Source organism: Deltaproteobacteria bacterium (assembly GCA_013151915.1).
In the GTDB taxonomy this organism is placed as follows: domain Bacteria; phylum BMS3Abin14; class BMS3Abin14; order BMS3Abin14; family BMS3Abin14; genus BMS3ABIN14.
The window spans coordinates 1-52997 of record JAADHJ010000059.1 but is presented as its reverse complement, the minus strand read 5'-3'; the positions used below and the strand labels follow the sequence as shown (position 1 = coordinate 52997).

The 52997-nt window shown below is 55.4% G+C and carries 57 protein-coding genes and 3 pseudogenes; 38 read left to right on the top strand and 22 right to left on the bottom strand.

Annotation, left to right across the window (positions count from 1 at the left end; genetic code table 11):
• Window positions 1–135: 135 nt before the first annotated feature.
• The 3 genes from GXP52_10685 to GXP52_10675 all read right to left on the bottom strand — a co-directional run bounded on the left by GXP52_10685 (window position 136) and on the right by GXP52_10675 (window position 2310).
• Window positions 136–960 carry an enoyl-CoA hydratase/isomerase family protein gene (locus tag GXP52_10685; protein NOY87746.1) on the bottom strand — a complete coding sequence of 275 codons (825 nt, stop codon included), beginning with the start codon at window positions 958–960 and terminating at the stop codon, window positions 136–138.
• Between the two features lie 124 nt (window positions 961–1084).
• Window positions 1085–1534 carry a MerR family transcriptional regulator gene (locus tag GXP52_10680; protein NOY87745.1) on the bottom strand — a complete coding sequence of 150 codons (450 nt, stop codon included), beginning with the start codon at window positions 1532–1534 and terminating at the stop codon, window positions 1085–1087.
• A gap of 128 nt (window positions 1535–1662) precedes the next feature.
• Entirely contained in the window at window positions 1663–2310 is a 648-nt protein-coding gene (locus GXP52_10675) for a CBS domain-containing protein (GenBank protein ID NOY87744.1), read from the bottom strand.
• A gap of 366 nt (window positions 2311–2676) precedes the next feature.
• Between GXP52_10675 and GXP52_10670 the strand changes: the two genes are divergently transcribed.
• The 8 genes from GXP52_10670 to GXP52_10635 all read left to right on the top strand — a co-directional run bounded on the left by GXP52_10670 (window position 2677) and on the right by GXP52_10635 (window position 11749).
• A complete protein-coding gene (locus GXP52_10670) occupies window positions 2677–3447 on the top strand; it encodes an ABC transporter ATP-binding protein (GenBank protein ID NOY87743.1) in 771 nt (256 codons plus the stop codon).
• Between the two features lie 77 nt (window positions 3448–3524).
• Window positions 3525–5438, top strand: coding sequence for a long-chain fatty acid--CoA ligase (locus GXP52_10665; protein ID NOY87742.1), 1914 nt, complete (start codon window positions 3525–3527; stop codon window positions 5436–5438).
• Between the two features lie 192 nt (window positions 5439–5630).
• Window positions 5631–6524, top strand: a complete 894-nt coding sequence (locus GXP52_10660) for a branched-chain amino acid ABC transporter permease (GenBank protein NOY87741.1) — start codon at window positions 5631–5633, stop codon at window positions 6522–6524.
• A 4-nt stretch (window positions 6525–6528) separates the two neighbouring features.
• Window positions 6529–7596: a branched-chain amino acid ABC transporter permease gene (locus tag GXP52_10655; GenBank protein NOY87740.1), complete on the top strand. Its 1068-nt coding sequence runs from the start codon at window positions 6529–6531 to the stop codon at window positions 7594–7596.
• Between the two features lie 432 nt (window positions 7597–8028).
• On the top strand, window positions 8029–9246 hold the full coding sequence (locus tag GXP52_10650) for an ABC transporter substrate-binding protein (protein NOY87739.1): 1218 nt from the start codon (window positions 8029–8031) through the stop codon (window positions 9244–9246).
• A 120-nt stretch (window positions 9247–9366) separates the two neighbouring features.
• Window positions 9367–10176 (top strand): ABC transporter ATP-binding protein, encoded by an 810-nt coding sequence (locus GXP52_10645; protein ID NOY87738.1) that lies wholly within the window; start codon window positions 9367–9369, stop codon window positions 10174–10176.
• 185 nt (window positions 10177–10361) lie between these two features.
• Entirely contained in the window at window positions 10362–11465 is a 1104-nt protein-coding gene (locus tag GXP52_10640; GenBank protein NOY87737.1) for an acetyl-CoA synthase subunit gamma, read from the top strand.
• Between the two features lie 14 nt (window positions 11466–11479).
• Window positions 11480–11749 carry a 4Fe-4S dicluster domain-containing protein gene (locus GXP52_10635; GenBank protein NOY87736.1) on the top strand — a complete coding sequence of 90 codons (270 nt, stop codon included), beginning with the start codon at window positions 11480–11482 and terminating at the stop codon, window positions 11747–11749.
• A gap of 43 nt (window positions 11750–11792) precedes the next feature.
• Here GXP52_10635 and GXP52_10630 read toward each other — a convergent pair whose 3' ends face one another.
• Window positions 11793–12530 carry a sulfite exporter TauE/SafE family protein gene (locus tag GXP52_10630; GenBank protein ID NOY87735.1) on the bottom strand — a complete coding sequence of 246 codons (738 nt, stop codon included), beginning with the start codon at window positions 12528–12530 and terminating at the stop codon, window positions 11793–11795.
• Between the two features lie 475 nt (window positions 12531–13005).
• On the opposite strand from GXP52_10630, the gene GXP52_10625 reads away from it, so the two are divergent.
• Both GXP52_10625 and GXP52_10620 read left to right on the top strand, forming a co-directional pair.
• Entirely contained in the window at window positions 13006–13320 is a 315-nt protein-coding gene (locus GXP52_10625) for a cupin domain-containing protein (GenBank protein NOY87734.1), read from the top strand.
• Between the two features lie 1255 nt (window positions 13321–14575).
• On the top strand, window positions 14576–14974 hold the full coding sequence (locus tag GXP52_10620; GenBank protein NOY87733.1) for a DUF302 domain-containing protein: 399 nt from the start codon (window positions 14576–14578) through the stop codon (window positions 14972–14974).
• A gap of 7 nt (window positions 14975–14981) precedes the next feature.
• On the opposite strand, the gene GXP52_10615 is transcribed toward GXP52_10620, so the two are convergent.
• A complete protein-coding gene (locus GXP52_10615; GenBank protein ID NOY87732.1) occupies window positions 14982–15842 on the bottom strand; it encodes a 4Fe-4S binding protein in 861 nt (286 codons plus the stop codon).
• Between the two features lie 523 nt (window positions 15843–16365).
• Between GXP52_10615 and GXP52_10610 the strand changes: the two genes are divergently transcribed.
• The 9 genes from GXP52_10610 (at window position 16366) to lgt (ending at window position 23818) form a co-directional block, all read left to right on the top strand.
• On the top strand, window positions 16366–16779 hold the full coding sequence (locus GXP52_10610) for a cytochrome c maturation protein CcmE (protein NOY87731.1): 414 nt from the start codon (window positions 16366–16368) through the stop codon (window positions 16777–16779).
• Between the two features lie 9 nt (window positions 16780–16788).
• Window positions 16789–18753, top strand: coding sequence for a heme lyase CcmF/NrfE family subunit (locus GXP52_10605; GenBank protein NOY87730.1), 1965 nt, complete (start codon window positions 16789–16791; stop codon window positions 18751–18753).
• Window positions 18740–19231: a cytochrome c-type biogenesis protein CcmH gene (locus GXP52_10600; protein NOY87729.1), complete on the top strand. Its 492-nt coding sequence runs from the start codon at window positions 18740–18742 to the stop codon at window positions 19229–19231. The genes GXP52_10605 and GXP52_10600 overlap by 14 nt, the downstream gene beginning before the upstream one ends.
• A 3-nt stretch (window positions 19232–19234) precedes the next feature.
• Entirely contained in the window at window positions 19235–20272 is a 1038-nt protein-coding gene (locus GXP52_10595) for a tetratricopeptide repeat protein (protein NOY87728.1), read from the top strand.
• Between the two features lie 124 nt (window positions 20273–20396).
• The gene (locus GXP52_10590; GenBank protein ID NOY87727.1) at window positions 20397–20771 is read left to right on the top strand and encodes a hypothetical protein; all 375 of its coding nucleotides are present in this window, start codon (window positions 20397–20399) and stop codon (window positions 20769–20771) included.
• Window positions 20772–20867: 96 nt separating this feature from the next.
• Window positions 20868–21422: a hypothetical protein gene (locus GXP52_10585; GenBank protein ID NOY87726.1), complete on the top strand. Its 555-nt coding sequence runs from the start codon at window positions 20868–20870 to the stop codon at window positions 21420–21422.
• Between the two features lie 17 nt (window positions 21423–21439).
• On the top strand, window positions 21440–21937 hold the full coding sequence (locus GXP52_10580; GenBank protein NOY87725.1) for a hypothetical protein: 498 nt from the start codon (window positions 21440–21442) through the stop codon (window positions 21935–21937).
• Window positions 21927–23027 carry a DUF1573 domain-containing protein gene (locus GXP52_10575; GenBank protein NOY87724.1) on the top strand — a complete coding sequence of 367 codons (1101 nt, stop codon included), beginning with the start codon at window positions 21927–21929 and terminating at the stop codon, window positions 23025–23027. Before GXP52_10580 ends, GXP52_10575 begins: the two co-directional genes overlap by 11 nt.
• A complete protein-coding gene (lgt, locus tag GXP52_10570; protein ID NOY87723.1) occupies window positions 23009–23818 on the top strand; it encodes a prolipoprotein diacylglyceryl transferase in 810 nt (269 codons plus the stop codon). The genes GXP52_10575 and lgt overlap by 19 nt, the downstream gene beginning before the upstream one ends.
• 121 nt (window positions 23819–23939) lie before the next feature.
• Here the strand turns inward: lgt and GXP52_10565 are convergent, their stop codons facing one another.
• Both GXP52_10565 and GXP52_10560 read right to left on the bottom strand, forming a co-directional pair.
• Window positions 23940–24122 (bottom strand): hypothetical protein, encoded by a 183-nt coding sequence (locus GXP52_10565; GenBank protein NOY87722.1) that lies wholly within the window; start codon window positions 24120–24122, stop codon window positions 23940–23942.
• A gap of 61 nt (window positions 24123–24183) precedes the next feature.
• Window positions 24184–24732, bottom strand: a complete 549-nt coding sequence (locus GXP52_10560; GenBank protein NOY87721.1) for a hypothetical protein — start codon at window positions 24730–24732, stop codon at window positions 24184–24186.
• 272 nt (window positions 24733–25004) lie between these two features.
• On the opposite strand from GXP52_10560, the gene GXP52_10555 reads away from it, so the two are divergent.
• Entirely contained in the window at window positions 25005–26249 is a 1245-nt protein-coding gene (locus GXP52_10555; protein NOY87720.1) for a phenylacetate--CoA ligase, read from the top strand.
• Window position 26250: 1 nt separating this feature from the next.
• Here the strand turns inward: GXP52_10555 and GXP52_10550 are convergent, their stop codons facing one another.
• From GXP52_10550 to GXP52_10510, 9 genes are all read right to left on the bottom strand, one after another.
• Complete coding sequence (locus GXP52_10550) at window positions 26251–26838, bottom strand: helix-turn-helix domain-containing protein (GenBank protein NOY87719.1); 588 nt, start codon at window positions 26836–26838, stop codon at window positions 26251–26253.
• 65 nt (window positions 26839–26903) lie between these two features.
• Window positions 26904–27458: a 2-oxoacid:ferredoxin oxidoreductase subunit gamma gene (locus GXP52_10545; protein ID NOY87718.1), complete on the bottom strand. Its 555-nt coding sequence runs from the start codon at window positions 27456–27458 to the stop codon at window positions 26904–26906.
• 124 nt (window positions 27459–27582) lie between these two features.
• Window positions 27583–28335, bottom strand: a complete 753-nt coding sequence (locus GXP52_10540) for a 2-oxoglutarate oxidoreductase (GenBank protein NOY87717.1) — start codon at window positions 28333–28335, stop codon at window positions 27583–27585.
• Complete coding sequence (locus tag GXP52_10535; GenBank protein ID NOY87716.1) at window positions 28332–29351, bottom strand: 3-methyl-2-oxobutanoate dehydrogenase subunit VorB; 1020 nt, start codon at window positions 29349–29351, stop codon at window positions 28332–28334. Before GXP52_10535 ends, GXP52_10540 begins: the two co-directional genes overlap by 4 nt.
• Window positions 29352–29986: 635 nt before the next feature.
• Entirely contained in the window at window positions 29987–30193 is a 207-nt protein-coding gene (locus GXP52_10530; protein ID NOY87715.1) for a 4Fe-4S dicluster domain-containing protein, read from the bottom strand.
• A 45-nt stretch (window positions 30194–30238) separates the two neighbouring features.
• Window positions 30239–31123, bottom strand: coding sequence for a phosphatase PAP2 family protein (locus GXP52_10525; protein ID NOY87714.1), 885 nt, complete (start codon window positions 31121–31123; stop codon window positions 30239–30241).
• Window positions 31124–31426: 303 nt separating this feature from the next.
• Entirely contained in the window at window positions 31427–32407 is a 981-nt protein-coding gene (locus GXP52_10520; protein NOY87713.1) for an ABC transporter permease, read from the bottom strand.
• Entirely contained in the window at window positions 32404–33417 is a 1014-nt protein-coding gene (locus GXP52_10515) for an ABC transporter permease (protein NOY87712.1), read from the bottom strand. Before GXP52_10515 ends, GXP52_10520 begins: the two co-directional genes overlap by 4 nt.
• Window positions 33418–33513: 96 nt before the next feature.
• Window positions 33514–35136 (bottom strand): peptide-binding protein, encoded by a 1623-nt coding sequence (locus tag GXP52_10510; GenBank protein ID NOY87711.1) that lies wholly within the window; start codon window positions 35134–35136, stop codon window positions 33514–33516.
• Window positions 35137–35260: 124 nt separating this feature from the next.
• Between GXP52_10510 and GXP52_10505 the strand changes: the two genes are divergently transcribed.
• From GXP52_10505 to GXP52_10455, 11 genes and pseudogenes are all read left to right on the top strand, one after another.
• On the top strand, window positions 35261–35887 hold the full coding sequence (locus tag GXP52_10505; GenBank protein NOY87710.1) for a HEAT repeat domain-containing protein: 627 nt from the start codon (window positions 35261–35263) through the stop codon (window positions 35885–35887).
• Window positions 35888–36179: 292 nt separating this feature from the next.
• Window positions 36180–37100 (top strand): phosphoribosylaminoimidazolesuccinocarboxamide synthase, encoded by a 921-nt coding sequence (locus GXP52_10500; GenBank protein NOY87709.1) that lies wholly within the window; start codon window positions 36180–36182, stop codon window positions 37098–37100.
• 31 nt (window positions 37101–37131) lie between these two features.
• Window positions 37132–37539 (top strand): SoxR reducing system RseC family protein, encoded by a 408-nt coding sequence (locus tag GXP52_10495; protein ID NOY87708.1) that lies wholly within the window; start codon window positions 37132–37134, stop codon window positions 37537–37539.
• A 15-nt stretch (window positions 37540–37554) separates the two neighbouring features.
• On the top strand, window positions 37555–37821 hold the full coding sequence (locus GXP52_10490; protein NOY87707.1) for a hypothetical protein: 267 nt from the start codon (window positions 37555–37557) through the stop codon (window positions 37819–37821).
• A gap of 9 nt (window positions 37822–37830) precedes the next feature.
• Window positions 37831–38802 carry an RluA family pseudouridine synthase gene (locus GXP52_10485; protein ID NOY87706.1) on the top strand — a complete coding sequence of 324 codons (972 nt, stop codon included), beginning with the start codon at window positions 37831–37833 and terminating at the stop codon, window positions 38800–38802.
• A gap of 116 nt (window positions 38803–38918) precedes the next feature.
• Window positions 38919–39152 (top strand): annotated as a pseudogene (locus GXP52_10480) (hypothetical protein).
• An 81-nt stretch (window positions 39153–39233) separates the two neighbouring features.
• A pseudogene (locus GXP52_10475) lies at window positions 39234–39425 on the top strand (hyalin).
• Window positions 39344–39562: pseudogene (locus GXP52_10470) on the top strand (hypothetical protein). Before GXP52_10475 ends, GXP52_10470 begins: the two co-directional pseudogenes overlap by 82 nt.
• 53 nt (window positions 39563–39615) lie before the next feature.
• The gene (locus tag GXP52_10465; GenBank protein NOY87705.1) at window positions 39616–40131 is read left to right on the top strand and encodes a hypothetical protein; all 516 of its coding nucleotides are present in this window, start codon (window positions 39616–39618) and stop codon (window positions 40129–40131) included.
• Window positions 40113–41048 carry a peptidoglycan editing factor PgeF gene (pgeF, locus tag GXP52_10460; GenBank protein ID NOY87704.1) on the top strand — a complete coding sequence of 312 codons (936 nt, stop codon included), beginning with the start codon at window positions 40113–40115 and terminating at the stop codon, window positions 41046–41048. Before GXP52_10465 ends, pgeF begins: the two co-directional genes overlap by 19 nt.
• A 57-nt stretch (window positions 41049–41105) precedes the next feature.
• Entirely contained in the window at window positions 41106–42317 is a 1212-nt protein-coding gene (locus GXP52_10455) for a hypothetical protein (protein NOY87703.1), read from the top strand.
• Window positions 42318–42350: 33 nt separating this feature from the next.
• Here the strand turns inward: GXP52_10455 and GXP52_10450 are convergent, their stop codons facing one another.
• From GXP52_10450 to dksA, 5 genes are all read right to left on the bottom strand, one after another.
• The gene (locus GXP52_10450) at window positions 42351–42857 is read right to left on the bottom strand and encodes a Gx transporter family protein (GenBank protein ID NOY87702.1); all 507 of its coding nucleotides are present in this window, start codon (window positions 42855–42857) and stop codon (window positions 42351–42353) included.
• On the bottom strand, window positions 42841–43251 hold the full coding sequence (locus GXP52_10445) for a hypothetical protein (GenBank protein ID NOY87701.1): 411 nt from the start codon (window positions 43249–43251) through the stop codon (window positions 42841–42843). The genes GXP52_10450 and GXP52_10445 overlap by 17 nt, the downstream gene beginning before the upstream one ends.
• Window positions 43238–44317, bottom strand: coding sequence for an FAD:protein FMN transferase (locus GXP52_10440; protein NOY87700.1), 1080 nt, complete (start codon window positions 44315–44317; stop codon window positions 43238–43240). The genes GXP52_10445 and GXP52_10440 overlap by 14 nt, the downstream gene beginning before the upstream one ends.
• Entirely contained in the window at window positions 44307–44666 is a 360-nt protein-coding gene (locus GXP52_10435; protein NOY87699.1) for a response regulator, read from the bottom strand. The genes GXP52_10440 and GXP52_10435 overlap by 11 nt, the downstream gene beginning before the upstream one ends.
• 242 nt (window positions 44667–44908) lie before the next feature.
• A complete protein-coding gene (gene dksA, locus GXP52_10430; protein ID NOY87698.1) occupies window positions 44909–45271 on the bottom strand; it encodes an RNA polymerase-binding protein DksA in 363 nt (120 codons plus the stop codon).
• 453 nt (window positions 45272–45724) lie between these two features.
• Here dksA and GXP52_10425 point away from each other — a divergent pair, with 453 nt between their 5' ends.
• Genes GXP52_10425 through GXP52_10395 form a run of 7 tightly spaced genes read left to right on the top strand, consistent with a single transcriptional unit; the run spans window position 45725 to window position 52556 of the window.
• On the top strand, window positions 45725–46177 hold the full coding sequence (locus GXP52_10425; GenBank protein ID NOY87697.1) for an MOSC domain-containing protein: 453 nt from the start codon (window positions 45725–45727) through the stop codon (window positions 46175–46177).
• Window positions 46167–46661, top strand: coding sequence for a MogA/MoaB family molybdenum cofactor biosynthesis protein (locus tag GXP52_10420; GenBank protein NOY87696.1), 495 nt, complete (start codon window positions 46167–46169; stop codon window positions 46659–46661). Before GXP52_10425 ends, GXP52_10420 begins: the two co-directional genes overlap by 11 nt.
• A 49-nt stretch (window positions 46662–46710) precedes the next feature.
• Window positions 46711–47349 (top strand): dTMP kinase, encoded by a 639-nt coding sequence (gene tmk / locus GXP52_10415; GenBank protein NOY87695.1) that lies wholly within the window; start codon window positions 46711–46713, stop codon window positions 47347–47349.
• A complete protein-coding gene (holB, locus tag GXP52_10410) occupies window positions 47339–48358 on the top strand; it encodes a DNA polymerase III subunit delta' (GenBank protein ID NOY87694.1) in 1020 nt (339 codons plus the stop codon). The genes tmk and holB overlap by 11 nt, the downstream gene beginning before the upstream one ends.
• Complete coding sequence (locus GXP52_10405) at window positions 48359–49207, top strand: hypothetical protein (GenBank protein ID NOY87693.1); 849 nt, start codon at window positions 48359–48361, stop codon at window positions 49205–49207.
• Complete coding sequence (metG, locus tag GXP52_10400; GenBank protein ID NOY87692.1) at window positions 49204–51159, top strand: methionine--tRNA ligase; 1956 nt, start codon at window positions 49204–49206, stop codon at window positions 51157–51159. The genes GXP52_10405 and metG overlap by 4 nt, the downstream gene beginning before the upstream one ends.
• On the top strand, window positions 51156–52556 hold the full coding sequence (locus GXP52_10395; GenBank protein NOY87691.1) for a YchF/TatD family DNA exonuclease: 1401 nt from the start codon (window positions 51156–51158) through the stop codon (window positions 52554–52556). Before metG ends, GXP52_10395 begins: the two co-directional genes overlap by 4 nt.
• A 60-nt stretch (window positions 52557–52616) precedes the next feature.
• Here the strand turns inward: GXP52_10395 and GXP52_10390 are convergent, their stop codons facing one another.
• Window positions 52617–52949 (bottom strand): peptide chain release factor-like protein, encoded by a 333-nt coding sequence (locus tag GXP52_10390; GenBank protein NOY87690.1) that lies wholly within the window; start codon window positions 52947–52949, stop codon window positions 52617–52619.
• Window positions 52950–52997 lie beyond the last annotated feature (48 nt).

Below are 52997 nucleotides of genomic sequence, written 5' to 3'. Positions count from 1 at the left end.
CCGGGCGCGATGATGACTTTTTGCGAAGTCATCAACTTTTATAGGGTCGTAAAAAGTCCTTAATGGCTTTTTACTCCACGGAAAGCGAAAAGTGTCATTTTCACTTTCCTCACAAATCTTCGATTTGAGCGCCCTTCACCGGGCGCGATGATGACTTTTTGCGAAGTCATCATCCTCGAACCTCGGGGGGCGCTTTTCGAGAAACGCGGAAATACCCTCCCTGGCATCCGGCATGGAAAAACAGTAGGCGAAAGCCTCCCTTTCCAGTGCCAGGCCGGCCTCAAGGCTGGCGTCCATGCCCCTGAGGATGGCGGACTTGGCAAGGGTCATGGATACGGGGGATTTCCGGGAAAGCATCTTAGCATATTCCATTATTGAATCCTCAAACCCATCGTCGGAAAACACTGCATCCACCAGCCCCATGGAAAGTGCCTCTCCCGCCTGGACAAGGCGCCCGGAAAATATCATCTCTTTGGCCCGTCCCAAGCCGACCCGCCGCGGCAGGCGTATGCAACCTCCCCATCCCGGAAGAATACCAAGATTTGTCTCCACCAGGCCCAGCCTTGAGCCCTCACTCGCCAGTATCAGGTCACATGCGAGGGGCAGTTCCAGCCCACCACCCACGGCGACCCCCTGAACGGCCGCGATGACCGGAATGGGCAGGGCCTCGATTTTCGTCATAATCCTCTGGGCGAACGTGGAAATATCCCTGGCGTCCTTGCCGTTGAGGGTGATGAGCAGATTCAGGTCCGCACCAGCGGCGAAGGCCTTCTCCCCCTCACCGCGAATGATCAAAACCCGGACATTTCCATCCCCTTCCACTTCATCGAGAACGGCCGTAAGTTCCGCCAGCATCTCCCGATTGAAGGCGTTGAGCTTGTCCGGACGACTGAGGGTCGCGATACCGATTCGACCTCTGGTCTCGTACTTTACCGTACCCACATCTTTTTCTTCGGCCATTATAACCTCCGCTGTTCCCAAGGCACCGTATCCCCGCACCTCCGTGTCCGATCTTCCCCTCTGGACTCTGGACTTGTTCGCCACATTGAATGTTGAACTGGTCTATCCCGTTGGACTCTGGACTTTAATCCGCCCCCATCTTCCCTATCATTCTCTCCCTGTAGGCAATGATATCGTTTTTGAGAAGACGGAGGTTCTCCATCCTGGTGTCGATCCTTCCCAGTTGCTCATCGAAGAACTGGACAAGCAGCGGAAGAACCTTCCTGTTATCCCCGCATCGCCTGTACAGATCCTCGAGTTCCATCATCTCCGAGAGGGAAAGTCCGAGATGCTTGAGCCTTTTTATGAACTTGAGCCTTCTGATCTCGTCCGGACCGAACATCCTCCGCCCGTTTTTGACCCTGGAGACGCTGTCCAGCAAACCTATCTCCTCATAATAGCGGATGGTTCGGGTGCTTAGACCTACCTCCCTTGAAACTTCGCCGATGGCTAAGGTCGGCTTTCCGCCTCCGTCCCGTTGACGGACCTCCTGTGAATCCGACAACTTTGATTGGGTCGTAAAAAATCCATTCATGGCTTTTTACTCCACGGAAAGCGAAAAATGTCATTTTCACTTTCCTCACAAATCAACAACTTGCGCTGCAAGCCATTGATTTGGGCGCCCTTCCCGGGCGCGTTGATGACTTTGTAAAAAGTCATCAACTATTTCACCTCATCCACGGATATGATCTCGAACCCCCTGCTCTTCAGTGTGCCGAGCACTTCCGTCATGTCAGAAGCATCCAGATGGAGAATAACGGTCTGACGGCCGGGGAGAGGGCTCTCAATGGAGACAAGGCTCTTAATGGTTTTCCCCTCATCCTTGGCAGCTTTGACAATGTCGACGAGAAGCTCCCCCCTGCCCCTACCGATCTCCAAAGTAATCCTGACACCCGGCCCGTCCATACCCAGTATCTTCATCAGTATCCGGAACATGTCATTATTGGTCAGGATCCCGAGCAGTTTTCCCTTCTCCACGACAGGCATGGCGCCAATTCGCTTCGTCTGCATGGTACGTGCGACATCTTCCACGTGAGCATCCGGACCGCATGTGATCACCTCTTTCTTCATGACCTCCCTGACTTTCATCTTTGACAGAAGGAAGTTGATCTCCCGCTTGGACAGATCCGTTGCCTTTGAGGGGGAAGCGTCCCTGAGGGTATTCCGACTTACAATCCCTACAAGCCGTCCGTTTTCCACCACGGGTACATGACGTATCCCCTCATGTTGCATGGTCTTGGCGACATCGATTACAAGGTCGTCGGGATGGACGGTAGCGATCGCTTTGGTCATATAATCTCTGGCAAACATCGAGGAACCCCCTTTCTTTTTTGATACCCTCGTAAAAAGTCTCTTTCGGGACTTTTTGCAAGTCCATCAAACATTGTTTTAACAGTTTTTTCAAGCTCAACTGAAAATAAGGTTACCGTCATGGAAGGTGGCGTGTCAACACATATATTACACTTTACGTTAACTGGCAATATAGTCTTAATCAAGCGAAACAGCATGACCCCCTTTACGGCTTTGCCCTTGACAGGTGAAGCGCAAATAGCGTAACTGTATGAAAGTTTTATCCAGGCAATAATAAAACGTCGTTTTAGTGTTGGAAGCGCGATCCCCTTGGGAAATTGCCGGTCCAGGGATGCCTCCATCCGACATCCGGGAGGTCTCCCCCCCTTGCCAATTCTTGAGCTGAAGGACATCTATCTGCACTTCGGCGGGATCATGGCCTTAAACGGCATTAATCTTCATGTACGCAAGGGGGAGATTTTCGCCATCATCGGTCCAAACGGTGCCGGCAAGACCAGCATATTCAACTGTATTTCAGGTCTATATCACCCCGATCGGGGCAGCATCATCTTCAAAAATAAAGGGATTTCCAAACTCTCCCCACATCGAAGAGCGGAGCTTGGGCTAGCCCGGAGTTTCCAGAATATTGAGCTGTTTCGCGGGATGTCGGTTATCGACAACCTCATGCTGGGAAGGCATATCCACATGAAAACGGAACTTGTCACCGGCGGTTTCTTTTTCGGCAAAGCCCGCAGTGAGGAGATCCGGAACAGGGAGATTGTCGAGGAGATCATCGATTTCCTTGAGATCCAGAATATCCGCAAGGAGACAGTCGGCACCTTGGCCTACGGCCTGCAGAAGCGCGTGGAACTGGGCAGGGCCCTTGCCCTCAACCCTGAGGTGCTCCTCCTTGACGAACCGATGGCCGGGATGAACGCGGAGGAAACGGAGGACATGGCCCGTTTCATCCTGGACATTAACGAGGAACGAGACATTACGGTCGTGCTCATAGAACACGACATGGGTGTAATCATGGATATTTCCGACAGGATATGCGCCCTGGATTTCGGGGTCAAAATCGCGGAAGGCCGGCCGGAGGAAATTCAGGCGGACCCCAAGGTCGTCAGCGCCTACCTGGGTGATGATGAAGAATTGTAAATAGAATCGAAGAGACTTTTTGTGAGGTTCTTAAATTGTTCTGGAAAAAAGACAGACAGCCCGCCAACAGCCTGGACATAAGGGCACGGGATACCCTCCCGAGGCTTCTGGTCCGTAACGCGCGGCGCTACGGCGACAAGAAGGTCGCCCTGAGGGAAAAAGAGTTCGGAATCTGGCAGACCTTCACATGGAAGGACTACCTGGAGCATGTCAGGCTTTTTTGTCTCGGGTTGGTAAGCCTGGGTCTTGAAAAGGGCGACAAGGTTGCCATGATTGGAGACAACAGGCCTGAGTGGGTATTTGCCGAACTGGCCGCTCAGAGCGCCGGCGCGATTCCCCTTGGGATTTACCAGGACTCCACACCCAAAGAGGTGGGATACGTAATAGACCACTCCGACGCAAAGTTTGTTGTGGCTGAAGATCAGGAACAGGTGGACAAAATCCTGGAACTGCGGGAATCGATCCCAAAGGTACGGAAAGTCATATACACCGATCCCAAAGGGATGAGGAATTACGACGATGAGTTTCTCCTTGACTTCAGGAAAGTAGAGGATCTCGGTCGGGATCTTTACGCCAAGGGCTCGAAGCTCTTCATGGATATGGTCTATGCGGGCACCGGGGAGGATCTCGCCCTGATCGCCTATACTTCAGGAACGACGGGCTTTCCGAAAGGATCCATGCTGTCGCATACCAACATACTCAAGATGGCCAGCAACCTCATCAGGGTGGACCCGAAATATTCCGACGATGAATTCGTCTCATTCCTGCCCCTTCCATGGATCGGCGAACAGATGATGAGCGTTGGGAGCGCTCTTCTGGTTGGATTTACGGTGAATTTTCCGGAGGAACCGGAAACCGTTCAGGAAAACATCCGGGAGATCGGCCCCAACGTCATGTTCTCCCCACCCCGCATCTGGGAGAACCTGGCCGCTTCGGTCCAGGTCAAAATCATGGACGCCACTCCCCTCAAGAGGCTTGCATTCAACCTATCCCTGCCCATCGGCTACAGGATGGCCGACTGCAGCTTCGAAAAGAGAAAACCATCCTTTGCCCTGCGCATCCAGTATTTCCTCGCCTACCTGTTTGCCTTCAGGGCACTTAAGGATCGCCTTGGGTTTTCCCACCTGCGTTCGGCCTCCACCGGCGGGGCGGCCCTTGGACCCGACACCTTTCGATTTTTCCACGGGCTGGGCGTCAACCTTAAACAGATCTACGGTCAGACAGAGATCTCGGGGATTTCCTGCATCCACTACGACGGCGATGTCAATTTCGATTCGGTGGGAAAACCCATCCCCGAAACGGAGATCGCCATATCCCCTGACGGGGAAATTCTCTCCCGCAGTCCCAGCGTATTCCTGGGCTACTACAAGAACGATGAAGCCACGACTCAGACCCTCAAGGACGGCTGGCTCCACTCGGGGGACGCGGGACACTTCACTGACGATGGTCACCTCGTTGTAATAGACCGGGTCAAGGACGTAATGCAGATGTCCAACGGGACCCTGTTCTCACCCCAGTTCATCGAGAACAAGCTCAAATTTTCGCCCTACATCAAGGAAGCCGTGGTCATTGGAGACCAAAGAAAATTCATCACGGCCATCGTAAATATCGACATGGAAATTGTAGGAAAATGGGCGGAGAAGAACAGGACGAACTACACGACCTACACCGACCTGTCATCCAAACCCGAGGTCTATGATCTCATCGAAAGCGAGATCAGGAGAGTCAACAGTGAACTGACACGGATCAACAAAGCTTCAATCATTGTCAAGTTTGTCCTCCTGTACAAGGAACTTGACGCCGACGACGAGGAACTGACCAGGACGAAAAAGGTGCGCCGGGGATTTATCGGTGAACGCTACAAGGAGGTCATCGAGGCTATGTACACGGACACGGAAGCCGTACCTATCGACACGATCATCACGTTCCAGGACGGCCGGACGACCAGGATCAAGACAACCGTCGCCGTCCGGACCATGGATGTGGAGTAAAAAGCCATTAATGGACTTTTTACGACCCTATTAATATTGATGACTTCTTGCGAAGTCATCAACGCGCCCAATGAGGGGCGCTCAAATCGAAGATTTGTGAGGAAAGTGAAAATGACACTTTTCGCTTTCCGTGGAGTAAAAAGCCATGGATGGACTTTTTACGACCCTATTAATATAGGAAGCTGACGGAAAATGCAGGAGTTCTGGTTCTTTCTTCAGCTGATCATTCAGGGGCTCGCCATCGGCAGCGTCTACAGCCTTGTAGCCCTGGGGTTCGTCCTGATCTACAAGGCATCCTCGGTTATCAACTTTGCCCAGGGTGAACTCCTTATGGTTGGGGCCTACGTGTGCCTGTCCCTGATTGTCCAGTTTCACCTCCCCTTCTGGGCGGGGTTCCTTCTGACCATGGTATTTTCAGTTATCCTCGCCCTTGCCATCGAGAGGCTGATCCTCAGGCCGATGATCGGCGAACCGGTTATCTCCATCATCATGGTGACAATCGGCCTTTCGCTGGTCCTCAAATCCTTCGTCTCGGCGTTGTGGGGAACGCAGATCAGGGTTTTCCCCACCATCTTCCCGCAGGCGCCCGTTCGATTTGGCGAGATCGTAGTATCACAGGTCTACATCTACACATTTGCGGCATCCATCGTATTTCTCATCATCTTCGCGCTCTTCTTCAAGTACTCCCGCATGGGGATAGCCATGAGGGCCACGGCCAACAGCAACCAGGTGGCCCTTTCCATGGGAATCTCGGTCAAGAAGATCTTCGCCATTTCATGGTGCGTCGCAGCCATAGTGTCGGCGGTGGGCGGTATTCTCATCGGAAACATCAACGGGGTCAACGTGACCCTCTCTGCCGTGGGCCTGAAGGTTTTCCCTGCCGTCATCCTCGGCGGCCTTGACAGCATCCCGGGAGCGGTCCTGGGCGGGCTGATCATCGGCATCCTGGAAAACTTGTCCGGCGGCTACCTCGACCACTTCTTCGGTGGCGGGGTCAAGGAGGTGGCGCCCTTCGTAATCCTGGTCATCATCCTCATGATCAAGCCCTATGGGCTCTTCGGCACAGAGGAGATAGAGAGGGTTTAACCATATGCAGCAGTGCGGAATATTCCACGAAACCTATAAAAAGGACATGGCGATATTCCAGACCCCTTTCATCAAGGTCTGGATGGCGCTGTTTTTCATCTTCCTTGCGATATTCCCATTCATCGCCCGCCCCATCAATTCCATCGTGGGAACCAACACCCTCTACCTCGCCAACCTTATCGGGATATACATCATCGGCGCCCATGGGCTGAACATCCTCACCGGGTATACCGGCCAGATTTCGCTGGGGCACGGTGCATTCATGGGGGTCGGGGCTTATGCCTCCGCCATCCTGACCATGAGGGCGGGACTCCCATTCTGGATCGCGCTGCCCCTCGCCGGTCTTATTACCGCGGTCGTCGGGATGATTTTCGGTATCCCTTCCCTCAGACTGAAGGGCCTTTATCTTGCCATCGCCACCATGGCGGCCCAGTTCATTATTGAATATGCCATGAGAAACTGGACGGCCCTGACGGGAGGGAGTTCCGGGATGACGGTCAAGTCCCCCTCGTTTTTCGGGATTCTTCTCGACACCGACCGGTCCTATTACTACCTCATATATTTCTTTGTGATCCTTGCCACCCTCTACACCAAGAATATCACCAGGACCCGTCCGGGACGCGCGTTCGTGGCTATCCGGGACCGGCACCTTTCCGCTGAGGTGATGGGAGTCAACGTATGGCTGTACCGAATCCTCTCTTTCGGCGTCAGCTCATTCATGGTGGGGATATCCGGAGCCCTGTGGGCCCACTACGTACTTGTGGTGTCCGACGAACATTTCGGCATCTGGCTTTCGGTCCAGTATCTGGCCATGATCATCATCGGAGGGATGGGACACGTCCTGGGAGCCATCTACGGCGCCATCTTCATGACGCTTCTCCCGGAACTGCTCCGTATTCCGGAGCACGCCCTTACCACCGTCTACCCCGACATATTCGCCATATTCAACAGCCTGAGGGATGGGGTATTCGGCGTGATTATCATTCTTTTCCTTATCTTCGAGCCCGATGGCCTGGCCGCACGATGGCACACCATCAGAAATTACTGGAAGCTGTGGCCGTTTTCGTATTAACCTATGACAATCCGGCAAAAGGGCTCCAGGAGACTTTTACCGGCCTGTCACAGGTTTGAACATAAAGATTGATGACTTCGCAAAAAGTCATCAACGCGCCCACTGAAGGGCGCCCAAATCAATAACTTGCGTTGCAAGTTGTTGATTTGTAAGGAAAGTGAAAATGACACTTTTCGCTTTCCGTGGAGTAAAAAGCGGATGGGCTTTTTGCGACCCTATCAAGATTGATGACTTTGTAGTAAAAAGTCATCAACGCGCCCATTGGGGGGCGCGCAAATCAAAGACTTGCTTTGCAAGTTGTTGATTTGTGGGGAAAGTGAAAATGACACTTTTCGCTTTCCGTGGAGTAAAAAGCCATGGATGGGCTTTTTACGATCCAATCAAGATTGACCGGGGGGATAACATTCACTGAATGGGAGAAGGAGGTTTGCCATGAGCAGACGAATTTTAAGATCCAAATGGACCATCTGTGCGGTTGCGGCCCTGACGGCCATGGCCCTCGGCGTATTCGGTTGCGCCAAGGCCCCTGAGAAACCCGCCCAACCTATCCTGGTCGGCGGAATTTTCGACACCTCAGGTCCGACATCCGGGGTCGGAAAGGATTACGCCCAGGGCGCCGTGGACGCGGCCGAATACATTAATGAGCATGGCGGAGTGAACGGGCGCAATATCGAGCTCATCGCCAATGACTATGGATACAAGATCCCTGAAGCCGTGTCCCTTTACAAGACCTACAAGGACAAAGGGATATTCGTTATCCAGGGGTGGGGAACCGGCGACACAAACGCTCTTAAGGAACAGATCAACAAGGACAAGATCGTTTACATGTCGGCATCCTACGACTCCCTCCTTAACGACCCGGCAAAAACACCTTATAATTTCTATGTCGGGACAAGCTACGGGGACGCCATCCGCGGGGCCATGCAGTTCATCTCGGATACCTGGACCGATTCCATTCGAAGACCGAAGGTGGTCTTTATCTATCCCGACCATCCCTACGGCAAGAATCCCATCCCTGCAGGAAAGGCAATGGCCAAATCTCTCGGTTTCGAGATCGGCCCTGATCAGTTCGTTCCCCTTAGCGCACAAGAGGCCACCAGTCAGCTGGCCAACATGAAGAGGTTCAATCCCGACTGGGCCTGGATCGGGGGCACATCCCCATCAGCGGCCGTCATCATCAAGGACGCCGCCAAATTGGGTCTTAACACCAAGTTCATCATCAACGTCTGGGGCTTCGATGAGAACCTGCCAAAAATGGCCGGCGATACCGCCAACGGCCGCGCCTACGGCATGGGCCCCTTCGCCATGTGGGGTGCGGACGTCCCCGGCATGAAGGCTCCCATGGAAATGGCCAAGAGCAAGGACCCCAACGCGCACCATACCGTTCACTACATTCAGGCCTGGAGCTCGATGAATGTCATGTGGGAGGCCTTGAAAAAGGCTAAAACACTTGACGGTCCCGGTCTTAAGGCGGCTTTGGAGACCCTCAAGGACTTCAGTACAGGTGGGCTGACGGCCCCCATCACATTCACCGCAACGGATCACAGGCCCAATACAACCCTCAATGTCAATATGATCAACAACGAGGGTAAAATTGTAACCGTGAAAACGATCACTCTCGAGCGCAAGCCCGAGTGGCTTGGACACTAAGGTTTTGCAAACAAGGGGGGCAGATATCCTGCCCCCCTTGTTTGGTTATCACAACCATGGCACAAAACATCAGGGCTCGGAGGAGCAGGGTTGATGAACACTGCACAAACTGAAGGGAAGATGGAGAAACCGCCGACTCTGTCCCTGAACAACGTTGAAGTTATTTATGACGACGTTATCCTGGTCCTCAAGGGGATGTCCCTGGAGGTCCGCGAGGGCCAGATCGTCGCTCTCCTCGGCGGCAATGGAGCCGGAAAATCCACCACCCTCAAAGCCATATCCGGCCTTTTGAAAGGTGAGGAGGGCAAGGTTACCGATGGTTCCATCCACTTCATGGGAGAGAGGATCGACAATACCGATCCTGAGGGTATTGTCAGGAAAGGCATCTTCCAGGTCATGGAGGGCCGCAGGGTCTTTGACGATCTTTCCGTTGACGAAAACCTCATCGCCGGCGCCCACACCAGGAAGGACTGGGCCGCGGCAAAACGGGATATGCAGATGGTTTTCCAATACTTTCCACGGCTGGTCGAAAGACGCGACTCCCTTGCGGGCTACCTTTCCGGAGGGGAGCAGCAGATGCTTGCCATAGGACGGGCACTAATGGCACGGCCAAAGCTCATGCTTCTGGATGAACCGTCCCTGGGGCTGTCTCCCCTGCTGGTCAAAGAGATCTTCGGGATCATCAGGAGAATAAATCGGGAGGAGAGCACCACCATCCTCCTGGTGGAGCAGAACGCCCGAATCGCTCTGGCCATCTCCGATTATGGGTACATCATGGAGAATGGGAAGATCGTACTCGACGACCCCGTGGATAAGCTTAAGGAAAATGAGGACGTCAAGGAGTTCTACCTGGGACTGTCAAAGGTGGGTGAGAAGAAGAGCTACCGGAACGTCAAGCATTACCGCCGCCGCAAGCGCTGGCTATCTTAGGCAATCGAGAACAGATCGCCCGGCGCAGAAAGATCCTCCCCTCCTTCCCGCTGTTTCAGTAAATCTTCCTCAAGGTCTCCATGTCGGGTATCCATTAAAAGGGGGCCCATAAGATGGATGCACAATTAAAGGAAAAAACATCGACGGCGCCGGAATCCTGCTGCCCAAAGGCTCCCTTGAGTGATATGCAGTCCGTTCCATCCTGCTGCTGCGGCGTGGACGACCGGACGGTTCCACCCACCCTGCGGCAGACCTTTGTCGTAGGTACCGTAGGGACGCCGATGGGAGAGGTACCCCTGGTTTCGGCCTCGCTGATGACGGCCGATCGATGGGGAGGCATCAAGGCCCGCTGGAAGGTTGGTCGGATGAATTACAGGGTGCAGCCGGGGCTTTACGCCATGGGTAGCCCGAACGAGGATTCACCTGTCATGGTGACCGCCAATTACAAGATGAGCTTTGACTTTCTTCGCCGGGAGCTTGCCGGCCGAAACACCTGGATCATGGTCCTTGATACCGGAGGAATCAACGTCTGGTGCGCTGCCGGAAAGGGCACTTTCGGCACAGTGGAGCTGGTAAACCGGATAGAAACCTGTGGGCTCTCCAAGGTGGTAAAGCACCGGACTGTGATCCTGCCTCAACTGGGCGCTGCCGGGGTTGCGGCCCACCAGGTTCTCAGGGGTTCAGGGTTCAGGGTGGTCTATGGGCCTGTACGAGCAAAAGATCTCCCGGCTTTTCTGGACAACGGCCTGAAGGCTACCGCAAAGATGCGGGAGAAAACCTTTACCGTACGGGAACGGATTGTCCTGATCCCCGTTGAACTGGTCGCGGCCCTTCCAAAATCGTTGATCGTACTGCCGGGTTTTTTTCTGGTCGGCGGCATGCTCGGTCCCGGCCCCTTTCGAACCACCGCCGCCGCACACGGGATACTCGCAGCCTGGGCGGTTCTGTGTACTGTCCTGGCGGGTGCGGTTTTAACACCCATTCTGCTGCCATGGCTGCCGGGGCGGGCTTTTTCAATAAAGGGGCTCTGGGCGGGACTTCTGACAGCCGCGCTCCTGGTCGGTTTCACCTGGCCCGATGCCGCGGCCCCATCCCAACGGTTGGAGATCCTGGCCTGGGTATTGATGATTTCGGCAGGGGCTGCCTTTCTGGGCATGAACTTCACCGGATCATCCACCATTACCTCCCTCTCTGGAGTCAAGAAGGAGATGCGATGGGCGGTCCCTGTGGAGATTGCTGCAGTAGTTTCCGGCCTGGGGCTCTGGGCGGGATCGCTGTTGCTTGCCTGAGGAGTTATTCCACCGTGGAAAAGTTGATCTATCTCAAAGATGTTGTCACCCTGGATCTGGACCGGGGAAATTGCGTAGGCTGCGGCATGTGCCTCATCGTGTGCCCGCATGCCGTTTTTGCCATGGGAGACGGCCACGCCAGAGTGGTGAACCGAGACGCCTGCATGGAATGCGGAGCCTGCGCCATGAACTGCCCCTCGAAGGCGATAGAGGTGAAATCCGGCGTAGGCTGCGCCCAGGCGATCATTAACGGGATGCTCGGAGGAAAGTGCGAGTGCTGCTGACCCCCGACCCAGGTGATGACGTCGGGAGGATAAAGCCGGGTCGTTACAATGCCCTGTAAACCGTAAACAGAGCAAGAAGCACCACCAGGACCGAAAGACCAAGCTCCAGCCAGAACGGTTTCGACCTCAGGGAAACCCTGCTCCCCAGCCTCGCCCCGATCATGGACCCGATGAGTACCGCCAAACCAGGCATGATGGGTATGTTGCCGCGATTCCAGTAGATGGCTATGCCGGCGGTGGCCGTAAAAATGGTAACAAACAGTGACGTGGCGATGGACCGGAAAATATCCAGGTGCATGATCTTCAGAAAGGGGGGGAACAACGCACCCCCGCTGCCTCCGCGGATGCCCGTTATCAGATTCAAAAGGAACGCGCCGAGGATAATGTTCGCGGTGTTCGGTTTTATTTTCCGGGAAAGCTCAGGAGCGATTCTGTCGAAGTATATGCCCAGCACCGTCAGAATGGCCGCCGCAACGAAGATAATGGCGAGAGTCAGTTCAGGAATCAGACCGGCAAAATAGGCGCCTATTACCGAGCCCACGGATCCACCTATGATCATGTTCCTGGCTATGGGATAATCTATATTTTTTCTGTGGCTGAAAGCACCGACCAGGGACGAAAATGGAATAACCGCCAGATTTATTCCGAAGGCGCTTATCAGAGGCACCCCGGCAAAGAAGACAATGGGAATCCTGATGGCGCCTCCCCCGATCCCGAACATCCCGCTCATGAATCCGGTTACCAGCCCGATTGATGCAAAAACAGCAAATTGGCCCAACATGATGAGTGACCTTGCCTTTCCGAAGGTTCCGGAACCGGCCCTGTTCAGTTGACAGGTTCCCGCCGCAGTCGTAGCTGAGCACCCTTTCCTGTGTCAGAGACCAGGGGTCCGCTCACAGCCTCTTCCCCGTATTCCTGTGTGTAATCAACGCCGTCTTCCATTGATTATCATTGATAGGGTCGTAAAAAGTCCATTCATGGCTTTTTACTCCACGGAAAGCGAAAAGTGTCAACCGGTACCCTACCACATCATTACCATAATGGTGCTTTATGGAGAACATCCTGAGAAAACTCGGGGTCGGAGACTCAAGGTAGCCGTCGGGCACAGTTCAGGTTCCGGCTGTTTTATCCCGTTGGACATTGGATGTTGGACGTTCAATGACACGGGGGTTGCGCCCTCGGGACATTAGGATAAGATGCCATGAACGGCGACACATGGAAACCGGAGGAAACCTGAAGACACGAAGGAGATACCCATGAAAAACCTCATTCTCGATTACCGAAGTCAGACCGTCTTTTCCAAAGAGAAAGCGAACAGGATTCCCATCGCCGCATCCGATCGTTCCCGGATCAACCTCTGGTGCCTGAGCCCCGGCCAGCACATTCAGCCCCACGTACACGATGGGGACCATATCTGGGTGGTTCTGGAGGGAAGAGGGACCTTCCTGGGGAAGGATACCAAAAGCGGGCTCGGGGCGGACACGGTTCTGTTTCTTCCCGCCGGAAATTCCCACGGCATCGAGAACACGGGTGAGGAGGGATTGGTTTTCTTAAGCGTCTCGGCTGGATAGATAAGGCCGAAGATATTGCTGCCGAATAGATGTTCTATTACGGATCATCCTGGAAATGCGTACCTGAATAAAGACCAGATCGGGTTAAGAAGACAACTTAACACGGAGTACACGGGGTTAAGCAGGGTACACAGAGTTAAGGCAAAATTCTTAACGGGTTTAAGATTTCGGGTCATCCTGAAAATGAGTACCTGGATGAAGACCGGATTTTGTGAAAAGCTGACTTCTTTGCGAAACTCTGCATTACAGCTCTAAATAAAGCACAGGTTTTATCGCAGAGGGCCGCCCTTCGACAGGCTCAGGACAGGCGCGGAGGGCGCCACTCTCAGGCGCTGCCGCAAAGGACCGCGAAGTTAAAAACCAGGACCTTATGGTTTTTGGATCTCCTCTGCCTGCCAAGCCGACTTGTCAGCCATAGCCTTGGCGACGGCTGAAGCTTTACGCAAAGGCGTGGAGGCAGGTAGCGAAGGTCTGAAAGGAACATTGGGGTAATGAAGTGTTACCTATGTCCTGAGCTAAAAGTGTTACCCATGTCCTGACTGCACCCGTTGAACCTTGAACGTTGAACATTGAACGTTGTTATTTGGACCTGCTTTACCCATAGCCCAGAGCCTATAGCCCATTGCCTGCTTTTCCTCCTCTCTGGACTCTGGACTCCCTGTCCGCCATAGCTCGCAGAGCGAAGGTGGATGGACCCTGGACTCTGGACCCTGAATCCCGCCGTTGAACCTTGAACGTTGGATACCGGGTTAATAAGGTACGCATTAACCGGATGAACCTAAATTATAGACAGTAGCTGTGCAAAAAAGAAACATCTCCCAGATGGAAGACTGTGTAGAAATGGAACACTCCAACCGTCCTTGCAACAATTGAGAAATTACTATCCTGATTAATATCAAGGGCTTACTGATCCACACCAATTTTATAAAGTTCTGGCACGGTCCATGCTTATTCCCCAACCAACAGACAAAGAAGCCGGAAGGCGGATCGACAGAGGAGGAAAAAATGAGGGCAAAATCTATAACGATCAAAGATAATGGATGGAAATGGCTTCTGGCCGGGATATTGGGACTGGCTTTGATTTTCGCCGGGTACGGTCTTTCCCAGGCCATGGGCATGGGCGGCGGAATGGGTATGTAAGACTTCGTCGGAGGTGGGGGCTCCATGATGGGTTACGGACAACCGTCCCCGAGAGTTTACTGTAAAATATGAACTGTATCTGTTTCAGAGTGGAAAAGGCCGAAGGAGGTGCCGGATGATCACAGAGAGGTATTTTTTCAAAACCGTGTTGAACATACCCTTTGCCGAAGCAGTGGAGAAGGCCAGGAAAGCCTTGGCCACGGAGGGTTTCGGAGTCCTTACGGAGATTGACGTGAAAGCCACGTTAAAGAAGAAACTCGACAAAGAGTTCAGAAATTACATCATCCTCGGGGCGTGCAACCCGTCCCTGGCCTTCCGAACCCTCCAGGCAGAGAAGCAGATCGGCCTCTTGCTCCCCTGCAACGTTGTCGTGCAGGACGGTGTGGGAGGGACATCCATCGTGTCGGCCATCAATCCCGAGGTCGCCATGGAATCGGTGGGGAATCCCGATCTGGCACCCACTGCCGATGAGGTGTCAAGAAAACTGAAAAAAGTGATCGCTTCCCTGGAATAGGTGCAAACTACACGGTGGCGGGTATGTCTGCGGGAACGTCGACGGTGGGTTCGGAAGCGGGCAGCCGAGCCCCGGCGAAAACGTGGGTAATAGACACCGCAGGGCACTGGGTGCAGTCCATGCACCGGATGCAGTTGTGGTTGTTGGCGTCCTTGTAGACCGCTATGTCCATTGGACAGATGCGGGTGCACTTGTCGCAGTGGGAACACTCGGCCTCGTTCCAGGCCAACCTTAGAATGCTTATCCGGTTGAAGAGTGAGTAGATGGCTCCCAGGGGGCAGACGACCCTGCAGAACGGTCTCTTGGCGACGGCAGCCAGGCTCACCACCGTTATGAGAATCCCGATCTTGACCCAGAAAAGCTCATGGATCATCAAACGGATCTCCGGGTTTATGGTCACCCAGGGCAGTCCGGCGATAAGGGTCCCCACGGGACAGAGTTTGGAAAACCAGGGCTGAAGTGTATAAAACGGAATAATGATAACCAACCCAACGAGGGAAGCATACTTGAAGTAGGTCATCCAGGAGGGGATTCTGATCTTGAACGAGCGGAACTTGTAGAGCATGTCCTGCAGAAAACCGAAAGGACAGGTGCCGCAGGCCATCCTTCCCACGCTCATGCTGAGGGTGACGAAGAGTCCGGTGAAGTATACCGGCACGGACCTGATGATGACAAAGTGCTGGAGGGTTCCGATGGGGCAGGCAAACAGGGATCCAGGACAGGCATAGCAGTTAAGGGTCGGCACGCAGAACCCTTTTGATTGCCCCTGCCAGAGAGCCCCGGGGGGTTTGAATCCCCCCAGGTAGGCGTTCGTTACGCCGGCTCCTAAAACCGATTGAAAAAGTCTCCTGAAAAGGAACCGATACATCTTTCTCCCCGTATTTTCGGTGCCAAGAAACCTGGATTCAACGTGCAGAAACGTAACACAAATATTTAACAATCTCAAATTCTAAAATGGACGGTAAAAGGAGTCATCAAGCCAGGCCGATCGTTGATTTCCGATCAGATAAATAAAAAATAGTTGACAACTGCGGCAACAATCACTACTTATCAACGAAACAATTCATTTGGGAGATTTAAAGGAGCCATAACCTAAGGTAGGGGAGAACCGGGTATGCCCTAGTGAATACTGCAAGGCCCTTCTATTCTGAATGCTCCGGGAACACAGTCGTTTCTCCCGGTTTTTCCGCTTCTTATCTCTTTTTCCATTCCTGTTGCCGGCACAGCCAATATCCAGAGCCAGAGATCCGACGCCCCGACATTCAAAAGGCATGTTGGGAACACTGCCGGTATTCCGCCTCCTGCCCTGACGAGGCAAATGAACCTTATTAAAACCGGGAAACCCAAGGCCGCATTTCCAGGACTATTTTGCAAAGGAGGAACCGTTTTCCATGAAAAGATCTAACTGGAGAACCATACTGGTGATTTTTCTCGTCCTCGGAGGGGTCGGATATCTGATCTTCAGCGGGGTGTCAGAGACAGGTATGTACTACCGAACCGTCAGCGAGGTGCTTGACCAATCGAAGACGCTGGACAACGGTCCCGTAAGGATCAGCGGTGAGGTCGTGGACAACACCATACACTACAACCAGGGCGACATGATTCTCACCTTCGCCATTCGCGATCCGGAGGATAACTCCAAAACCATCAAGGCAGTATACAAGGGCGTGGCTCCCGACGCTTTCAAAGCCGACGTCGAAGTAGTCCTGGAGGGCAAATACGACCGCGCGAAAAACACCTTCGACACGACCCTGCTACTCGCAAAATGTCCTTCTAAATATGTAGCTGAAGACGGCAGTCTATAGGAGATCAGCATGGTATCTATCGGAAATTATTCTCAGCTTTTGGCGCTCTTCTTCTCACTGACGACCATAGCGCTCCTCCTGACCGGCATCATGAAAAACGATTTCCGCTTTATCATGAGTGGAAGGAGGGCCCTCGTTACCGTAGCATTTTTCACCTCCACGGCCTCCATCGCCCTGGTCTATCTGTTCTTTACGAACAATTTCCAGGTGGAATATGTGGCCTCCTATTCAAACCGGGCGCTTCCCCTGTTTTACAAGGCCACCGCCTTCTGGGCCGGACAGAAAGGCTCCCTGCTCTTTTGGGCATGGATTCTGAGCCTGTTCAGTGCCGTGGTTGTCTACAACACGAGGGATGAAATCGACAGTAAAGCAACCCCCTATATCTATACGGTCCTTGCCGCTACCCTGGTATTTTTTCTTGCCCTGATCACGTTTGTGACAAACCCCTTCGACCTCCTCAGGTTCATCCCACCCGACGGGAAAGGGCTTAACCCCATGCTCCAGAATCCAGGGATGATCTTCCATCCCCCTACTCTTTTTCTCGGGTACGTGGGATTCACCATACCTTTCGCCTACGCCATCGCGGCAATGGCGTCGGGAAACCTCGACGAATCCTGGCTGAAGAAGACCCGCGTCTGGAACATCCTCGCCTGGGTTTTCCTGACCATAGGAATTCTCCTGGGTGGTCAGTGGGCTTACGTCGAGTTGGGATGGGGCGGGTACTGGGCATGGGATCCGGTTGAGAACGCCTCCTTCATCCCATGGCTCGTGGCCACGGCATTCATCCACACCGCTATCATCCAGGAGAGGAGGAACATCATGAAGGTGTGGAACATGACGCTCATCCTCCTGACTTTCGTCCTGAGCCTCTTCGGGACGTATCTCGTCAGAAGCGGAATCCTCCAGTCGGTCCACGATTTCGGCGCAACGGGCCTTGGGGGCTATTTCCTGGTGTTCATGGGGGTCGTCCTCATAGGCGGCTTTTCCCTTATCGCGTCAAGCTACCGGAAACTCAGGTCGGAAAAAGTCCTGGAATCCTATCTGTCAAGGGAGAGCACCTTCCTGTTCAACAACGTCATCCTCCTGGCCCTGGCCTTCTCCACCCTGTTCGGAACGTTGTTTCCCCTCATCTCCGAGGCCGTCACGGGCAATAAGATTACCGTCAGCATGCCCTTTTTCAACCGGGTGAACACCCCCCTTTTCCTAGCCCTCCTTCTTGTCACCGGCCTGTGTCCCCTCATCGGCTGGAGAAAGGCATCCGCGGACAACCTGAAAAAGAATTTCATGCTGCCGTTTCTGGCAATGATCGCGGGCACGATCATTCTCCTCGTCGCCGGGATAAGGGAATTCTATCCCCTGGTCGCTTTCTCTCTCTGCATTTTCGTGGCCGTGACAATCCTGAGGGAGTTCTGGACCGGCGCTAAAGCGAGAGGGAAATTGAAGGGGGAACCGCTGATCGTCGCATTCCCTCGCCTCCTCTGGAGGATGAGGAGGAGATACGGGGGGTTTATTGCACACCTCGGCCTTGTGCTTATGGTCATCGGAATCACCGGATCGAACGCCTACAAGCTTGAAAACCAAGCCACGCTCACCAAGGGACAGACCCTGAATGTGGGCGCCTACAGCCTGCGCTACGACAGGATTGGGAAATGGCGGGAATGGAACAGGGAGGTCTATGCCGCCACACTGTCGGTCTTCAAGAACGGCACCTCCCTGGGAACGATCCGACCGGAGAAAAGATTCTACGTCAATGCCCAACAACCTACCACTGAGGTCAGCCTCAGGTCCACACTACTGGAGGACCTTTACGTGACCATGCCTGCCATAGGGAGAAACTGGGATATCACCCTGAAGGTCATGGTGAACCCGCTGCTCCAATGGGTGTGGATCGGAGGTTTCACAATGGTGGCAGGCGGCCTGATCGCCATTATTCCCGGCAGAAAAAGGAGGGTGGGTTCCAATGACATCCTATAAAATGAAGCCTCTGGCCATAACCACATGTACACTGCTGATAGTTCTTCTGGCCCTTCCTGCAGCCGGTTTGGCCCTCACCTCCTCGGAGGTTGAGAGCGAACTCATGTGCACCTGCGGATGCTCCATGGTCCTCAACACCTGCTCCTGCGGGACGGCGGACCAGATGAGAGAAACCATCAGCGGTATGATCCGGGAGGGCAGGACAAAAAAACAGATCATCAATGCGTTCGTGCTGAAATCGGGCGAGTCAATCCTCTCTTCGCCGCCCCGGAAAGGGTTTAACCTGATCGCCTATGGGGTGCCGATCGCAGGTCTCGCTTTCGGGGGCCTCCTGGCCATAGTTTTCGTCAGAAAGTGGACTTCACGTAATGGCGTGGAAAATCGGACAGATGAAGACACAGAAGGCGGTGGCGACCCTATAACCGATGAGATGCAGGTAAAAATCGATGAGGAACTCAGGAAAATCGAGGAGGACTGACAGATGGTTATGGCTTTTTCCGCAGTTATCTTTCTGGCCGCCCTTTTTTACACCCTTTCCCCTTTGAGGTCGGGGAGGGCGGCATGGTTGGAAAGGGAAAATCCCGCTGATGAACGCATGAGCGCCCTCGAGACTGAAAAAAAGATCTATCTGAAGGCCTTAAAGGATGTCGAGTTCGAACATGCAACAGGCAAGATCAACGATGGCGATTACACCGACCTGAGAGACCACTACCGACGGGAAGTTTCAGGAATCTTAGGGGAGATCGAGAGCATGGAGGATGGAAACTCGGACGAACCCGCCGACGCGCACCACATGGATGACGAGCCCCCGGATGATTCCGGAGAAATTGAGCTTCCAGTGGACCCGGAGGAAGCGGACGACGTTGACGATGATTATGACGAAGACCGCACCGAGGAGGAACCGTATTCCGCCGTCGAGGAGACGGGGAATCGCGAGCGGGAAATCCGCCTGTTTTGGGAAAGGAAAGGAGTGGTTCTCTCCCTGGCCGGGGTTTCCCTCGCCATCGTTGGTTTTCTGTTCTTTTTCAACAGCTCCAGAAGAGCAGGGAACATCAACCCTCAAGCTTCTCCCGGATACGACAGCAGGCAAACGGCCGGACCACCACCCACCGAAATCGGGCTCAAGCAGCTCATCGAATACGTCCAGAAAAACCCATGGAACGTAATGGCCCTTTCAACCTTAGGTGGATATTATCTGGACAACGGTCAGCCGATGAAGGCCCTTGGGCTTTTCGAAAGGGCCGAACAAAACAGTCCGAAGAACAGCTCCGTTCTCTACCAGCTCGGGCTGGTTTACAAAGAGCTCGGCGACGTGGACCGGGCAGTGGAAAAGCTGGAAATGGCCCGAAAAATAGCCCCCGACAACCTGGAATCAACCCTGCACCTGGGGCAGATTTACCTGAACGACAAGAAGGACTCCGCCAAAGCACTGAAGCTCTTCAGGGAAGTCCTGGCCAAGGATCCGGACGGTGATTTGGGAAAGGCGGCCGGCGTGGAGATTAAAAAGCTTGGTGGGTAATTTTGTTTATTTTTTGAACAGTTACACATTCTTTTCATGACAAGCAGGCGATTGGCACACATGATGCCTTCACAGGGCTGATTTTGGCAATATCCCCTAAACCCATCGAAGGAGGTACGAAAAGATGAAGTGGAAAGTGGTGATGATCGCAGTACTGAGTCTGGTCGTCGTCGGCGGGGGCTATGGCCTCGCGAGAGCCCAAAGCGGGCGCTATAACAATCCAATGGCTTCCGGCCACATGATGGGCAACTACTCCAATGACGAACATACCTGCTGGAGCAACTCGGATGAGACCGCTTCCGTACAGGTCACCAAGGAGGAAGCCGGAAATATCGTGGCCTACCAGCTCCGCCGCTCCAACCCCAGGCTCAAGGTGGGCAAGGTACAGAAAGCTGAAGGCGGGTTCGAGGTCCTGGTGGTCACCAAAAAGGGTGAGGTCCTGGTGGATCGCCTGCTGGTCAACAAGAACACAGGCAATATCTACCGGATGCAGGAGTGAGATGCCACCGCTATCAGGGGCAGTGGAGCGGCCTGCCGTCCCACTGTTTCCTAATCGCGGGCCAAAGAAATCTTACCGGGAGAAGGAAAAGAATAAATGGTAAGAAACTATCTGTGGGGCTTTGCCGGATCCGCAGCCATTCTCTCGCTTTACTTTGCCATCCTGATCCTTTCGAACTCCCTGAATCACGCCATGGAGGAGTTGAAGGTCATCGGCGGTTGGATTGCATTACTGGTCCTTGGATTCGGGATCCAGTCGGGGCTTTTCGCCTTCATCCGTGGAATGATCAAGGAACGCGCAGGAGCGAAAGCTACAGCCTCCATGGCCGCGGCCGGTGGAGTGTCAACCACGGCAATGGTCGCGTGCTGTATGCATCATGTCACCGACATTCTTCCCATTCTGGGGGCCTCCGCGGCGGCCATATTTTTCGTTCAATACCAGACACCCTTCCTGGCCATTGGAGTAAGCTCCAATCTGATCGGAATAAATCTGATGTTAAGGATCATCCAGAAAAACGGGCTTTACCAACCTGATCGCGGGATCCTTCGACACATCGTCCGGTATGATATGGACAAGGTGATGGTCTTCAATGTCCTGGCCGGCATCAGCTTTTTCATTGTGATTTTCCTGGGAACATTAAAAAAACTATAAATAAGGGAGATTTTGTCATGAGAGGAAAAACATTTAAAGTCCTGATATCAATTTTTCTTGCAGCATTGGTGATGTCCGGGACGGTCTTCGCCGGCAACATGGGTGGCGGGGGAGGCATGGGCGGCTCGGGTGACATGGGTGTGACAGGCCCGCACAGCGGGGTGGATTCGGGTCAATCATCGATGTGGGACGAGGATTCAATGCCCATGAGATCTTCGGGAACAATGAACAGCGGGGACGCTATCATCGATCTCCAGCCTGTGCGATACCACGATGGGATGATGGAGATTGCGTTCCAGGCCAATACCCATTCGGTAGCGCTGGGCGACTACAACTTCATGGAACGCGCCGAGTTGGAGTTCAACGGACATACCTACCGCCCCATCCAGAGTGACCGGATGAGAGGACACCACAACGGTGGGAAGATTATCTTCAAGGTCAGCGAGAGGCCGGAACATTTTCGAATAATCATCAGGGGAATACCCGGTTCCGAGGAACGGGTCTATGAGTGGTAGCAGTCCCAACCTCACCCCCACTTCGCCGGAGTTTCATCCTGATGCACGAAAAAGAGACCACCTTAGGTTCGGCGGGATTGCCCTCCTGCTACTGACCGGCCTGACAGCTGTTTTTCTCTCAGCATGCGCGAATAACGCTGGTTCTTCCGAAGCCGGAAACTCGGGGAAAGTCGTGGCCGAAAGTGCTCTGGAGCAGGATTTGGGGCAGGTCAACATCAGGGGTGGGATTGTTCAGCGTACCTTTGATCTGAGGAACCAGGGAGAGAATGATCTTGTCCTCAAGGGAGTATTTACCTCCTGTGCATGCACCACGGCATCCATCGAGCTGCCGGATGGTCGAGTCCTGGGTAAATTCGGAAAAGGTCCACCAAAGTCATGGCGCCAGGTGATCAAACCGGGGGAAAGTTTCAAAGTCCATGTGAACTTCGATCCTCTCTTCCACGGCGAAAATGGCGTTGGCCCTTTTACAAGGAGCGTCTTTCTGATCACCAGCGCCCCGGCGGATGATAACCTCTCGACACGTATTCCACTTATCAAGGATGGTACGGTTACAACCATTCGCCTTTCCGGGACTGTCGTCTACGCTGATGATTTCAGAAAAACCGGGGTGAAGAATGCAGACGACGACTTTGGCGAGGTCCTCGGCGACTTCAGGTTTACTGAGAAAGAGTATGATTTCGGTATTACCAAACAGAGCCAAGGCATCGTCAGACACGAGTTTCCATTCATCTATACAGGGGGAGAACCGGTGACCATCACGGGTATACCCACGAGCTGCGGCTGCACACGGGCCTACGTCACGAAAACGAAGCTCAAACCGGGGGAGAAGGGAACCCTCGTTGTTGAATTTGATCCGAATTTTCATGAAGAACCGAAAGGTAGATTTTTCAGAACCATCACCCTTCTCACCGACCCGGTCTCGAAGGAAAGAGTGGAGTTGAAGATATGGACTCAGGTCGACCTCGACCTCGGCCCCAAAACCTATAAATTCCGGGAGCACGACAAGGACGAAAAAAACGAGGGTTCTGAAAACGATAGTTCGATGACATTGATCGGGGGAGACGAGAAAAATTGTACCCTGAACTGTTAACAATCGGCCCGCTGACCATCCATACTTACGGTGTGTTCTACGCCCTGGGAATCCTGGCCGCCATAACCCTGGCCGAGTATCTGCACCAGAAGAACGGTGGAAAACCGGGTACCTTCCAGGATATGGGATTTTTGGTCGTAATCGGCATCCTTGTGGGAGCCAGGGCACTTTTCATCCTGGTCAACCTGGGATATTTCCTGAGAAATCCACTGGATGTTTTCAAGATCTGGAACGGAGGCCTGGTTTTCTACGGTGGTCTGATCGGAGGAGCACTGGCCTTTATTCTGGCGGCCCGCCTGAAACATCTCGACCTGTGGCCTCTCGCGGATACCGTTGCGCCGGCCCTTACTTTTGGACATGCGATAGGCCGAATCGGGTGCTTTTTCGCCGGGTCATGCTACGGCAAACCGACGGACATGCCATGGGCGGTAACGTTTACCGACCCCAAATCATTGGCAACAGGTGTACTCGGTGTTCCCGTCCATCCCACTCAACTGTATGAATCGGCCCTACTGATTCTGCTCACCGTTGTTCTTTTGAAGATCCGTTCCCATGTCCGCTTCCCCGGCCAGGTCATAACCAGCTACGGGATCATGTACGGCATAATCCGGTTCGGGCTGGAGTTTTTTCGAGGGGACCCTCGGGGTTCAGTTGAAATCCTTGGGACGACCCTCTCCACAAGCCAGGCGATCAGCCTGCTCATCGTCCCCCTCTCCCTTGCGGGATATGTTTACCTCTCCCGCCGGAAGGGTCTGGGGTCCAGGGTCAGGGGCCTGGTGTCTGGGGTCTAGGTGTCTGGGACGCTCTGGGGTTGCCTGCCACCCGCCGCCGCTTGGGACGTCGCCGGTGGCTATGCCCTCACAGGTCAGCTATGGCGTGGTAAACAATCGTAGTCCAAGGGACGTAGACGGGTCAATGTTGATGTTGGTTCGCCCCGTCTTTGGAGTCCGGTCTGGAAACCGCCTCCGGTGGATTGCAGCAATCCACCGGCTTTTTTGGATTTCCGGCAACGGAATCTTCCTCAAGGTCCTTGAAGAACTTTTTTACGCCCTCTCTGGTACGCTTCCAGAATCGGTTTCCTTTTCTGACTTCCATTGTTGACCTCCTTTTTAAGCCTCACCGAAAAAAGACCGGATCAGGCCGGATACACACTTTTTTACTCATGGGTATAATCATCAAGCAGATCATCATCAACCCCGTCTTTAAAACCGGCTTTCCTCCCCCGCGATCTTTTGTTAGCCGGCTTCCTTCTTGCCGAAGAGCCTCTTTTCCTACCACCGCCGTCTGGGGATTTCCTGGCCGGGGGCGAGGACGGAGATGTTCTGAAATACTTTCCCACCGTGAACGCCGCGAGAGAGAAACCGATTATGACGAGAATAAATCCGAAAGATCTGTTGTTGGAGCTTCCGGCGGATGTCCCTGTGGCAAGTCCGGCACTTGTAACCAGGATGGAACTTCCCCATTGACCGACGAAATAGTCGACTATCTGCTGTTCGGTTCTTCCCTGTCCGATCATTTTGATGATAAGCGCCCTGTTCTTGTCGGCTTCCTGGCACTCACAGGTGGAGAGGGCTTCAGTACAGGTGCCGCAGGAACACATGAAGTCGAGGGTCACCTGGGATGCGGATAGCGCGGATGATGATACGGGGAACAGTAAAACCAGAAAAGCGGTGACGATCAACGTAGGAAAAGGATCCATCCTCATCTTAAGAGGCCTCCTTCTCCCCTCCAATTCATGTTTCGGCTCCAGGCGGGAAAAATGCAATTACAAGTATATAGATAGACAAAAACCGATTGGATGTCAAATCTTTCTACAATGTTATTTGTAATAAATCCGGCTGAAACCCTTTCTCTCGCCCGCTCGCTTGCACTCGCTTGAGAACGCAGGAATCGCAGAGAAAACCGGTGGTGCTTGACGACGCCTCCCGGGAAAGGCATCCTGTAGTCAGAATAAACCCGGAAAAGGGAGAAACCGACATGACTAATATGGAAGCGGACATGGAATATCAACCCTACGAAGAAGTTATCGAACTTCAGACGACGAAGCTGCGCGAACTCATGGCGGGCCCATGGCAAAAGGCCCCCGGATTTGTTCGTCGCCTCGAGGACGCGGGCCTGACGACAGACGATCTCACTGAGCCGGGTAACATTCTGAAGTTTCCGGTTCTCAAAAAGTCCGACTTTCCCTCCATCCAGGCCGCCGTCCCACCCTTTGGGGGCATGATCGCCGTTTCGCCCGGGGAACTGAGAAGGATCTACTCGTCCCCCGGCCCCATTTACGACCCGGACGGACGCCTGGCTTCCTACTACAGATGGGAGCGGGCCTTCGCCGCCTGCGGGTTTTCGGAGGGCGACATCGTCCTTAACTGCTTTTCGTATCACCTGACCCCGGCGGGGGCCATGTTCGAGGAAGGGGCGAACAACCTCGGGTGCGCCGTTATCCCGGCGGGGATCGGCAACAGCGAGATCCAGGTCTCCGTCGCAGCCCACCTCAAAGCCAATGCCTACGTGGGCCTGCCCTCCTATCTGAAGGTCCTTTTGGAGAAGGCGGAAGAAACCGGATTGAGTCTCCCTTTTGAAAAGGCTTTCGTCATCGCCGAGAAACTTTCGGAGAGCCTTCGCACGGAATTTCAGGAGAAGAACGGAATTCACGTTCGCCAGGGCTATGGGACAGCCGAGGTCGGGGCCATCGCCTATGAGTGCGAGGAGGGATCCGGCATGCACCTTGATCCCACCGTTCTGGTTGAGGTCCTGGATCCGGAGACCCATATACCCGTACCGGCCGGGACACCCGGCGAGGTCGTGGTTACCCCGTTCAACCCCATCAACGCCCTCCTGCGCTTCGCCACGGGCGACCTGTCCTCGGTCACCTTAAAACCGTGTCCCTGCGGAAGGAAAAGCCCCAGGCTCACCGGCATTCTCGGCCGTGTGGATCAGGTGACCAAGGTCAGGGGACTTTTCGTCTATCCGGGGCAACTTGCCGAGGCCCTGTCCGGATTTGAGGAGATTGAACGATTCAGGGCCGTCATCGTAAGGGAGAGGGCCATGGATGACATGACCGTGGAGGTGGAAACCAGAATGCCCCTCCCGGCCCATACTTTGGAAAAGGTGGGTGGCAGGCTCAAGGAGGTCCTCAAGCTTGGCGTCAGGGTTGTGCGGGTCGAACCCGGGACCATTCAAGATGATGCGCGGGCCATCGATGACCGGCGCAAGTGGGACTGATCTACTTCCCGCCCTGTCCGCCCGTCAGGATCACCGCGAGAATCTTCGCGGGTTTTTCCCCTTCGCAGGTCACATGGTGGGGAGTCGTACATCGAAAATAGATGGAGTCGCCGGGTTCCAGGGTGTCCGCGTGGTCGCCCAGGCGCACCATCATCCTCCCCTCCAGAACGAAGAGAAACTCTTCCCCCTTATGGGTGGAAAGGCGTTTTTCCTTAAGTGCCACCGGTTCGAGGGTGACTATGAAGGGTTCCATACCCCTTCCCCTCATTCCGAATCCCAGGGATTCGTATGTGTACCCCAGGTTTACTCCGGTCTTTGAGGCCACACGGGAGACGATCTTACGCTCATCATGGCGAACCAGGGTGAAAGGTTCATCGGGCGCACTGCCGAGGAAGTCGCCGACCTCCGTCTCCAGGGCGCCGGCAAGTTTTATCAGCGCCCCAAGGGGGGGACTGACGAGGTGATTCTCGAACTGTGAAAGCAGCGCGGAAGAGTAGCCCGTCTTAACGGCCAGGTCCTGGAGCCCCATTCCTTTCTCCTCCCTCAGTTCGCGGATTTTTTTTCCAACCTCAACAGGTTTTTCCGCCATTTTCGGCCTCCAAACTAACTCTTGACTCCCCCGCCGCACTCGTTCCGCGCGGGGATCGGTTCTCATCAGCCGCCGGCATTTTCCCTCGCATACCGAGCCCCTTCACGTATGGCTTTCTCGTTCATGGGAATAAATTTCCTGTTGCGGGCAGAAACTACCGATTCGACAGCCCCTGCCACCTCGTCCGGGCTCAAGGCGCCTGAAAGTTGAGCGAAAGCGCCCAATCCCACCATATTTGCGAGACGCCCATTCCCCAGCTCCATGGCCAGTTCGCTCATGGGCACAGCACAGGTCTTCAGACCGTCACTCTTCACATCTTCCACCCTGGCAAGGGAGCTGTTGACGATGAGTATCCCCCCCGGGGAAACGGATTTCTGATACCTTACGAGGGACGGTTGATTCATGGCGATGACACACTTAGGGTTATCGACTATGGGTGAGCCGATATCCTCATCTGAAAGGACAACCGTGCAGCGCGCGGTCCCTCCTCTCATCTCCACACCGTAGGATGGAAAGAAGGTCACATTCAGCCCCTTTTTCATCCCTGCTTCCGCCAGCAGCTGTCCAGCCAGGAGGATTCCCTGGCCGCCGAAACCACTTATGAATATATCATAGTACATCGTCTCTCCGTATCAATATTCAGAGTCCAGAGTCCAGAGTCCAGAGTCCAGAGTCCAGAGTCCGGAGTTCAGAGTCCGGAGTTCAGAGTCCAGAGGGGAAGAGCCGGCGCGGTGACCGGCCTTCTTAAATATAATCCGCGGTATCCTTCTCCTTGAACACGCCCAGGGAAAAATAGGGAATCAGTTCCTCCTGGATTCTTCTCACCGACTCCTGGGGATTCATACCCCAATTGGTCGGACAGGTGGAGAGCAGTTCCACGAAGGAGAACCCTATCTCGTTTATCTGCATCTCAAAGGCTTTAAAAATCGCTTTTCTTGCCTTGAGGATGTTAGCCGGTTTATCCAGGGCCATCCTGGCCACGTAGGAGGTGCCGTCGAGGGTGGCAAGCATCTCCGCCATCCGGATGGGATAGCCATCCGTGTTGAGATTCCTTCCATAAGGTGAGGTGGTTGTCTGCTGCCCGAGGAGGGTGGTCGGCGCCATCTGACCGCCGGTCATACCATATACGGTGTTGTTGACGAAGATAACCGTGATGTTCTCTCCCCTGTTGGCCGCATGAACGATCTCCGCCAGGCCGATGGACGCCAGGTCTCCGTCCCCCTGATAGGTGAAGATGATCCTGTCGGGCCTTGACCGCTTCATGCCTGTGGCCACAGCCGGGGGGCGCCCATGTGGGGCCTCGATAATGTCGCAGTTAAAATAATCGTACATGAGGACCGCGCAGCCTACCGGTGCCACTCCCACGGTTTTTTCGACGATGCCGAAATGATCGAGGGCCTCTGCAACCAGCCGATGCCCGACGCCATGCCCGCATCCGGGGCAGTAGTGCATTATGGCGTCGTTGAGGGCTTTGGGCCTGGTGAATATCTGCTTCATGGATATTTCCTCTCTATCCTCTCCAGGACCTCCAGAGGCGTGGGGATCGCCCCACCGGGTCTGCCGTAAAAGGACACCTCGGCATCGCCGGCGACGCTGAGCCTGACATCCTCGACCATTTGCCCCATGTTCATCTCCACCACCAGAAAATTTCTGGTTTTCAGTGAGATCGCCCGAAGCTTTTTCCCGGGGAAAGGATAAACGGTAACCGGCCTGAAAAGCCCAACCTTAAGCCCCTTTTTCCGAGCCTGAGAGACAGCGGTCCGGGCAACCCGGGCAGCTGTTCCGAAAGCCACTACAACCAGTTCCGCATCTTCCAGATCTTTTTCATCGTAGCGGACCTCATGCTTCTCAACCTCCCTGTATTTTTCCTCGAGCATCCTGTTGTGTGATTCCAGTTCCCCCTCTTTAAGGTACAGGGATTTCAAGTGTCTGGCGGGGCGGCCTTCCGCGCCGGTCAACGCCCAGGGTTTTTTCGGTCCCGGTGCAACATCGTCCCGCTCGAAGATGGGTTCCTGCATCTGCCCCAGTACCGCGTCTGCGAGGACCAGAACCGGATTACGGTATCTATCCGCCAGATCGAACGCCAGGATCGTATGATCGTACATCTCCTGCACACTTGCCGGAGCAAGGACGATGGTCCTGTAGTCGCCATGACCGCCACCCTTGACCGACTGGAAATAGTCACCCTGGGAGGCGGCTATTCCGCCGAGGCCGGGACCACACCGCACCACGTTAATCAGGACGGCCGGAAGCTCCTGCCCGGCCATGTAGGACAGCCCCTCCTGCATGAGGGAGATACCCGGACTCGATGAGGAGGTCATGGCCCTGACACCCATGGCCGAAGCGCCGAGAACCATGTTGATGGAGGCCAGTTCGCTCTCAGCCTGAACGAACTCGCCTCCCAGTTTGGGAAGCTCACGGGACATGATCTCCGGAACCTCGTTCTGCGGCGTTATGGGATATCCGAAATAGTACCGGCATCCCGCCTTGATAGCCCCCATTGCCAGGGCCATGTTTCCCTTTACCAGAATACGTTTGGCGTCACTCAATTACTCATCTCCCGCATTACCGACCGGCAATTACTACTTATTTATGGTTCATCACAACAATGTGTACCTCATTATGTTAATCCCAACTCGTCTCACGCAAAGCTCGCAAAGGAAGATCAAAAGCTTTTGACACAGTGCAGCCATTTGACGGCTGCTCCACAGGGTTAAACAGAGGACACAGAGTTTCATCCGGGGAAAACCGTCTCACGCTCGTTCGTCACGCCGACCTGTGACTCACTAAAGCCGCCAAGGACGCCAAGAAGATCACAAGATAAAAGGCTACTTCCCCTCACCCGGCCGCTCCTTCCCAGGAGCGGGATTTCCTTGAAATCGGCTGGTTATCCTTGTTGCCCGGGATGAAAGTTAACTTTGATCCTTGGCAAAAAGGATATCCAGCAGCTTGGGTGAGGGGACGTGTCCTACTTTGCGAGCTTTGCGACTTGAGTGAGCAAAGCGAACGGGCGTGAGGCAGTCCTTGTTCTTCTCTGTGAAACCCTCCCCTTAAACCCCGTGGTGTGACCTGAAAGTGGTCACACTGTAATAAATCCTCATTTCTCCAAGTCCGGTCTTCATCCAGGTACGCATTTCCAGGATGACCCCTATTTATAAACCTCGATACATATATCCGGGCACATTACCGCACATAGGGTACAGCCGGTACATTTCTCCTCCGGGTCCTCCAGAAGGACAAACTGGTAGCCCTGGTCGTTTATCGATTTGCCCTGGCGAATCAGCCCGTGAGGGCAAACGTCGACACACAGAATACACCCCTTGCACCCGGCTTCACTGACCTTGATTGTCGGCATATTTTAATGGCCCTTATGTGGAGTAAAAAGCCATAAATGGACTTTTTACGATTCTGTACCCTTGGCGGAAAAATTTTCCAGGGAGTATACACGCTTTCCCCAGTAAAAAGCCACCAGCCCAACGACGACACCCATTACCACGTCGCTGACATAGTGATAACGGTTATATACAGTGGCAATGGAAAGCCCGATGACGAGGGGCGTGAGGAAGATCGCCATGCGTTTTCTGTAGGACCAGGCGAGCAGGAGAATGACCAGGGCGACGGCCACATGAGAACTGGGCATACACCCCCCGCGGATGTCTCCGTACTTCATGATAAACTGCTGAAGCGGGGTAACAACATACCCCGTGAGGGGACCGTTGTAAAGGCTGGCAAGCTGGTACCGCGGCCCCACGACGGGAAAAAGGATAAAACCGTAGTAGGAGATAAAAAAGGCCACCGAAACGGAGAAGACCATCCTCCTGAAGGGAATGAAATCTCTCTTCAGGTAGAGGGAAAGCCCCAGGATGGGGATCAGCCAGTAGTAGGAATTATAGGCGATATTCATAATCTCCGTTACCGGAGGAGACGCGAAACGCTCCATCCAGACCGAGGGGTGGAAACCCAGAAGCCCCTTTTCGAAATTCGCGATGTAGCGGTCCAGATAATGCCCATGCATCCCCAGGATGAACGCGTCTATCTGCTCGTAGAAAACGGTGAGCAGAAAGATGATATACCAGTAGCGGAAAAAGCGAATTATGGGATTTTCGCTCCGGGATGAATACCTGACCCAGCCGATAATCAGAAGAACGGAGGCGGAATGGATCAGGACATAGGTCCACCAGTGGTCAACCCCTTTGTGAAAGAGGGTGACCGTGACGGAGATGGTGACAAGATAGACGATGATGGCCGTGTCTTCCGGCCGGAACGCGCCTCTTAGCCTGCTCATGGACGACCCCTGAAAACATCAAAAAAAATACCACCGGCCGCCATTAAGACGACTGATAATAACAACCCCCTAAAAAATCCCCCTGGTTTCACCCCCACCCCAGTATGGACTCTTTGCGAGCTCATCAACAGTGCAAAAACCAACGGAAGATAACAGAATTGATTCCGGGGGTCAAACCTCCATAAACACCCTTTTTCATGGACATTGCCCTGACGCGAAGAGGGTGATTTCCCCATCGATGAATGATATCACCCATTGCGGAAGAGAGGGAAAAACAGCTGGCTTGGTCAAGACCCCCAGCCCTTATTTCAGCCGCGGGTCCACCGCGTCACGCAGGCCCTCGCCTACGAGGTTGTAGGCCGTAACGGTGAGGAAAATAGCCGCACCGGGGAAGATGGTCAGCCACCAGGCAAAGTCGATGTATTGCTTGGACTGTGACAGGATCTCGCCCCAGGAAGGGGTTGGAGGCGGCACACCAAAGCCGAGATAGCTCAGGGATGATTCCACGAGGATCGCGCCGGCGATGCCGAAGGTCGCGGACACAAGGACGGGAGCAAGGGCGTTGGGGAGGATATGGTAGAATATGATACGCCCGTCGGAAGCGCCGATCGCCTTGGCCGCCGCCACGTAATCCATCTTCCTCTGTTTGAGAAACTCCCCCCTTACCAGCCGGGCCACCCCCGGCCACCCGGTTATCCCGATAATGACCATGATATTGTAGATACTCGGACGGAGGAAAGCGAGAACAGTGAGGATGAGGAAAAAGGTGGGGAAACACATCATGACCTCAATGGCCCGCGAAATAACGACATCCACTTTACCGCCGTAGTAGCCGGCCAATGCGCCCAGGATAACACCGATGAAAGCATAGATGGAGACGGCCACAAAACCGACGGAAAGGGAGACCCTGGATCCGTATATCATCCTTGAGAGGACATCCCTTCCACGGTCGTCGGTTCCAAGGAAGTGCTTCCCGTCCGGAGGCAGAAGGTTGGCCTCGAGATCGATGTTCGTGGGACTGTACGGAACGGGAGGAAATATCGCCCATCCCCTCCCTGAATCCTCAATCCCTTTCCAGTCCACGCCTTTGGGGTTGGAAAAAACAGGGATCCGGAGGTGGCCGTCCAGAGACGCCACCAGGGGCTTGTCTCCTGCCAGCAGGGGGGCCCCAAGAGCCACAGCGAAGAGGGCCAGGACAAAAATCAGGCCCACGATGGAAACCCTGTCTCTGGCGAATTGTTCCCAGACCAGCCTGTAGTAACTCCTTTTCGCGGCGCCTCTCATATCTCCGCCTCGTAGCTGATCCTTGGATCGGCCCACATGTAGAGGAGGTCGGACACAAGGATTCCCAATAGTGTGAGAACGGCTGAAATTGTGGCGATTGCAAGCACCACCGGGTAATCGCGGGAAAGGACAGCCTCGAAGCCCAGCTGTCCCATGCCGGGGATGGAAAAGATATTTTCGATGATCACGCTTCCACCGAACATCCCGGGAAGAAGGTATCCCAAGAGGGTTACGATGGGGATGATGGAGTTTCTGAAGGCGTGTTTGAAGACGACCAGCTTCTCGGGAAGGCCTTTCGCCCTGGCGGTCCGGATGTAATCCTGCCTGATTACCTCGAGCATGCCGGCGCGCTGATACCGCGAAAGAGCCGCCAGCCCGCCATAGGTGAGGCAGAATACGGGTAGGATGATGTGCCACAGGTGATCGAGGACCCGTGCCATGACAGAGGCGCCCGCCATCCCGGAGGATACGATCCCGTAGACGGGAAAAACATTCAGGAAATCCCCCCCTCCCAGGAACATGATGAGCAGGACCGCGACCCAGAAGTTGGGGAGTGAGTAGAGGATGAAGAGAACGATGGTGGTCACCCGGTCGCCGATACTTCCCTGGTGAACGGCGGAATAGACTCCCACGGGTATGGCAATGAGATAGACGAGGAAGATTGAGATAAGATTGAGTTCCACCGTAATGGGGAGCCTTTCCCATATCTTATCCATGACACGCCGGTGATCCTTGTAGGAATTCCCAAAATCGAGGGTCAGCACCCTCCGAAGCCAGATCACGTACCGCTGCCAGATGGGTTTGTCCAGACCGTAGAGCGCTCTGGTCTGTTCAACAATCTCGGTAGTCACCTTGTCACCGATGAACCCCTGTTCCCCTCCCATTCGCAGCTTCATGGCTGCCGGGTTGCCCGGGGCCAGTTGAATGACAAGGAACGTAATGAGGGTTATCCCCACGAACGTGGGGATAATCAGAAGGAGGCGACGTATGAGATATTCTCCAAGTGTCATAATTTGATAGGGTCCTAAAAAGCCCAACCATGACTTCTTACTAAGTCATCATATTACTAAGTCATCATATTTCAGCCGGCCTCACGCCCCCTCAGGCTATTTATACTTCTGGGCATCCGCAGGCACGTACCACTCGGTGGAATCGAGGCCCAGGGGATACACATTAACGTTTTTAAAGCGTTTGTCGAGCGCCACAAGGCTCTTGTTTACAAAGAGGAATGTGTAAGGCTGTTCCTCATGGAGGATCCGATGGAACCTTCTGTAATACCCGGCCCTGACGGATCGATCAAAAGTGGTACGGGCCTTTTCGATGATCTCATCGGCCTCCTTGTTGACAAACCCGATGAAGTTCGATCCCCTCTCCGCCTGTGAGGAGTGCCACACCTGGAAGGGGTCCGCCTCCACCGGAAGGCTCCATCCCATAATAACGGCGTCGAAGGTCCTGTCATCAAGTACTTTTGTAAAAAGCGCCCACTCCAGCGGCCTGATGGTCATATCGACACCGACCTTTGTCAGTTCCTCCTTCAGAACAGTGGCCATCTGCTCGGCAAATTGGCTTCCCGACACGATGGTGAATTCAAACCGGAAGGGTACCCCGTCCTTGTCTCTTATCCCGTCCCCGTCGGAATCCGTCCAGCCGGCCTCGTCCATGAGGGCTGCCGCCCTTTTCGGATCGTGGGGCCACGGTTTGATATTCTTGTCGTAATCCCGGCTCTCGTAGAAGAAGTTCCCGGTGACGATCTTCCCCAGCCCGTACCTTAGATTTTTAAGAATCGATTCCCTGTCCAGGACCATGGTCATCGCCCGCCTGACGCGTTTGTCGGAGAAAAACGGACGTCGGAGGTTCCATCCGATAAAGGAGTACCCGGGGAGATAGTACTGCAGTTTATTGAACCTCGCGGTGAATTTTCGTCCCCTGGTCTGCCTTGTCCATTGGATGGGTGTGAGTCCCATCAGGTCCATCTCCCCGCGCTTGAGGACCTGAAGAGCAACGGTCTCGTCGGTGATGATTTTGAACACGATCTTCTTCAGGTGGGGTTTCTCCCCCCAGTAGTTCTCGTTCCGGGAAAGGACGATCTCTTTCCCGGTATCCCACTTGACGAATTTATACGGACCGGACCCGATGGGACTGCGTCCGTGGGGATTGGTGTTGAAATCGCCCTTGACGAAGATGTGCTTTGGGATGATGCTCATTCCTCCGATCATCTCCAGGGACTTGAAGTAGGGTTTGGAAAAGGTAAACCTGACAGTCCTGCTGTCGAGTGCCCGGACCTTCTCGAGGTTGCGATAGTAGTTTCTCAGGTGGGGCGCGTCCACGGCGGGGTCCCTGACAACGTTGAAGGTGAAAACCACGTCATCGGTCGTCAAGGGCCTCCCGTCTCCCCACCTGAGCCCCTCCCTAAGGGTAAAGGTGTAGTTGAGATGATCCGGAGATGCCTCCCACGTCTCCGCCAGCAGGGGGACAAGTTCGAGGGTCCTGTTGTCCCTTTTAAGAAGGCTTTCGTATATATAGCCGTTGACCGTGCCCTCGTAGACGTCCGTGGCGGTTACCGGGTTCAGGGTTGCGGGCTCCGCCGGCATACGTCGGATGAGCCAGCCCCCATCTACCTGCGGGCCTCCGGGAATTTCCACAGCCCCAACGACACCCGGATAGCCCAGAAACAGGCACAGAAGGATCGGAACCAGATATACCGGATTTTTCCCGCGCAGCCTTGACACATTGACCTCCTTTGTTGAACAATTGTTGGAGATTCCGGTCTTGAGAAAACCTATTCTGTTGACTTTTCAACATCCATCGACAATTATTCACCAACAGTAAATTCCCTTCCCGGAGGAATATTCCATGTCCCTGGAAAAACGTAAGCAGGCCCTTGCCCAGGCCCTTCAGGACCCGGAAGAGCTGGTAAGGGCAACGGCGTCAAAGGCTCTGGACAGGGTGGAAGGCCTGGCCATGATCGGTGAAATCGCCGAGGCCGCCAGAAACGGCGCCGAACCCCACCGCATCAGAGCCATCCATTTCCTCGGTTACCTTAACACCCCGGAGTCAACGGACATCCTGTTGTCGCTTTTACACGACCCTCATTTCGACATTCGGGTGGCCACAATAAAAGCCCTTCAAAACACCCTTCCTGAAAAAGCCCTGAAGCCCCTGGCGGCCTGCCTTAACGATCCGGAACCATCCGTTTTACACGGCGCGCTGGAAACATTATCCCACTACCGGGACCGTAAGGTTACGGAATATATTCTGCCCCACCTGCTGAACGGCGATCCTGAAACGGCATGCTCGGCAGCCGAAGCCCTTGGGAGAAACGGGGATCCCAGGGCGGAATCGTATCTGGCCAAGGCCCTGGACAGCTCATCCGACCCCTTCCTCAGGGCCAAGGCGGCGGAGGCACTTGGAAACCTCCGTCCATCATCCTCCCACGGGGAGACCCGCCGGGACGGAACCGATGACACCTCGGAACGTTAGAGGACCAGGATGACACTTTTTCATACTGCGGCGACGTATTCGGGAGTATGGAGTAAGGGAGTATCGAAGTATCCCAGCCCCCGGATCCCGGACCCCAGACCCTATTATTTCACCACAGCGCAGCATTTCCAAGCTCATGAGCGAATGAAGAATATCACTTCTCCTTTTCACCGGCAACAGCGCTCTGCGTCCTGACACCCATTGGCGTTCCTCTCCCTCTCTGTCCTCCGATGCGTTGCAAACATCCCCCGATTCATGTATGTCATGGAAAATCCACAAGGGGACACAGAAAATGATCAATACGCAGGAACCGAAAAATTCCAACCCCATCACCATGACCGATTTTCCGGACCTGAAGCTGTTTTGCCGTGGGAAAGTCCGTGACGTCTACGACCTTGGGGAAAATCTTCTCCTCGTTGCCACGGACAGGATATCGGCATTCGACTGCATAATGCCCAACGGTATACCCGACAAGGGGCGAATCCTGACGGCAATGTCCCTGTTCTGGTTCGAATTCACCAGCGGGATAGTAAAAAATCATCTTGTGGCACACCAGGTCGAGGATTTCCCGAAATCTCTCCGGCCTTATTCGGATATCCTGCGGGGAAGGAGCCTCCTGGTAAAAAAATCCGACCCCTTTCCCATCGAATGCGTTGCGAGAGGCTACCTCGCCGGCGGAGGGTGGAAGGAATACCAGGAAACCGGGGCCATCAGCGGAATCCTCCTTCCACAGGGACTGAGGCAGGCCGAAAGGCTGCCTCACACCATCTTCACGCCCGCCACCAAGGCCGAATCGGGGCATGACGAAAACATCTCTTTCGAGGGGGTCTGCGAGAAGGTCGGCGATAAAGTGGGCAGACGCCTCCGTAACCTGACCATAGCCATATACGAAAAGGCTCGCTCATACGCGGGGGACCGCGGCATCATCATATCCGACACGAAATTCGAGTTCGGCCGCACGGAAGACGGGATCATCCTGATCGATGAGATCCTGACGCCGGATTCTTCACGGTTCTGGCCCACGGAAAGCTACCGGATCGGTATAAGCCCTCCGAGCTTCGACAAACAGTTTCTCAGGGATTACCTCGAGGGGCTGGACTGGGACAAAACTCCACCCGCGCCGGAGCTGCCTCCAGACATCGTCAGGAAAACCAGGGAGAAGTACCTGGAGGCATATCGCCTGCTCACCGGCAGGAAATTCATGGCGACTTGATTTTCTTGGATTTCTCCCATAGAGTTAGTTTATGTTGGAAGAAACGGCAAAAGTACTGGCGGTAACCGGGGGACGTGCCAGGGTTGCGCTTATCAGGACTGCCGCCTGCGGCGATTGCGGGGCAAAGAGCATGTGCCATCCCACGTCCGAGACCTCCATGGAAATGGAGGTCAACAACCCCGCCGACGCACAGCCCGGCCAGAAAGTGATCGTTTCCCTGCCGGCAGAGGCCCTGTTGAAAGCATCAGCCGCAGCCTATCTGCTGCCCGCGTCCCTCATGGTCGCGGGATCCGCCATCGGTTGGTATCTCCTCGGGACGGACATGGGGGCTGTCATAGGCGCCGTCAGCGGATTTGTGGGCGCGTCAATGCTGCTCCTTAAATTCAGCGCCGGCCGAAAGAGCAAATCGATGCCTTCCATTACAAAGGTCCTGGGATAAGGAGGGTTCCGAAAGATGAGCATGATCATCGATCGCAAGGACGCCGTTCGGCTCGCCCGGACCATCATGTCCGATATTGCTCTGTACAACAAGGAAGCAATCCAGAAGAGCATTAAAAACGACTCCCTGTTTGAGGACATGAAGGGTCAGTTGGAAGAGGGAAGACGGCTTTACGATTCCCGCGTAGTTCAGGACATGCCCCACCGCTGGGTCCCTTACAACCGGGCCATAGTTGACGTCCTCGTCAAGCAGTTCGGAAATATCGACTCGGACATCTGGTAAACCCTCCCCATGGGACGTTCGGAATATATCGTCCCGCCCGGGGAGTCTCGAACCCGTCTTGACGTTTTTCTCTCCAGAAACCTGCTCGAACTGACCCGTTCCCGTATCAAAAAACTCATCGAGGGCGGCCATATTCTGGTTGACGGCAGGATTACGAAGGCCGGCGCCCTTCTTTCAACCGGCAGTCTGGTGACCGTCGTCATACCCGAAGTCAGCGTCTCGGACGTGGAGCCTGAGGATATTCCCATCTCCATCCTTTTTGAGGACAGCCATCTCCTGGTCCTGGACAAGGCCCCTCACATGGTCGTCCACCCCTCCCACGGCCATCCCAACGGCACCCTCGTCAACGCGCTCCTCCATCACTGCGGGGACCTGTCGGGCATAGGCGGTGTTTCGAGGCCGGGGATCGTCCACAGGCTCGACAAAGGAACCTCGGGTGTAATGGTTGTCGCGAAGAATGATCCCGCGCATCAGTCTCTGGCCCGGCAGTTCAAGGAGCACACTATTCTTCGCACCTATCTCGCCGCCGTCAGGGGCATCATGGACGATGACGAGGGGATAATCGACAGGCCCCTGGGAAGACACGTAAGGGACAGGAAACGGATCGCCGTCAGGGAGGATGGCCGGGCCGCCGTGACAAAATATTTTGTCACGGCGCGTCGCGACGGGGTCAGCATGGTGGAGCTGAGACCCCGTACCGGGCGTACGCACCAGCTGAGGGTTCACCTCTCCTCCGTCGGCCATCCTATTCTGGGGGATCCGACATACGGCGGGGGCGTTGTGTCCCTTCATGTCAAGGATCCGCAATTCCGCGCCATCCTGCGGTCCCTCACCAGACCGGCCCTGCACGCGTTTCGCCTCGGGTTCGTACATCCCGTCAACGGAGGCGAAATGATCTTTGAATCCCCACCACCCGGGGATCTTGCCCCTCTGTTCGGGTGGATAAGGGGGGGAAACCTTGATGGACTCGCAAAACAGTGAAGCCCGGGCCTCTTCGGGAACCGATTCGGAATGGAAAAAACCCGCTGCCTATGATACCATCCGCGACGGCCGACACGTAAGATTTTCGTTGAAACAACATAAAATAGGAGATAATCATGAGAAAAACCAGCTTTATCCCGGCAGCGGCAGTTTCCATCTTCCTTGGCGTCGCGGTGCTTCTGACCGCCTGCGGTGGAGGCGGAACTTCAGGCACGGCGTCGATCTACCTCACGGGCAATGACGGCATCAATGGATACGAGCTGTGGAGCACCGACGGCTCCTCGGCGCAGATGGTCGCAGACATCAACACCACGTCCGGTGGGTCGTCGTGGCCGTCCTACCTCACGACCTATGACGGCAACCTGTACTTCGAAGCACACGACGGCACCAATGGGGTCGAGCTGTGGGCCTACGACGGCTCCTCGGCCTATATGGTCACCGACATCTACACCGGGGCAAGCGGATCGGCCCCTTCATACCTCACGACCTACGGCGGCAACCTGTACTTCAAAGCGGACGACGGCACCAATGGGGCTGAGCTGTGGACCTACGACGGCTCCTCGGCATATATGGTCACCGACATCTACACCGGGACCGGTGGATCGTACCCTTCATCCCTCGCGACCTACGGCGGCAAGACTTCAACGCCAACGACGACACCAATGGGGGCGAGCTGTGGACCTACGACGGCTCCTCGGCCTATATGGTCACCGACATCTACACCGGGACCGGTGGATCGTACCCTTCATACTTCACGACCTACGGCGGCAACCTGTATTTCAGAGCGAACGACGGCACCCATGGGTACGAGCTGTGGGCCTACGACGGCTCCTCGGCATATATGGTCACCGACATCAACACCGGGGTTGGTGGGTCGTATCCGGCGTATTTCGCGACCTACGACGGCAAGACTTCAACGCCAACGACGACACCAATGGGGGCGAGCTGTGGACCTACGACGGCTCCTCGGCCTATATGGTCACCGACATCTACACCGGGACAAGTGGATCGGCCCCTTCATACCTCACGACCTACAGCGGCAACCTGTACTTCGAAGCACACGACGGCACCCATGGGGCCGAGCTGTGGGCCTACAACGGCTCCTCGGCCTATATGGTCACCGACATCAACACCGGGTCCACAGGGTCGTGGCCGTCGGGGACAGCGTATTATCCCTACCGGTTTTTAGAGGTAAACGGCAAGCTGATATTCGGGGCCAACAACGGGACCGACCATTACCAGGCGTACGTCCTCGACGGGTCCACCGTGGAGATGCTGGGGGGAAGTCCGATCAACACAACGGGTGATTTTTGGCCTGTTCCCAACTGATCCGGGATCGGAACAAAGACCCGGGCACGGCGCCCTATCGCCCCCCTACCTCCTCCAGGCGCCTTGCCGGCATCCCGGCGACGAAGGCGTTGAATACACCGGTGGCCGGCGCCGCGACGCCGAGGAAAGGAAGAAGGCTAAACAGGTCCGGAGAGAGGGGGGAGACAAAATTGAGCCTGATTCAATCAGGACTCCTCGATGACGCGGGAATCCTACATGGGTTCGGCACCACGGAAATGGAGGGTGTTGAACTCCCATGCCCCATTTTTACCCTCCGGCAGGTTCATGGAAACCGCATCGTGGTCATTGCCGGGCAAACGGACCGGGCGCCTGGAACGATGGGTCCTGATCCTATTTCAAACTATGGGGTCGGGGCTAAACTGTCCCTTCGCGCTGTCCCGGAGCAACCTGATCGATTCACCGAGGGTGACGCCCTGATCTCCACGATGCCGGGGACATTCGTCGGCGTGCGGACAGCCGATTGTCTGCCTGTTCTGTTGGCCGACCCGCAATCAGGCATGGTGGCCGCTGTCCACTGCGGCTGGCGCGGCCTTGCCCTGGGGATCGCGGGCGAAACTGTCCGGATCATCACCTCCCTCTCCGGAAACCCTTCCTCAGAATTTCTGGCGGCCCTCGGGCCGGCTATCGGCCCGTGCTGCTACGAGGTCGGCCTGGAGGTCATGGAGGCTCTGGCGCCCCTGCCCGGGTCCCAATCGGCTTTTCTCAGGAGGGAAGAGCGGCTCTTTATGGACCTTGCCGCCTCGGTCCGCGCGCAGCTCCTGGCGGCAGGAATTCCCGGGGAGGGCATGGAGGTCCTCGGGAACTGTACATCCTGTGATGAAAGGAATTTCTTTTCCTTCCGGGCGCGGAAAGACGCAGGACGAATGATCTCCTTTATCGGCGCGACCTCGGGGTAATCGGACGCAGCAGCCGGCGCGTAAGATTTTCGCTGAAACAACAGAAAGGAGATAATCATGAGAAAGGCCAGCTTCATCCCGGCGGCGGTTTCCATCTTCCTTGGTGTCGCGGTGCTTCTAACCGCCTGCGGCGGGGGCGGAAGCGGAACTTCAGGCACGGAATCGATCTACCTCGCGGGCAATGACGGATCACATGGGTACGAGCTGTGGAGCACCGACGGCTCCTCGGCGCAGATGGCCACCGACATCTACACCGGGACAAGTGGATCGTCGCCGTCATACCTCACGACCTACGGCGGTAACCTGTACTTCCAAGCCAGCGACGGCTCACATGGGTACGAGCTGTGGGCCTACGACGGCTCCTCGGCACAGATGGTCACCGACATCTACACCGGGACAAGTGGATCGTCCCCGGTGTACCTCACGACCTACGGCGACAACCTGTACTTCCAAGCCAGCGACGGCTCACATGGGGCCGAGCTGTGGGCCTATGACGGCTCCTCGGCACAGATGGTCACCGACATCTACACCGGGTCCGCCGGGTCGTATCCGTCGTACCTCACGACCTACGGCGGTAACCTGTACTTCCAAGCCAGCGACGGCTCACATGGGTACGAGCTGTGGGCCTACGACGGCTCCTCGGCCTATATGGTCACCGACATCTTCCCCGGGCCCGACGGGTCGTATCCGTCGTACCTCACGATCTACAGCGGCAAGCTGTACTTCCAAGCATACAACAACCTTCATGGGGTCGCGCTGTGGGCCTACGACGACTCCTCGGCCTATATGACCAACATCACTGAGGGCTCCTCCTGGCCGTCGTACCTCACGACCTACGGCGGTAATCTGTACTTCCAAGCCATCGACAGTTCACATGGGTACGAGCTGTGGACCTACGACGGCTCCTCGGCCTATATGGTCACCGACATCTTCCCCGGACCAAGCCCAAGCGACTCGGCTCCGCTGTACCTCACGGCCTACAACGGCAATCTGTACTTCAGAGCGTACGACGGTTCACATGGGGCCGAGCTGTGGGCCTACGACGGCTCCTCAGCCTATATGGTCACCGACATCAACCCCGGGTCCGGGTCGTCGGGGCCGTCGGGGACGAACTATTATCCCTACCGGTTTTTAGAGGTAAACGGCAAGCTGATATTCGGGGCCGACAACGGAACCGACCATTACCAGGCGTACGTCCTCGACGGCTCCACCGTGGAGATGCTGGGGGGAAGTCCGATCAACACATCGGGCGATTTCTGGTCTCAGTGATCCGGGATCGGAACAAAGACCCGGGCGCTCGCCCTACCGCCCCCCTACCTCCTCCAGGCGCCTTGCCAGTATCCCGGCGACGAAGGCGTTGAATACACCGGTGGCCAGCGCCGCGACGCCGAGGAAGGGAAGAAGGTTAAACAGGTCCGGGGACCGGACGTAGAGAAAAGACGCCACGGCGAGCTGGGCCACGACATGGGCGAATGCCCCGGCTGTGCTCACACCGTAAAGGCTGAAGCGCCCTGGCTGAAGCGCCAGGGGTACCATGACGGCCAAGCCGGCCGCGCCCCCGGCCGCCGACAGCACCGCGGTGGGTGACAGGAGCCCGCCCCACACCAGGGAGACCAGGGCCACCCTCCCCGCGGTCACCCATATCCCTCCCCTGATCCCCACCATGACGAAGGCGGCGAGGGTCATGATATTCCCCAGGCCCAGCCGGACCATGGGCGCCGGGTTGGGCAGTAATCTCTCCATGCTCGAGAGGACGAAAGCGGCCGACACGAGGAGCGCCAGCGTGGTGATCCTACCTGGAGACCGCATCGACAGCGACCTCCCCGATTACCCTGATGGATATCTGGTTGGGAAGGCACAGGATAACGTCTCCCGGCTTTTTAACGGGCCCCATGGCTTCGCCGATTTTAAGGGGACAGGGGGAATTTTCCAGCCTGGCCTTTCGGCCGCTGATGATGAGCTTTGCGTCCCCGAGGGGCCCTGTCAACGTATGGACACCATCTTCCAGCAGGCTGTAGACGGCTACACCGGTCCGGGTCCTGACCTCGAGGGTCGTCCCCTCCCCGGTTTCGCCGCGGATCACACCGGGAATCGTGAAGACCAGAACAAAGAGCACCAGAAAAAGGGCGATATCCCAAGGGGTGGGCCGCCGGACGAGTTCTTCGATACCCTTTTCTTCTCCTTTTTTATTAACGCTTCTCAAACCTCACCACCGACCCGGTACCGGATGTCTTCAATATCCTGCCTCCCCCGGCGATCAGTACCCCCTCAACGTCGGGCATCCTTTCCAGGAGATCCAAACCCTTCTCCGGCCCCAGAACGAAGGCCGCCGTGGCCAGGGCATCAGCCAGAACACAGTCGGAGGTAATTACCGTTGTACTCCTCAGCCCGGACCGTGCCGGACGACCTGTTTTTGGATCGAGTATATGGTGATAACGGACGCCGTCCACTGTAAAATACCTCTCGTAATCGCCCGAGGTAGCTACCGATCCATCCACAAGATCCAGGACACCTGCCATCCCCTGGGGTTTATCGGGATCCTGGATTCCTATGCGCCATGTTTTTCTTCCCGGCCTTTTTCCAAAAGCCCTGAGATCGCCCCCCGCATTAACGATACCGGCCTTGACCCCTTCTTTCTCCAGGACATGTACTGCCGCGTCGACAGCGTAGCCCTTGGCCACCCCGCCCAGGTCGATCCAGACCGGACCTGTGGAGGCTGCCTCCCCGCCACTGCCCATTTTCAGGCGGGCATATCCGACGGTTTTCATGGCGGCATCCAGTTCCGCGGGGGAAGGGATCCCCGGGTTATCGCCATCGAAACCCCATAATCGAATCACCTTCCCCATTGTCGGGTCAAACGCCCCCGAACTTCGGCGGGCCGTATCAAGGGCGACCTGCAGGATCCTTCTCAGGTCTTCGGGGAGATTCACCTTCTTCCCCTCCCGGAGGAGGGCCAGGGGGGAGGTGTCGGAGTGAGGGCCGGCCAGAGCCTCGATATCGGTCATCCGCTTAAAGGCATGGCCGACGCTTTTCCTGACACGCGGGGTGTCCGGGTAGGCGACGATCTCGACCAGTGTACCCATGAGGAACCTGGTCTCCCGGAAAGGCTTCGGGCTGCCGCAGCTTTGAAGGATCGGGACCAGCGCAAGGAGCGCAAGGAGGATAACGACTTTAGTGGAAAAAAGCCGCCTGGAAATATTCCCTCCGCCGACTTTGATAGGATCGTAAAAAGTGCATTGATGACTTTTTGCAAAGTCATCAACTTTCATGACGCAGAAGGTCCCTGATGGTGTTTTTCAGCTCATCCAGGTTGGCCGTTTTTACCACGAAGGCGTCAGCTGCCCACACGTCGAAATTCTGACGGTAATCCCCGTATGCCGTGGAAATAACGATGGGGATCTCCCTGTCCATGCCACGGATACGCTGCAGGACCTCGATGCCGTCCATGTCGGGCATCCGGATATCCAGGGCAACCAGGTCAGGCTTATCTTTCACAAGCCTTTCCACAGCCTCCTGACCGTCAGAGGCGAGAAGAACATTGTACCCATCCTCCTCCAGCTCCTCCTTGTAAAGGAGGCGGATATCCTCCTCATCATCAACAACCAGGATGGTTCTCATCATCGCTCCTCGAAATTTACCGTGGGATTTATCACTCTGATCACCACTCGTCAACCGGTGGTGTCAAAGCGAAAGTTACTCCCTCGCCGGGCCTGTTGTCCACATGGATTTCCCCGCCATGGGAAGAAAAGGCATGCACTCTGCGGTGTCCCGTCAGAAATCGAGGGCCAAGGTACTTTTTATGAGGTTGGCAAAGGTTAAACAAGGGGTACCTTAAGGTGGGTCCACCTGAACTTCCGATCCTACTTCTGGATGATTTTCTCCTCTTCCTCCTGAAGCGTCTTGCAGTGGATACAGAGGGTGGCTACCGGACGGGCTTCAAGTCTCTTGATCTCGATGTCTTCGCCGCATTCTTCGCAAATCCCGAAAGTGCCGTCTTTAATACGCTCCTCGGCCTTGTCGATCTTGCTGATGAGCTTCCTTTCCCGATCGCGGATTCTAAGGAGAAAATTACGGTTGGTTTCCATGGAGGCCCGATCGGTGGGATCGGGGAACGTCGTCTTCTGCTCATGCATTCCGTCCACGGTTTTCGTAGCCCCGAGGACAAGCTCTTCCTTCCATGCTTTGAGCTTCTTTTCGAAATACTTGATCTGTCTTTTGTCCATTTTCCCCGTCCGTCCAAGTGGTTTACATGGCTGGAAATTTGAACGTACCTTAGATACTCTATATTAGACCATACTGTCCAGCAAATTTTACCCTCTCTCCCCTCTTTTAGCAACCACCGGTGGCGGCTTCCTTCAGGCCGGAGGAGTCCAGTGTCCAGAGTCCAGTGTCCAGAGTCTCAGATACTTCGACCTGTCACGCCGGCCTGTCACGTCGTAGTTTAGGGAACGAAGACGGAAACCTTGGCGAAGGCAAATACGCCCATACTCCTTTACACCCTTACTCCCATGCACGTCCCGTCAGGGACGTTCCAGGAGCAGGGTCTGTGGCCTCGGTGTCAGAAACCGGGGTCGGGATACGGGAAAGTTCCTTAGCTTGAATCAATGCGGCATTTGAGGTATGTTTCTTAGTTCTTTGAAGCGCCATTATTCCTGACCCTGAATTGTGAGGGAGGCATGAAGATAGTCGCGGTTTCCATTAGTGACAGTAAAGGCGTGCGCAAGGAAAATGTCCCGTCGGCGCTCCTGATACCTGAACACGGCATCGAGAACGACGCCCACGCCGGAAAATGGCATCGGCAGGTCAGCCTCCTTGCCATGGAAAGTATAGACAAGATGACCAGGAAGGGGCTTGCGGTCGGGCCTGGGGATTTCGCGGAAAATCTCACCACCGAGGGCCTCGAATTGACCTCCCTGCCCGTGGGACAGTGGCTCAGGCTTGGGAGCGAGTCTCTCGTCGAGGTGACCCAGATCGGCAAGATATGCCACAACCACTGCGCCATCTATTACCAGGCGGGTGACTGTGTCATGCCGAGGGAAGGGATATTCGTCAGGGTTCTGGAGGGCGGCCTAATAAAACCCGGTGATGCCATCACTCTCGTGGACGGCGGAAAAACAGATGCTCATTAAGGGTGGCGTCATGACCCTGAGCGACAGGTCATCAAGGGGGGAATACGAGGACCTGAGCGGACCAGCCATAATCGAAGGCCTTTCATCCCTGGGTATCAGCTGGATAAAATCGGAGGTATTGCCCGATGAGGAAAGCCTCATCGCCGCAGCGCTGAAAGACTGGTCCGATGAGGCCGGACTGGATCTGATCCTTACCACCGGAGGTACAGGACCGGCCCCCCGGGATCGGACGCCCGAGGCAACCCGGGCTGTGCTGGACTTCGAGATCCCCGGTATACCGGAGTCGTTGCGGGCAGCCGCCAGAGACCGGGTGCCGACTGCCTGCCTCACTCGGGGGATTGCCGGGGTTCGCGGGAAGACGGTTATCATCAATCTGCCCGGAAGCCCCAAGGCAGTCCGGGAGAGCACGGCTGTTCTGCTCCCATTTCTCGTCCATCTGATCGAGAAGGTCAAAGGAGACCCATCGGAATGCGGCTCACCGTAACGAAAAGGCTTGAATCGGGGAACCGGTGAAACGGAGATCCATGAGAGGGATTTTTATCACTTTTGAAGGGATAGAGGGGTCGGGAAAATCCACCCTTGTGTCACAGCTGGCCCTCCTCCTCAAGGATATAGGCATAGACCCCCTGATTACCAGGGAACCCGGCGGTACTGTCCTCGGAAGGGAATTAAGAGCGATCCTGCTGAACCCCGCGGGGGCGCACATTCAACCTTTGAGCGAACTTTTCCTTTACGCGGCGGACAGGGCACAGCACGTACGGGAGGTGATAAGACCGGCCCTCGACAGGGGAAGGACTGTTCTTTGTGACCGTTTCTCGGATGCTACCGCGGCCTATCAGGGCTACGGCAGGGGAATACCACAGGAGACGATACGTTCCGCGGACGCCCTCGCCCGGGAAGGGCTGGTTCCGGATCTGACCGTCCTTCTTGACCTCCCGCCGGAGGAAGGGCTGGGGCGGGCGAAATCCCGCAACGCACGGGAGGCCGCGGGCGCGGAAACCAGGATGGACGATGAGCAGCCTGAATTTCACGGGAAAATCCGTGAAGGATACCTGGATCTGGCTGGACAGGAGCCGGACAGGTTCCTGGTATTGGACGCATCAAACCGCCCGGAGGACCTGGCATCGCGGGTCCTCGCGGAATTCAGGGAAAGGTTTCCCAATGCTCTTTGACGAAATCCAAGGCCAGGAAAGCGCCGTTCGAATCCTGGTTCGCGCCTTGGAAAGCGGCCGTGTGCCCACAACATTCCTTTTCACGGGCCCATCCGGCTGCGGCCGCATGGGAACTGCCGTGGCATTGGCCGCCTCATTTAACTGTGAAAACGGCGCTCCGGCGTGCGGGTCCTGTTCCTCCTGCCGGCACCACCTGTCCAACTCCTATCCTGACCTCTTAATCGTGCGGCCCCCTGCGGGGAAAAGGATAATTGTTATCGAACAGATCCGCGACCTCATCGAGAGGGCTTACCTCATGCCGTTAATGGGAACAACTTCCACATTCATCATTGACGGCGCCCACCAGATGAACCCCAACGCCGCCAATGCGCTCTTAAAAACCCTCGAGGAGCCGCCGGCCACATCGCGATTTGTCCTTATAGCGCCGGACAAGGACTCGGTGCTGCCGACTGTTTCATCCCGCTGCCGGGTCCTGGCCTTCCGCCCCTTGAGCCGCCCCGTAATGGAGACCCTGTTGGAGGCTGAAGGCATCGATAAAAAACGCGCGGCGCTTCTGGCATCCATGGCCAGGGGGAGCATGGCGAGAGGACTGGAATACCACCGGGAGAAGATACCGGAAAGGATGGCGGAGGAGTTCGAGCCTCTATCCTCTCTGCATGAAGCCGGACCGGCTCAACTTCTTGACCTTGCAAAACGCTGGGGGAAGAACCGAACGGAGGCGTTAAAGGTCATGGAGTTCATGGCCCAGTGGTACAGGGACATGCTCATCCTGTCGGAGGGGGCCCCGAAGAACCAGTTGATCCACAGCTCCCAAATGGCGACCCTGAGTTTCCGCGCCGACGAACTGGGGGGTGGACCGCTTTCCATGGCCCTCGAATCCATTGAGGATGCGAGGGAGGATCTTGAGAACAACACCAACGTAGAACTGACCATGGACAACCTGCTTCTCAGATTAAGAAAGTACGGACAGGCAGGCCGGAATATTACACTGAGCGGAGAGGTTTTTTAGATGGATGAGGACATCAGCAAAAACGGCAATGATATGCCGGACGCCCAGCCGCCCCCCGGGAAGGTGCGGGTATTTATCAGGAGCCAGAACAGGGAGTCCCTCTTCAATACCCGTGATCACACTCTTTGCCCCGGAGACGAGGTCGTGGTCCAGACCAGGCAGGGAAACGCCCTGGGGGTGGTTCGAACCCCACCGGCTGAAATACACTGCGCCGGCTGCGGGAGTTACAACATCCTGAGAAAGGCTGATCCTGAAGAGATACGATGCGACAGGGAAAATCGCGTTCTGGAAAAATCCGCTTACAAGGCATGCCGGGAGATCATTGCCGACTGGGAAATACCGATGCGGCTGGTCAAGACCGAGTACCTCCTGGACCGGTCCAAAGCTGTCTTTTTCTTCACGGCCGAAAAGCGTGTCGACTTTCGCGAACTGGTCCGGGTACTGGCCAAAAGACTGCAGATCCGCATTGAGATGCGGCAGATCGGCATACGTGATGAGGCCAAGGTCCTTGGAGGGATGGGGCCGTGCGGGATGGCATTCTGCTGCAGCACCTTCCTCAGGGAGTTCGCGCCGATTTCCGTAAAAATGGCCAAGGAACAGAACGTTATTCTCAATCCCACCAAGATCTCCGGAGGATGCGGCCGACTCCTGTGCTGTCTTCATTACGAGTACGAGCAATATCAGGAAGCGACAAGCGGTCTCCCGAAGGCGGGAAAAAAGGTAAAACTACCCGAGGGGACGGGCAAAGTGAGAACCTACGATTTTTTTTCCGGAACCGTTACCATTGACATTCCGAACCATGGCCCCTTGACCATGAGCATCGATGATCTGAGAGAACAGCTGAAATGAGCAATGAAACTTTCTACATCACCACTCCCATCTATTATGTCAACGATGTTCCACATCTTGGCCACGTTTACACCACGGTGGCGGCGGACGTGGCTTCCCGTTTCATGCGTTCCACCGGCAAGTCGGTCATGTTCCTGACGGGGATCGACGAGCACGGCCAGAAGGTGGAGCAGGCCGCCCATGATCGTGGGCTCTCTCCCCAGGAACATTGCGACGAAATGGTCGTCCGTTTTCAGAGGCTCTGGCGGCGCTTTAATATCTCCAACGACGATTTCATCAGGACCACCGAAGAGCGTCACAAGGCGATCGTTCAGCATTTTCTTCAGGTGTTGTACGACAGGGGAGACATTTACCGGAGTACCTACAACGGATGGTACTGCGTTCCGGATGAGCGGTTCTGGACGGAAAAGGATCTTACGGACGGAAAATGCCCCGACTGCGGCCGGAAGGTCGTCCAGATAAAGGAGAGCAACTACTTCTTTCGGATGGGTAGATATCAGGACTGGCTTACCGGGCATATCAAGGCCGACCCGGGTTTTATACAGCCTGAGACCAGGCGAAACGAGATGCTCGGATTTCTCAGAAAGCCCCTTGGCGATCTGTGTATCAGCCGTCCGAAGAGCAGGCTCCACTGGGGTGTGGAGGTTCCGTTCGACCACGAATATGTCACCTACGTTTGGTTTGACGCTCTCATCAACTACGTCACGGGCGCGGGATATAATGTCGACGAGGATCGGTTCACCGTGCTCTGGGAGAACTCCACCCATCTGATCGGCAAGGACATATTGACTACCCATACGATTTACTGGCCCACAATGCTTCATGGAATCGGGCTGCCGCCGCCCCACAGGGTGTTCGCCCACGGGTGGTGGACCGTAGAGGGTCAGAAGATGTCCAAATCCATGGGAAACGTGGTTGAGCCGCACCTTCTCCTTGATATGTATGGCGCAGACAGCATACGATATTTCATCCTCAGGGAGGTGCCGTTCGGCCTGGACGGCGATTTCTCTCATTCGGCCCTGGTTGGAAGGATCAATTCCGACCTTGCCAACGACCTGGGCAACCTTCTCCAGCGTTCCCTCGGGATGTTGGAAAAATACAGAAAAGGGATCATCCCCGCGCCGAAAGACGGCAAAAACAGGGGCGATCCTGAAAAAGCCCTGGCCTCCCACGCATCCCGGACACTGAAGGATCTTTCGGCTCATATGGAGAGCCTGACCTTCGATCGGGCTCTGAAATCGATCTGGGATCTGATTGGAGCGGCCAATAAGTACATCAATTCCGCCGCTCCCTGGGCACTGGCAAAGGAGGGAGACGACGGGAAGCTAGATACCGTTCTGTTCACCATCTTCGAGGCCATTCGTCAGGTGGCCGTAATGGTCTCTCCTTTCATGCCGGAAACCGGGGAAAAGATGTTCCGCCAGTTGGGGATCGCCGACAGGCATGAGCTAAAGACCATCGTGTCGCTGAACCGGTGGGGGGGACTCCCCGGAGGAACAAGAACATTCCGGGGGCCGGCGCTGTTCCCCCGCATCGAGGAGACCCCTGATATCCCCGCTGGGACCCCGACGGAGAAAAATGAATCGGTAGAAGCGGAGATATCGAAAGGAGTGAAGCCCACCATGGATGACAACATTATCACCATTGATGATTTCGCAAAGGTCCAACTGGTAACCGGAACGGTCCTCGAGGCTGAAAACGTACCTAAATCCAAGAAACTTATCCGGCTCCAGGTTGATACCGGCGAGAAGAGACAGATCGTCGCGGGCATTGCCGAGCACTACACCCCTGAAGAGCTGGTGGGAAAGAACATCGCCGTCGTGGCCAACCTCAAACCTGTCAGGCTGATGGGTGTCGAGTCGCGCGGCATGCTCCTGGCGGCGTCGGACGAAGACGGAATCCACCTTTTTACCTTCGATGGAGAGGTCAAACCGGGAACACGCATCAAGTGACGAAAGCACACCTCATAGATTCCCACGCACATCTCGAGATGAAACCCTTTCGCGGGGACCTTGAGAGTGTCCTGGAAAGGGCACACGGCGCCGGCGTAGTTCACATCATCATTGTGGGTTCCACCGTCGCCGAAAGCCGAAGGGCCTTCAAACTGGCCGAACACTATTCGGAGATATCCGCAGTCGTCGGCATTCACCCTCACGACGCCCTGGATGCCGACGATGAGGCGATGATGGAACTTTCCAAAATCGCACACAGGGGACAAGTCGTGGGAATTGGGGAAACCGGCCTGGATTTCTTCCGTGACCGGGCCCCCCGCAATCTGCAGGAAGACGCTTTCCGAAAACACCTGGACATGGCAAAAGAGGTGGATCTCCCTGTGGTCATTCACATCCGGGACGCCTACCGGCGATCCAGGGAGATTCTCATGGAGGAGGGCCTGCCGCCGAAAGGCGGGGTCATACACTGTTTTTCGGGAACGGCCGAGGATGCCGCAGCTTACCTGGAACTGGGCCTTCACCTGTCCTTTACGGGAACCATCACCTTCCCCTCCAGGCGCAGCCGGGAATGGGCCGAAGAGATCCTCACCCTGGTCCCCCTGGAGAAAATCTTTGTGGAGACCGATTCGCCCTACCTGCCGCCCCATCCATACCGGGGGAAGAGAAACGAGCCTGCCAATGTCGCCCTTGTTGCCGAAAAGATCGCTGAGGTCAAGGGCCTTACGCTGGACGATGTGGCCCGCATCACCACCCGAAACGCCGTCCGGTTTTTCGACCTGCCGGTTACCCTGCCGGGTTCCCGCTTCGCCTATACCATCCGCGATTCGGTTTATCTGAATATCACCGGAAAATGTACAAGCGCCTGCATCTTTTGCCGTAGAAGCACGGACCCCATCGTGAAAGGCCATGACCTGATGCTTGAGTCCGACCCGTCTGTCGGAGAGATGCTCGCCGCTCTCGAGGACAGGAACTGGGCGGAACGATCGGAGGTGGTTTTCTGCGGTTACGGGGAACCGACCATTCGACTGGATGAAATGCGTGAGGTTGCCCGGCGTATCAGGCAGGAGGGAGCCCGGCACATTCGTCTGAACACAAACGGTCTCGGCAGCCTCTATCATGGCCGCGATATCACCCCGGACATATCGAGGATGGTGGATGAGGTCTCCGTCAGCCTCAACGCCCAGGACGCCGGTACGTTTGAACGTCTGTGCCGGCCGGGCTTCGGCGGGGGGTCCTATGAGGCGGTGAAGGATTTTGCCCGATCATGCCTCGCTGCCGGCATGGATGTTGTCCTAACGGTGGTTGACCATCCCGATGTGGATATCGATGCATGCAGGGCTATCGCCGTGGAGATGGGGGCGAGGTTCCGGGTAAGGTCCCTGAATGAATTAGGGTGATCAGTCCTCAGGCATATTGTGTCCAATCTTGATAGGGCCGTAAAAAGTCCATCAATGGCTTTATGTGAAGTCATCAACCTTTTTCCTGGATCTTTTCAACCGGCTGTTTTTCCGTTTTGCCTCAATTTCCCTGGCCCTGATCCCGGCAGCCTTCCTGGTGGGAACCCGGGGCTTGCGGCGTTTTGCCCTATCCTCCAGCTTGCGGGCAAGACGCTCGAGGGCATCCAGAAGGTTCCGGTGCTGGGAACGATGAGACTGTCCAATAACGATGATCCCCGTGGGGAGATGCTTGAGCCTTACCGCCGACTCGGTGACGTTCCTGTGCTGTCCCCCAGGCCCGCTGGATTTGAACGCCTTGATATCACACTCTTTCTTCAGTTTCTCCAGTTCCATGGGGAAACTATAGCACACCGCCATATTTTGCTCTGACACCAATTTTGC

Bases quoted from the DNA above. Each gene is read 5' to 3' on its own strand.
- GXP52_10685 (NOY87746.1), bottom strand. From the start codon at position 960: ATGGCCGAAGAAAAAGATGTGGGTACGGTAAAGTACGAGACCAGAGGT.
- GXP52_10680 (NOY87745.1), bottom strand. From the start codon at position 1,534: ATGAATGGATTTTTTACGACCCAATCAAAGTTGTCGGATTCACAGGAG.
- GXP52_10675 (NOY87744.1), bottom strand. From the start codon at position 2,310: ATGTTTGCCAGAGATTATATGACCAAAGCGATCGCTACCGTCCATCCC.
- GXP52_10660 (NOY87741.1), top strand. From the start codon at position 5,631: ATGCAGGAGTTCTGGTTCTTTCTTCAGCTGATCATTCAGGGGCTCGCC.
- GXP52_10655 (NOY87740.1), top strand. From the start codon at position 6,529: ATGCAGCAGTGCGGAATATTCCACGAAACCTATAAAAAGGACATGGCG.
- GXP52_10650 (NOY87739.1), top strand. From the start codon at position 8,029: ATGAGCAGACGAATTTTAAGATCCAAATGGACCATCTGTGCGGTTGCG.
- GXP52_10645 (NOY87738.1), top strand. From the start codon at position 9,367: ATGGAGAAACCGCCGACTCTGTCCCTGAACAACGTTGAAGTTATTTAT.
- GXP52_10640 (NOY87737.1), top strand. From the start codon at position 10,362: ATGCAGTCCGTTCCATCCTGCTGCTGCGGCGTGGACGACCGGACGGTT.
- GXP52_10630 (NOY87735.1), bottom strand. From the start codon at position 12,530: ATGTTGGGCCAATTTGCTGTTTTTGCATCAATCGGGCTGGTAACCGGA.
- GXP52_10625 (NOY87734.1), top strand. From the start codon at position 13,006: ATGAAAAACCTCATTCTCGATTACCGAAGTCAGACCGTCTTTTCCAAA.
- GXP52_10620 (NOY87733.1), top strand. From the start codon at position 14,576: ATGATCACAGAGAGGTATTTTTTCAAAACCGTGTTGAACATACCCTTT.
- GXP52_10615 (NOY87732.1), bottom strand. From the start codon at position 15,842: ATGTATCGGTTCCTTTTCAGGAGACTTTTTCAATCGGTTTTAGGAGCC.
- GXP52_10610 (NOY87731.1), top strand. From the start codon at position 16,366: ATGAAAAGATCTAACTGGAGAACCATACTGGTGATTTTTCTCGTCCTC.
- GXP52_10605 (NOY87730.1), top strand. From the start codon at position 16,789: ATGGTATCTATCGGAAATTATTCTCAGCTTTTGGCGCTCTTCTTCTCA.
- GXP52_10600 (NOY87729.1), top strand. From the start codon at position 18,740: ATGACATCCTATAAAATGAAGCCTCTGGCCATAACCACATGTACACTG.
- GXP52_10595 (NOY87728.1), top strand. From the start codon at position 19,235: ATGGTTATGGCTTTTTCCGCAGTTATCTTTCTGGCCGCCCTTTTTTAC.
- GXP52_10590 (NOY87727.1), top strand. From the start codon at position 20,397: ATGAAGTGGAAAGTGGTGATGATCGCAGTACTGAGTCTGGTCGTCGTC.
- GXP52_10585 (NOY87726.1), top strand. From the start codon at position 20,868: ATGGTAAGAAACTATCTGTGGGGCTTTGCCGGATCCGCAGCCATTCTC.
- GXP52_10580 (NOY87725.1), top strand. From the start codon at position 21,440: ATGAGAGGAAAAACATTTAAAGTCCTGATATCAATTTTTCTTGCAGCA.
- GXP52_10575 (NOY87724.1), top strand. From the start codon at position 21,927: ATGAGTGGTAGCAGTCCCAACCTCACCCCCACTTCGCCGGAGTTTCAT.
- GXP52_10565 (NOY87722.1), bottom strand. From the start codon at position 24,122: ATGGAAGTCAGAAAAGGAAACCGATTCTGGAAGCGTACCAGAGAGGGC.
- GXP52_10560 (NOY87721.1), bottom strand. From the start codon at position 24,732: ATGAGGATGGATCCTTTTCCTACGTTGATCGTCACCGCTTTTCTGGTT.
- GXP52_10555 (NOY87720.1), top strand. From the start codon at position 25,005: ATGACTAATATGGAAGCGGACATGGAATATCAACCCTACGAAGAAGTT.
- GXP52_10550 (NOY87719.1), bottom strand. From the start codon at position 26,838: ATGGCGGAAAAACCTGTTGAGGTTGGAAAAAAAATCCGCGAACTGAGG.
- GXP52_10545 (NOY87718.1), bottom strand. From the start codon at position 27,458: ATGTACTATGATATATTCATAAGTGGTTTCGGCGGCCAGGGAATCCTC.
- GXP52_10540 (NOY87717.1), bottom strand. From the start codon at position 28,335: ATGAAGCAGATATTCACCAGGCCCAAAGCCCTCAACGACGCCATAATG.
- GXP52_10535 (NOY87716.1), bottom strand. From the start codon at position 29,351: ATGGCCCTGGCAATGGGGGCTATCAAGGCGGGATGCCGGTACTATTTC.
- GXP52_10530 (NOY87715.1), bottom strand. From the start codon at position 30,193: ATGCCGACAATCAAGGTCAGTGAAGCCGGGTGCAAGGGGTGTATTCTG.
- GXP52_10525 (NOY87714.1), bottom strand. From the start codon at position 31,123: ATGAGCAGGCTAAGAGGCGCGTTCCGGCCGGAAGACACGGCCATCATC.
- GXP52_10520 (NOY87713.1), bottom strand. From the start codon at position 32,407: ATGAGAGGCGCCGCGAAAAGGAGTTACTACAGGCTGGTCTGGGAACAA.
- GXP52_10515 (NOY87712.1), bottom strand. From the start codon at position 33,417: ATGACACTTGGAGAATATCTCATACGTCGCCTCCTTCTGATTATCCCC.
- GXP52_10505 (NOY87710.1), top strand. From the start codon at position 35,261: ATGTCCCTGGAAAAACGTAAGCAGGCCCTTGCCCAGGCCCTTCAGGAC.
- GXP52_10500 (NOY87709.1), top strand. From the start codon at position 36,180: ATGATCAATACGCAGGAACCGAAAAATTCCAACCCCATCACCATGACC.
- GXP52_10495 (NOY87708.1), top strand. From the start codon at position 37,132: ATGTTGGAAGAAACGGCAAAAGTACTGGCGGTAACCGGGGGACGTGCC.
- GXP52_10490 (NOY87707.1), top strand. From the start codon at position 37,555: ATGAGCATGATCATCGATCGCAAGGACGCCGTTCGGCTCGCCCGGACC.
- GXP52_10485 (NOY87706.1), top strand. From the start codon at position 37,831: ATGGGACGTTCGGAATATATCGTCCCGCCCGGGGAGTCTCGAACCCGT.
- GXP52_10455 (NOY87703.1), top strand. From the start codon at position 41,106: ATGAGAAAGGCCAGCTTCATCCCGGCGGCGGTTTCCATCTTCCTTGGT.
- GXP52_10450 (NOY87702.1), bottom strand. From the start codon at position 42,857: ATGCGGTCTCCAGGTAGGATCACCACGCTGGCGCTCCTCGTGTCGGCC.
- GXP52_10440 (NOY87700.1), bottom strand. From the start codon at position 44,317: ATGAAAGTTGATGACTTTGCAAAAAGTCATCAATGCACTTTTTACGAT.
- GXP52_10435 (NOY87699.1), bottom strand. From the start codon at position 44,666: ATGAGAACCATCCTGGTTGTTGATGATGAGGAGGATATCCGCCTCCTT.
- dksA (NOY87698.1), bottom strand. From the start codon at position 45,271: ATGGACAAAAGACAGATCAAGTATTTCGAAAAGAAGCTCAAAGCATGG.
- GXP52_10425 (NOY87697.1), top strand. From the start codon at position 45,725: ATGAAGATAGTCGCGGTTTCCATTAGTGACAGTAAAGGCGTGCGCAAG.
- GXP52_10420 (NOY87696.1), top strand. From the start codon at position 46,167: ATGCTCATTAAGGGTGGCGTCATGACCCTGAGCGACAGGTCATCAAGG.
- holB (NOY87694.1), top strand. From the start codon at position 47,339: ATGCTCTTTGACGAAATCCAAGGCCAGGAAAGCGCCGTTCGAATCCTG.
- GXP52_10405 (NOY87693.1), top strand. From the start codon at position 48,359: ATGGATGAGGACATCAGCAAAAACGGCAATGATATGCCGGACGCCCAG.
- metG (NOY87692.1), top strand. From the start codon at position 49,204: ATGAGCAATGAAACTTTCTACATCACCACTCCCATCTATTATGTCAAC.
- GXP52_10390 (NOY87690.1), bottom strand. From the start codon at position 52,949: ATGGAACTGGAGAAACTGAAGAAAGAGTGTGATATCAAGGCGTTCAAA.